46 protein-coding genes (1 of these 46 cut by a window edge) are annotated in these 46,484 nt (G+C 46.9%); 22 read left to right on the forward strand and 24 right to left on the reverse strand.

The window, feature by feature from the left end; all coding sequences use genetic code 11:
• The 7 genes from eutB to GV64_RS00595 all read left to right on the forward strand — a co-directional run.
• Nucleotides 1-1,856: the 3' portion of an ethanolamine ammonia-lyase subunit EutB gene (eutB, locus tag GV64_RS23485; RefSeq protein ID WP_201772450.1), read on the forward strand. It extends 565 nt beyond the left edge of the window; the window shows 1,856 of its 2,421 coding nt (coding positions 566-2,421); its start codon lies off the left edge, out of view; the stop codon is at nucleotides 1,854-1,856.
• Nucleotides 1,857-1,937: 81 nt separating this feature from the next.
• Nucleotides 1,938-3,578, forward strand: coding sequence for a hypothetical protein (locus GV64_RS00570; RefSeq protein ID WP_020582506.1), 1,641 nt, complete (start codon nucleotides 1,938-1,940; stop codon nucleotides 3,576-3,578).
• Between the two features lie 377 nt (nucleotides 3,579-3,955).
• Complete coding sequence (locus tag GV64_RS23490) at nucleotides 3,956-4,549, forward strand: GNAT family N-acetyltransferase (protein WP_020582507.1); 594 nt, start codon at nucleotides 3,956-3,958, stop codon at nucleotides 4,547-4,549.
• A 257-nt stretch (nucleotides 4,550-4,806) separates the two neighbouring features.
• Nucleotides 4,807-5,916, forward strand: a complete 1,110-nt coding sequence (gene eutH / locus GV64_RS00580; protein WP_020582508.1) for an ethanolamine utilization protein EutH — start codon at nucleotides 4,807-4,809, stop codon at nucleotides 5,914-5,916.
• Between the two features lie 123 nt (nucleotides 5,917-6,039).
• A complete protein-coding gene (eutA, locus tag GV64_RS00585) occupies nucleotides 6,040-7,482 on the forward strand; it encodes an ethanolamine ammonia-lyase reactivating factor EutA (protein ID WP_020582509.1) in 1,443 nt (480 codons plus the stop codon).
• A 10-nt stretch (nucleotides 7,483-7,492) separates the two neighbouring features.
• Nucleotides 7,493-8,077, forward strand: a complete 585-nt coding sequence (locus GV64_RS00590) for a cob(I)yrinic acid a,c-diamide adenosyltransferase (RefSeq protein WP_026258248.1) — start codon at nucleotides 7,493-7,495, stop codon at nucleotides 8,075-8,077.
• A 22-nt stretch (nucleotides 8,078-8,099) separates the two neighbouring features.
• Nucleotides 8,100-9,467: an iron-containing alcohol dehydrogenase gene (locus tag GV64_RS00595; RefSeq protein ID WP_020582511.1), complete on the forward strand. Its 1,368-nt coding sequence runs from the start codon at nucleotides 8,100-8,102 to the stop codon at nucleotides 9,465-9,467.
• Between the two features lie 107 nt (nucleotides 9,468-9,574).
• On the opposite strand, the gene GV64_RS00600 is transcribed toward GV64_RS00595, so the two are convergent.
• Complete coding sequence (locus GV64_RS00600; protein ID WP_152553880.1) at nucleotides 9,575-10,513, reverse strand: hypothetical protein; 939 nt, start codon at nucleotides 10,511-10,513, stop codon at nucleotides 9,575-9,577.
• A 339-nt stretch (nucleotides 10,514-10,852) separates the two neighbouring features.
• Here GV64_RS00600 and GV64_RS00605 point away from each other — a divergent pair, with 339 nt between their 5' ends.
• Nucleotides 10,853-12,430 (forward strand): putative adhesin, encoded by a 1,578-nt coding sequence (locus GV64_RS00605; protein ID WP_152553881.1) that lies wholly within the window; start codon nucleotides 10,853-10,855, stop codon nucleotides 12,428-12,430.
• Nucleotides 12,431-12,438: 8 nt separating this feature from the next.
• Here the strand turns inward: GV64_RS00605 and GV64_RS00610 are convergent, their stop codons facing one another.
• The 13 genes from GV64_RS00610 to GV64_RS00670 all read right to left on the reverse strand — a co-directional run bounded on the left by GV64_RS00610 (nucleotide 12,439) and on the right by GV64_RS00670 (nucleotide 24,237).
• Complete coding sequence (locus tag GV64_RS00610; protein ID WP_020582514.1) at nucleotides 12,439-13,227, reverse strand: ABC transporter substrate-binding protein; 789 nt, start codon at nucleotides 13,225-13,227, stop codon at nucleotides 12,439-12,441.
• A 93-nt stretch (nucleotides 13,228-13,320) separates the two neighbouring features.
• Complete coding sequence (locus tag GV64_RS00615) at nucleotides 13,321-13,869, reverse strand: BMC domain-containing protein (protein ID WP_020582515.1); 549 nt, start codon at nucleotides 13,867-13,869, stop codon at nucleotides 13,321-13,323.
• Nucleotides 13,870-13,873: 4 nt separating this feature from the next.
• Nucleotides 13,874-15,202 (reverse strand): 4Fe-4S dicluster domain-containing protein, encoded by a 1,329-nt coding sequence (locus tag GV64_RS00620; RefSeq protein WP_020582516.1) that lies wholly within the window; start codon nucleotides 15,200-15,202, stop codon nucleotides 13,874-13,876.
• A gap of 242 nt (nucleotides 15,203-15,444) precedes the next feature.
• Complete coding sequence (locus tag GV64_RS00625; RefSeq protein WP_020582517.1) at nucleotides 15,445-16,191, reverse strand: class I SAM-dependent methyltransferase; 747 nt, start codon at nucleotides 16,189-16,191, stop codon at nucleotides 15,445-15,447.
• A gap of 276 nt (nucleotides 16,192-16,467) precedes the next feature.
• Nucleotides 16,468-17,229, reverse strand: coding sequence for a hypothetical protein (locus tag GV64_RS00630; RefSeq protein ID WP_020582518.1), 762 nt, complete (start codon nucleotides 17,227-17,229; stop codon nucleotides 16,468-16,470).
• Nucleotides 17,230-17,240: 11 nt separating this feature from the next.
• Nucleotides 17,241-18,092 (reverse strand): ethanolamine utilization protein EutJ, encoded by an 852-nt coding sequence (gene eutJ / locus GV64_RS00635; RefSeq protein WP_020582519.1) that lies wholly within the window; start codon nucleotides 18,090-18,092, stop codon nucleotides 17,241-17,243.
• Between the two features lie 15 nt (nucleotides 18,093-18,107).
• Nucleotides 18,108-18,779 (reverse strand): phosphate propanoyltransferase, encoded by a 672-nt coding sequence (gene pduL / locus GV64_RS00640; RefSeq protein WP_020582520.1) that lies wholly within the window; start codon nucleotides 18,777-18,779, stop codon nucleotides 18,108-18,110.
• 121 nt (nucleotides 18,780-18,900) lie between these two features.
• Nucleotides 18,901-19,188, reverse strand: coding sequence for an ethanolamine utilization microcompartment protein EutM (gene eutM / locus GV64_RS00645; RefSeq protein WP_020582521.1), 288 nt, complete (start codon nucleotides 19,186-19,188; stop codon nucleotides 18,901-18,903).
• Nucleotides 19,189-19,262: 74 nt separating this feature from the next.
• Nucleotides 19,263-20,717 (reverse strand): acetaldehyde dehydrogenase (acetylating), encoded by a 1,455-nt coding sequence (locus tag GV64_RS00650; RefSeq protein WP_020582522.1) that lies wholly within the window; start codon nucleotides 20,715-20,717, stop codon nucleotides 19,263-19,265.
• 1 nt (nucleotide 20,718) lies between these two features.
• Nucleotides 20,719-21,249, reverse strand: a complete 531-nt coding sequence (locus tag GV64_RS26325; protein ID WP_033403028.1) for a BMC domain-containing protein — start codon at nucleotides 21,247-21,249, stop codon at nucleotides 20,719-20,721.
• 35 nt (nucleotides 21,250-21,284) lie between these two features.
• Nucleotides 21,285-21,938 carry an ethanolamine utilization microcompartment protein EutL gene (eutL, locus tag GV64_RS00660; protein WP_020582524.1) on the reverse strand — a complete coding sequence of 218 codons (654 nt, stop codon included), beginning with the start codon at nucleotides 21,936-21,938 and terminating at the stop codon, nucleotides 21,285-21,287.
• A gap of 25 nt (nucleotides 21,939-21,963) precedes the next feature.
• On the reverse strand, nucleotides 21,964-22,860 hold the full coding sequence (eutC, locus tag GV64_RS00665) for an ethanolamine ammonia-lyase subunit EutC (protein WP_020582525.1): 897 nt from the start codon (nucleotides 22,858-22,860) through the stop codon (nucleotides 21,964-21,966).
• 12 nt (nucleotides 22,861-22,872) lie between these two features.
• The gene (locus GV64_RS00670) at nucleotides 22,873-24,237 is read right to left on the reverse strand and encodes an ethanolamine ammonia-lyase subunit EutB (protein WP_020582526.1); all 1,365 of its coding nucleotides are present in this window, start codon (nucleotides 24,235-24,237) and stop codon (nucleotides 22,873-22,875) included.
• Nucleotides 24,238-24,867: 630 nt separating this feature from the next.
• On the opposite strand from GV64_RS00670, the gene GV64_RS00675 reads away from it, so the two are divergent.
• Complete coding sequence (locus GV64_RS00675; RefSeq protein WP_020582527.1) at nucleotides 24,868-25,650, forward strand: substrate-binding periplasmic protein; 783 nt, start codon at nucleotides 24,868-24,870, stop codon at nucleotides 25,648-25,650.
• Nucleotides 25,651-25,738: 88 nt separating this feature from the next.
• On the opposite strand, the gene GV64_RS00680 is transcribed toward GV64_RS00675, so the two are convergent.
• The 3 genes from GV64_RS00680 to GV64_RS00690 form a co-directional block, all read right to left on the reverse strand.
• Entirely contained in the window at nucleotides 25,739-26,299 is a 561-nt protein-coding gene (locus tag GV64_RS00680) for a DUF4136 domain-containing protein (RefSeq protein ID WP_152553882.1), read from the reverse strand.
• A gap of 61 nt (nucleotides 26,300-26,360) precedes the next feature.
• Nucleotides 26,361-26,576: a hypothetical protein gene (locus tag GV64_RS00685; protein WP_152553883.1), complete on the reverse strand. Its 216-nt coding sequence runs from the start codon at nucleotides 26,574-26,576 to the stop codon at nucleotides 26,361-26,363.
• Nucleotides 26,577-26,608: 32 nt separating this feature from the next.
• Nucleotides 26,609-27,043 (reverse strand): host attachment protein, encoded by a 435-nt coding sequence (locus GV64_RS00690; RefSeq protein ID WP_020582530.1) that lies wholly within the window; start codon nucleotides 27,041-27,043, stop codon nucleotides 26,609-26,611.
• 466 nt (nucleotides 27,044-27,509) lie between these two features.
• Between GV64_RS00690 and GV64_RS00695 the strand changes: the two genes are divergently transcribed.
• The 6 genes from GV64_RS00695 (at nucleotide 27,510) to GV64_RS00720 (ending at nucleotide 34,854) form a co-directional block, all read left to right on the forward strand.
• Nucleotides 27,510-29,126 carry a peptide ABC transporter substrate-binding protein gene (locus GV64_RS00695; RefSeq protein WP_020582532.1) on the forward strand — a complete coding sequence of 539 codons (1,617 nt, stop codon included), beginning with the start codon at nucleotides 27,510-27,512 and terminating at the stop codon, nucleotides 29,124-29,126.
• A gap of 262 nt (nucleotides 29,127-29,388) precedes the next feature.
• Nucleotides 29,389-30,315, forward strand: a complete 927-nt coding sequence (gene oppB / locus GV64_RS00700) for an oligopeptide ABC transporter permease OppB (RefSeq protein ID WP_020582533.1) — start codon at nucleotides 29,389-29,391, stop codon at nucleotides 30,313-30,315.
• On the forward strand, nucleotides 30,312-31,238 hold the full coding sequence (locus tag GV64_RS00705) for an ABC transporter permease subunit (RefSeq protein WP_020582534.1): 927 nt from the start codon (nucleotides 30,312-30,314) through the stop codon (nucleotides 31,236-31,238). Before oppB ends, GV64_RS00705 begins: the two co-directional genes overlap by 4 nt.
• A gap of 4 nt (nucleotides 31,239-31,242) precedes the next feature.
• Nucleotides 31,243-32,241, forward strand: a complete 999-nt coding sequence (locus GV64_RS00710) for an ABC transporter ATP-binding protein (RefSeq protein WP_020582535.1) — start codon at nucleotides 31,243-31,245, stop codon at nucleotides 32,239-32,241.
• Nucleotides 32,238-33,251 (forward strand): ABC transporter ATP-binding protein, encoded by a 1,014-nt coding sequence (locus tag GV64_RS00715; RefSeq protein ID WP_020582536.1) that lies wholly within the window; start codon nucleotides 32,238-32,240, stop codon nucleotides 33,249-33,251. Before GV64_RS00710 ends, GV64_RS00715 begins: the two co-directional genes overlap by 4 nt.
• A gap of 103 nt (nucleotides 33,252-33,354) precedes the next feature.
• The gene (locus GV64_RS00720; protein ID WP_269078652.1) at nucleotides 33,355-34,854 is read left to right on the forward strand and encodes a leucyl aminopeptidase; all 1,500 of its coding nucleotides are present in this window, start codon (nucleotides 33,355-33,357) and stop codon (nucleotides 34,852-34,854) included.
• Between the two features lie 78 nt (nucleotides 34,855-34,932).
• Here the strand turns inward: GV64_RS00720 and GV64_RS00725 are convergent, their stop codons facing one another.
• Both GV64_RS00725 and GV64_RS00730 read right to left on the reverse strand, forming a co-directional pair.
• The gene (locus GV64_RS00725) at nucleotides 34,933-36,813 is read right to left on the reverse strand and encodes a hypothetical protein (protein WP_020582538.1); all 1,881 of its coding nucleotides are present in this window, start codon (nucleotides 36,811-36,813) and stop codon (nucleotides 34,933-34,935) included.
• 239 nt (nucleotides 36,814-37,052) lie between these two features.
• The gene (locus GV64_RS00730; protein WP_152553884.1) at nucleotides 37,053-37,937 is read right to left on the reverse strand and encodes a hypothetical protein; all 885 of its coding nucleotides are present in this window, start codon (nucleotides 37,935-37,937) and stop codon (nucleotides 37,053-37,055) included.
• A 397-nt stretch (nucleotides 37,938-38,334) separates the two neighbouring features.
• Here GV64_RS00730 and GV64_RS00735 point away from each other — a divergent pair, with 397 nt between their 5' ends.
• Nucleotides 38,335-38,739 carry an acyl-CoA thioesterase gene (locus GV64_RS00735; RefSeq protein WP_020582540.1) on the forward strand — a complete coding sequence of 135 codons (405 nt, stop codon included), beginning with the start codon at nucleotides 38,335-38,337 and terminating at the stop codon, nucleotides 38,737-38,739.
• Nucleotides 38,740-38,781: 42 nt separating this feature from the next.
• Here the strand turns inward: GV64_RS00735 and GV64_RS00740 are convergent, their stop codons facing one another.
• Nucleotides 38,782-39,180, reverse strand: coding sequence for a response regulator (locus GV64_RS00740; RefSeq protein ID WP_020582541.1), 399 nt, complete (start codon nucleotides 39,178-39,180; stop codon nucleotides 38,782-38,784).
• A gap of 114 nt (nucleotides 39,181-39,294) precedes the next feature.
• The gene (locus tag GV64_RS00745) at nucleotides 39,295-39,957 is read right to left on the reverse strand and encodes a fumarylacetoacetate hydrolase family protein (RefSeq protein WP_020582542.1); all 663 of its coding nucleotides are present in this window, start codon (nucleotides 39,955-39,957) and stop codon (nucleotides 39,295-39,297) included.
• 291 nt (nucleotides 39,958-40,248) lie between these two features.
• Here GV64_RS00745 and GV64_RS00750 point away from each other — a divergent pair, with 291 nt between their 5' ends.
• The 4 genes from GV64_RS00750 (at nucleotide 40,249) to GV64_RS00765 (ending at nucleotide 43,044) form a co-directional block, all read left to right on the forward strand.
• Nucleotides 40,249-40,509: a DUF4404 family protein gene (locus GV64_RS00750; RefSeq protein ID WP_020582543.1), complete on the forward strand. Its 261-nt coding sequence runs from the start codon at nucleotides 40,249-40,251 to the stop codon at nucleotides 40,507-40,509.
• Between the two features lie 330 nt (nucleotides 40,510-40,839).
• A complete protein-coding gene (gene serA / locus GV64_RS00755) occupies nucleotides 40,840-42,069 on the forward strand; it encodes a phosphoglycerate dehydrogenase (RefSeq protein WP_020582544.1) in 1,230 nt (409 codons plus the stop codon).
• A 55-nt stretch (nucleotides 42,070-42,124) separates the two neighbouring features.
• A complete protein-coding gene (locus tag GV64_RS00760) occupies nucleotides 42,125-42,604 on the forward strand; it encodes a CreA family protein (RefSeq protein WP_020582545.1) in 480 nt (159 codons plus the stop codon).
• Nucleotides 42,605-42,687: 83 nt separating this feature from the next.
• Entirely contained in the window at nucleotides 42,688-43,044 is a 357-nt protein-coding gene (locus tag GV64_RS00765; RefSeq protein ID WP_020582546.1) for a YfeK family protein, read from the forward strand.
• 24 nt (nucleotides 43,045-43,068) lie between these two features.
• Here the strand turns inward: GV64_RS00765 and GV64_RS00770 are convergent, their stop codons facing one another.
• On the reverse strand, nucleotides 43,069-43,818 hold the full coding sequence (locus tag GV64_RS00770) for an SDR family NAD(P)-dependent oxidoreductase (protein WP_020582547.1): 750 nt from the start codon (nucleotides 43,816-43,818) through the stop codon (nucleotides 43,069-43,071).
• 173 nt (nucleotides 43,819-43,991) lie between these two features.
• Between GV64_RS00770 and GV64_RS00775 the strand changes: the two genes are divergently transcribed.
• Together GV64_RS00775 and GV64_RS00780 are read left to right on the forward strand one after the other, a co-directional pair.
• Entirely contained in the window at nucleotides 43,992-44,426 is a 435-nt protein-coding gene (locus GV64_RS00775) for a lysozyme inhibitor LprI family protein (RefSeq protein ID WP_020582548.1), read from the forward strand.
• 189 nt (nucleotides 44,427-44,615) lie between these two features.
• Nucleotides 44,616-44,975, forward strand: coding sequence for a RidA family protein (locus GV64_RS00780; RefSeq protein WP_020582550.1), 360 nt, complete (start codon nucleotides 44,616-44,618; stop codon nucleotides 44,973-44,975).
• On the opposite strand, the gene GV64_RS25145 is transcribed toward GV64_RS00780, so the two are convergent.
• Together GV64_RS25145 and GV64_RS25150 are read right to left on the reverse strand one after the other, a co-directional pair.
• Nucleotides 44,968-45,108 (reverse strand): hypothetical protein, encoded by a 141-nt coding sequence (locus GV64_RS25145; RefSeq protein WP_157236998.1) that lies wholly within the window; start codon nucleotides 45,106-45,108, stop codon nucleotides 44,968-44,970. The two genes, GV64_RS00780 and GV64_RS25145, sit on opposite strands and share 8 nt — an antisense overlap.
• A 20-nt stretch (nucleotides 45,109-45,128) precedes the next feature.
• The coding region (locus GV64_RS25150) for a PIN domain-containing protein (RefSeq protein WP_201772451.1) at nucleotides 45,129-46,484 on the reverse strand (1,356 nt) is incomplete at its 5' end.

Here is a 46,484-nt window from a genome sequence, read left to right on the forward strand (position 1 = left end):
TGAATGCCATCACTGCTCTCACCTGGATGGGACTGTCCATGGGTAACGGTGATTTGTTGATTGGCCTCAACCCTGCTGATGACACAATTGATAATATCGGCGCCTGCCTGATCCATCTGGATAAAATACGACGACAGACCGGTGCTCCTACCCAGGTCTGTGTGCTTTCCCATATCCGTACCCAGCTGGCCTGCCTGGAAGAAGGTGCGCCTCTGGAAATACTTTTCCAGTCCCTTGCCGGAACCGACGCTACTCTGCGCGAAGCCTTTGATGTCAGCGTCCCTTATCTCGATAAGGCCTGGCAGACAATGAAAGAGAAAGGCGTACTGAATCAGCACCAGTTTATGTACTTTGAAACCGGTCAGGGCAGTGAAGTCAGTTATGGCAAACACTGTGGTATTGATATGTCTACCACAGAAGCCCTGACTTACGGCCTGTGTCGTCGATATGACCCCTGTATGGTCAATAGCGTTACCGGTTTTATTGGCCCGGAAACCCACAAAGACAGCCTGCAGATTATCTGTGCCAATCTACAGGATCTGTTCATGGGTAAAATGATGGGACTCCCCATGGGTGTTTCCCCCTGCTTTACCCTGCACGCCGATGCCTCAAGTGAGGGTCAGGAGATTGCAGTAGAGCTGCTCACCGTAGCGGGTGCCAACTACTTTATGGATATCTACATGGGTGTGGATCGTATGCTGGCCTATGCCGATACCAGCGGCCACGATGATCAGACCATTCGTGAGATCCACAACCTTAAACCATCCCCCGAGTTCTATCACTGGGCCCTGGAAAAAGGGATTTTCAAAGAGTCTCGGGATGGGCAGATCACCCGCGGTCCCAACTGGGGAAACCCAGCCATCTTCGCTGACTCCAAACAGGCATGGAATGACCTGATTAGCCGGGTACCCATGTGCTATGGCACCAGTAATGCTGGCCCAAGAATGGCTAATCATGTTAATCGCAAACTAAAGCAAAACATTGCTGTTGCCAGGGTTGCAGCAAAAAGTAAGCTTCGTTTTGACGAGTTGGAAGAGATCGATTTTCGCCTGATTCGCTCTCAGGCCAATAATATTGAACGACACCATGCGGATCCTGATGCCGGAGCACATCTCTGCGAAAAAACCCGCAGCCATCTGCAGCCTGAAAATCGAGATATTCAGATCCTGATTACTGATGGTCTGAGTGCTGAAGCCGTGCACCAGAACATCAATGAGCTGCTTCCTGTTCTGGAAGATGGCTTACAAAGCCATGGTTACTCACTGGGCCAAACCATGGTTGCACCACATGGTCGTGTAAAGCTGGCGGAGGATATTGCCAGAATAGTGAATGCCAAGCTTGTTATTGTCCTGCTGGGAGAGCGCCCCGGGGCGGATGGAAAGTCATCCCGGAGTCTTTCCGGTTATTTGATCTATCGTCTGGAGGATGAGCAAACACAGAAACTGGCTGCTGACTTCAGTAACATCGCTGAAATAGAGTTTGAGAATACCGTGGTGCCCAATATTTACTACGGCGGTATTCCCCCCATGGAAGCAGGCTCCCTGCTGGCAGAACGTGCCATGCAGATTCTGGATAACAAAGCGGCTGGTAACCGTCTGAATGCCATTCTTGGTAGTCGAATGGGGCTCTCAGACATTATTCGTGAGAGTAAAGTTGAGCCACAGAAAACGGCCAGTACTATCCGGGTTCATGACTTCCTGGGTCAGAAGTCAATCTCTGAAGCCGATGTGATGATGTTGATTCACTGGGGAGTTAAAGAGATTCTGCTCAGCCAGAGAACCATTATTACTCCATTGGCGGGTGATCTGCTGAAGCAGGAAGGTATTAAACTGCGTTATAATGACGCCCTATCGTGAAGTACTCAACATATTTAAGAGTTTTGCTGAAGCCAATTGCTATAATTTTTAGATATTCGAAAATCACGGATGATAATCGAAATGGACAGCAGTGGAATTGGCTCCCTCAGCACTTCGCAAATCAATCAAATCAACAAGTTAGCTTCTAAGAAAGGTGCTGACAATCAAGTATTAATAGCAAAGCATAAGGGCCGGGAAGTCAGATTTGAGGCAGTAACTCCAAAGGTGAGCTCCAAGGCCAAACAAAAAGAACTCGATTCTGGATCCAGATTAGCAGTTGAAACGCTTGGCTTAAAAGACCGAAAGGTCTCTCCTTCAATGGCTCAGACAATCCTAAACATCAGGGAAAAAGTTAACAGTTCAACGCACGCCAGCTTTAAGGATTTGGACTTTCTTAATGAGCACCTTGTCAGCAGCTATAACTCACTAGAGTCTGATCTCAATATTTCCTTAGAAAGTCTGGATAGTGGGATCGAAAGCGATTTTTCGGGTAGTACCGAGTCTTTAGATTCTATAGTCAGTGATATAGATAGTAACTTCTCTGGAAGTATTGAGTCTCTGGACTCACTAGATGCAGAGGGACAACCAATTTTTAGGACGTTCCCATTTAAGCGTCCCTCAGAGCAAACAGATATAGAACAAAAGGAGAGCCAGCCTCGCTCAGAACTGAAAAGAAGAGGTGCCATTAGAAGAGAATCCATTGTCCCACCTGATTTGCCCCCAAAACGCCAGAAACAAACTGCACCTCCAAGACCTGATAAACCTGAGCACCTCAGCCGTCCTGAGCTGCCGCCAAAACGTAAAAATCTACCCGGACCTCCAGTTCCACCCAGACAGCCTCTAACATCAAAAATGAAGGCATATGTCCCTACCGAGCGCCCACTTCCAGACTTACCGTCAAGCTCAACAAAGTCACCATCAACAAAAGTGGAACCAGCACCACGAAAAGAGTCGCTTTTAGAAGTATTCTCCAAAGCACCTGAACTGAACAAAACTGGTTTTGCTTCTTTAGACTCCAAGGCTCAAATAGCAGAACTCAAGACTGCCAAAAATGCCGAACAAACTGGAAAATTTCTGGACCAATGCACAGCCAAACAGAGAATGGCACTCTCGAAAAATAAGAACTTCCCCAAGCACTGCTGGCCTGCCATGAACCAGCGTTTACTTGCAGATGCGCTTGAAGCACATTCATCCAAAAACACAGGAGGCATGTATCGAGTTGGAGGTAGCCAAACAGCACTCACAAAAGCTGTTGAAAACTTCAACAAAAAACGTGTTCCCGATTCAGTTCTTAATGATCGGATAGATGCCGCCCAGCTCTTTAAAAGAACCCATGACTCACAAAAGCTGTTCAGCGCTGATACTTTCAGAAAGTTTTCAGCGGTTGTCCAAACAGATCCCATTGACTATCAACGTTTTAACCAGGAACTAGATGATGCTCTAGCAGGTATGCCGCCAGATAGTAGAGATCAGGCGATGATAAGCTTAAAAGTAATGAGAAATGCGTATCTTGCGGCTCCTCAGGAAAGAGCCTCCAATACTGCCCCTGATGCACCTGTTGCAAAAAATGATCTTGCGTCACTATTTGCTGAGAGTACGCTTACATTCCAGAAAACGCCTGCAGCAGCAACACAGGAGGAAGCTTTACAAGCGATGGCCATTGCTGCAAAAGAACAGGCCGCTGGCCTTAAGGTGATGACAACACTACTAAGCCAACGTTGAAACGAAATGCCTGAATATATCTTTTAGAGTTGGCAGCTTCTCACTAAAAAGACACCGTTTGCTAAACCCTTTTATTTATTGACCAATGTCATCAAAATGAAAACCTGTTGACTTGCGTCAAGTCATAGCCCTCATGCATCCCTGCTGATAGCCTTGCCCCAATTGATACACCACCCGGAAACAGCCTCCAGAAAGAGGCCAACACTCCAAACTTCCGACTGCCAACTCAGATTCAAAAGCAAGAGAACCATTATTTCACCTTTGGCGGGTGACTGACTTAAACAGGAAGGAGTTAAACTAAGATATGATAGTTTGGCAAAATAAATGATAGATAATTTTTAATTTGCCGTTTTTTTCTTTTCAGAAAAGATATATCAATGGAAGCAATGAAATTGGGTTGTTTGCCCTTACCAGGGTCACTCATCGATAAAGCCGCCGTTACATTGAGCAGGGCTTTTGCACAATATCCTCTGAGTATCTTGTACCGAGGCTCTCCTCCCAGTGTAGAAGATATGCAGGAGTTCCTCCGGCAATCCATATCCACCGGTCAGGTTTATATCAGCTCACCTGAAGTGGAAAGTGTCGCTATTTGGTACGGGCCAGAACAACAGCCAAAATTACCTGACCAGCATTCAACACTGAACTCGCATAGCCGTGCGGAAACCAGAATGAAGGCATTTGCTCTATTTGCTGAATCCCAGAGGCAGTTCCACTTGCCGGTTCCCCATTGGTATTTGATGATGGTAGGCGTTGATCCACTTTACCACGGAAAAGGTGTTGCCAAAGCTTTATTGAAGCCGGTTCTGGATACAGCAGATAAGGACCAAAAGCCGTGTTATCTTGATACCCATAATCCTGTGAATGTTGAAATTTATAAACGACTGGGGTTTCACGTTGCAGAACAAACAAAGGTTCCTGGTGGCGAACTGAGTCATTGGAGTATGATTCGCACACCTGAATTTATCAGCTAGAAAGTGCTCAATAAACAGTCTCTTCAGGTCACTTAGACGACCTCTTCCTGTTGATGTAAGTCATGACTTTTCAGCCATTAAGTTTTATTGATTAAAGTCAATTAATTGAGTGGTGACTGACTTGCGTCAGGTCATCATCATACCTTCCCTGCACTGATAGCCTTCTCACAACTGATACGCCGCCTGGAAATGACCTACGTTCTCCAACTTCCGGCTGCTATTTCAGAATCAAAAGCAATCGCAGTTGCGAGGAAGTCATGAGTATCAACGATATTATTCTCTATATCATGGTAGGGTTCATGGTGCTGGGCGCCGTGGATAAAATGCTGGGTAATCGCTGGGGCTATGGCGAAAAGTTCGAGGAAGGCTTTATGGCCATGGGTGCCCTGGCACTGGCCATGATCGGTGTTATCTGTCTGGCTCCCGTACTGAACACCGTTCTGACACCAGTTCTGGCGCCCATCTATAACGCCCTGGGTGCTGACCCAGCCATGTTTGCCGGTACGCTTCTGGCGAATGACATGGGTGGCTACCCACTGGCCAAAGAGATGACCACAAACCCGGACATCGCCAACTTCTCCGGCCTTATCCTTGGTGCCATGATGGGGCCAACCATTGTATTCACCATTCCCGTTGCACTGGGCATTATCGCTAAAGAAGATACTCAGTATCTGGCTCGTGGTGTACTGATCGGCTTGACTACCGTACCTGTCGGTGCGCTGGTCGGCGGCCTGATTGCCGGTCTCGGTATCGGTACCATTGTTGTTAACCTGATTCCGGTCATTATCGTTGCCGCTGCTATCGCTCTGGGCTTGAAGCTGGCTCCACAAAAAATGATCGGTGGCTTTGAAGTCTTCGGTAAGGGTGTGGTTATTCTGATCACTGCCGCCCTGGCTGCCGCTGTGATTGAAGCTCTGACCGGTTTCGTCGTTATTCCTGGCATGGCTCCATTCTCTGATGGTGTTGCTACCGTTGGCCATATTGCCATGGTTCTGGCGGGTGCCTTCCCACTGGTACACTTCATTACCACCAAGTTCAACAAGCCTCTGATGGCCGTTGGCCGTTCCATGGGCATGGGTGAAACCGCTGCTGCAGGTCTGGTAGCCACACTGGCTAACAGTATCGCCATGTTCAACATCATGAAGGACATGGACAACCGCGGCAAAATCATCAACGTTGCCTTCGCCGTCAGTGCTTCTTTTGCCCTGGGCGATCACCTGGGTTATACCGCCGCCGTCAACAGCGAAATGATCTCTGCCATGATCGTTGGCAAGCTGGTAGGTGGTGTTACTGCAGTAATCATCGCCATTCTGGTCACCAGAGATATGGCTGAAAAGCAGGGCTCACTGAAAGCCAAGCACGCTTAATCCCCATTGAGTGCTGTCGGCTCGCTGACAGCGCTCTTTTTCATTTCGTCTGTTTCAGTTTTTCTATTGCCTCATTTCAAGTCGTAGAAAAACTCAAGCAGATGCCTCTAACCCGGAGCAGCCATGCGCGAAGAAATTCTCAGTGCCGGCATTGATATTGGTACCTCAACCACTCAGCTGGTCTTTACCCGGATGTTCCTGGAGAACGTCTCCCCGGGCGCCATGATTCCCAAAGTGGAAATCGTCGATCGTCAGGTTATTTACCGTAGCCAGGTTCACTTCACCCCACTGCTTTCGCCAACCATGATTGATGCCGAAAAAGTTCGGCAGCTGATGGAGCAGGAGTTCATTAATGCTGGCGTCAATGCCGCTGATATTGATACCGGCGCAGTCATCATCACCGGTGAAACAGCACGCAAGGAAAATGCACGACAGGTTGCTGATGCATTGAGCCTTCTTGCCGGTGATTTCGTGGTTGCCACTGCTGGCCCGGATCTTGAAAGCATTATCTCCGGTAAAGGTGCCGGTGCCGCAAAACAGTCCTTTGACAGAAACAGTATCGTAGCCAATCTCGATATTGGCGGAGGCACCACCAATATCGCTACCTATGATGTCGGTGAAGTCATTGATACCACCTGTCTGGACATTGGTGGCCGCCTGATAAAATTTGAGAAAGGTGGCACTGAAGTTACTTACATTTCCGAAAAATGGCAGGAAATGACCCGCCGTATGGGCATGCCGGTGAAGGTCGGCGATCAGCTGAATCGAAACCAGATTGACCGGATCGTTCAGCGAATGGTGGAGGTTCTCGAAGAGGTCATGGGTCTCAAGCCTGCAACGGATGACCTCGCATTTCTTATCGGTCGTGGCACCAGTGACCTGCATCGTAACTACCGTCTGGATCAGATCTGCTTCTCCGGTGGCGTTGCCGTTCATATCTATGATCAGGAGCCTTCTGCTTCCGACTATCAATACGGTGATTTAGGCGTACTGCTGGGCAAAGCCATACATCAATCGTCGTTGTTCAAACAGATTTCTGTTTTTGATGCGGTGGAAACCATTCGTGCGACGGTAATTGGCGCAGGTTCTCATGCCACGGATATCAGTGGCAGCACCATCAATTTTTCCCGTGACGTCTTTCCCATCAAAAACGTTCCGGCATTGAGACTTTCCCTCAAAGATGAGGCACTGCCAGCCGGTGAACTGGCAAAAACCATCCACGAAAAACTGGCCTGGTTTGACCTTGAAACCGGTGCGCAACACGTTGCCCTGGCACTGAAAGGGCCCAGAAATCCGGATTTCCAGTACGTTCAGGAGCTGGCTGATATCATCATCAAGGGCATGGACGTGATGATTAAATTACCCCAGCCACTGATTGTGATTGTCGAAGAAGACTTTGGCAAAGTGCTGGGACAGAGTATTGAGGCGAAGCTGAAATACAGCAAAGACGTCATTTGTATCGACAGTATCAGTGTCAAAGACGGTGACTATATCGATATTGGCAAGCCTCTGGCAGACGGCAAAGTCCTGCCCGTTATCGTGAAAACACTGGTATTTGGTTATTGAGGTTCATCTGATGTCTGAGCAAGAACACAATCGGCTGTCCAAAATTTACACGCGTACCGGCGATAAAGGCACAACCGGATTGGGAGACCAAAGACGTGTATCAAAAACCCATGAGCGTATTGAAGCGATTGGAGCCGTTGACGAACTGAACACCTGGATGGGGCTGCTGATCAGTGAGTTGAAAGAAGTTCAGCTCATGCGTCACCGACTTCAAAAGCCATTAGAGAATATTCAGCACCGCTTGTTTGACCTGGGTGGTGAACTGGCCATGCCAGGCTACCAGTTAATCCAGGCTTCCTTTGTTACGGATCTTGAAAAAACACTGGATGAATTTAACGACAACCTGCCACCTCTGAAGAATTTTATCTTACCCGGTGGATCCCGGTTAGCCTGCTACTGCCATATGGTCAGAACCATTTCCCGCAGGGCTGAGCGCAGAGTGATCGCCGCTAAAGAAGCGGGTGAAGCCATCAATCCTCCCCTGATGCAGTATCTGAACCGGCTTTCAGATCTGATGTTTGTACTGGCCAGAGTGGTTGCCAGGCAGTCCGGTGGCGAGGTGCTCTGGCAGCAGTCAGAGAAGCAAAAGATTTAGTCATACATTTGAAGGCCACACTGTGAAAAAGCAGTTAATCAGAGAGTCAAACCTGCAGTCATTCTGTCAGGGGGATCAGCTCTACCTACAGCCCGGTTTCATTCTGTCACCAGGGGCGTTGGATAAAGCACGGGACCTGGGCATCAAAATCGTTCGTGATAACGCTGATTGCAACAGTGATGGAATAGTCAGCCAGAGCCAGCAAAAAGCCATCTCAGAAGCGCCTTCGTCAGCATCACCTGCTGGCCACGAATTTATTATGCCCCGCCAGAGCCTGCTGGGCTTTGGGTGTCTGAACCAGGGCATTGAACGACTAAAGGCGCTTAATTGTAAAAAAGTGCTGGTTGTCACCGATGCAGTGCTGAATAAAACAGGTCTGGTGAGCTCGGTAACGGACCGCTTTGTTGCCCAAGGCATTGATGCTGTGATCTATGACGGTACTCTGCCTAACCCAACCACCGCCAATGTCAGCGAAGGGCTGGCCATGCTCAACCGTCATCAATGCGATACTGTGGTGTCCCTGGGCGGTGGTTCACCTCATGACTGCGCCAAAGCCATTGCCCTGCTGGCGACCAATGGTGGGGAAATCAAAGATTACGAAGGTGTGGATAAGTCCACAAATCCCTGCCTGCCCCTGGTCGCTATTAACACCACAGCAGGTACTGCTTCCGAGATGACTCGATTCTGCATCATCACCAATGAGCAGACCCATATCAAAATGGCCATCGTTGACCAGAATGTAACGCCAGCCATTGCCATTAATGACCCGGAACTGATGCTTGGCATGCCCGCTGGTCTTACTGCCGCAACAGGGATGGATGCCCTGACCCACGCCATTGAAGCCTTCCTGTCCGCCAATGCAAGCCCTGTCACGGATGCGGTAGCCAGTAAGGCCATAAAGCTGGTTGCCCAATATCTGCCTCGTGCGGTTAAAGATGGCACTGACCGAAAAGCCAGAGAGCAAATGGCTTATGCACAATATATGGCAGGTATGGCCTTTAACAGCAGCGGCCTTGGCTATGTTCATGCCATGGCGCATCAGCTGGGGGGAAAATATGGTCTGCCTCATGGGATTTGTAATGCCATTCTGCTTCCCCATGTCATGACCTACAACCTGCCGGTATCCGCCGAGAAGCTCTCGGATGTTGCCCGCTATCTGGGTTGTGATGTCTATGGGCTTGGCGCTCAGGAAGCAGCTGTGCTCGGTATAAAAGAAGTTTGCCGTCTATTGTTGGAAGTTGGTGTGCCAGCCAGCCTTACTGAGCAGGGCGTCAAAGTAGAAGATATTCCAGAGATGGCTATCAATGCGTTGAAAGATGCCTGTGCAGCAACAAACCCAAGACAGGGAACCCAGGCAGAGATTGAACAGATCTTTAAAAATGCCCTGTGATTAACTCTCTTATTTGATAAGTCCCTAATAAGCCTCCAGCATTTACTGTGAGGCTTTTTTATCTGTGCAAAAAAACAATATAAAAAAGATATAGGAAGTCTTATCACTTAATCATCGCTCACATCAGGCATCGCCATGAAGTCTTTTGCCCATTTTTCTGCTTTCGAAACGCTCTGATCACCAGACAAACTGTGATTTGTTGCAGTACTCGCCCTAATAGCCATCGCTGCCGGTAAAGCCGCAAAATTTTTAATGATATGAATCGGCAATGAAATCAAAACAGCTGGAAGCCCGCCATCACTTTCATGATGCTTATTTTTTTCTTTTTGTCTCTTATCACTTTCTTGACCCGATCCAACGGCATCAATAAAGCCTTTAAATGGAGCAGCAGCAATACCAGCTATAAATCCGACAGTTCCAGCTAAACCAGCCAGCGTTGCTGTTCCGGCTTTTTTTGCTCCTGTCGCCAAAGCAGAAGAATCTGACACCTTGCGCTCATTTGAAGCTTTCTTTACAGGCATATTAGGTTGGAGAGCTTGCTTATCCAACTTGACCTTTTGTTTATCCACACTTTTCGTTGATATCTTACCTGCAGTATTCGCTTCAGTTCTGGCAAACCGAACTTCTCTTTTGGTTTGCACCTGAGAATTTGATTGGGGAGCTTCTTGTAATTTCGACATTTTTGGAGGCTGACTCGAATTCTCTGCTCGGCTTAATGTTGCTGCCTGAGTCCCCACCCCTTTCAGGGATTTAATCTGATCAGGATTATTGTCTGTGCTACTTTCTCCTACAGTCACATCCTGGATGGACATCGAGAAGGAACTACTTATATTCTCCCTGACAGTATTTATTCTCTTCGATGCAGTGGAGTTAGAATCTATCCCTTTAAGGCTATTCTGATATTCTGGAGTTTTATCAGGATTCAGCTTGCTGGAAATATTCGAACGGACTTCTGAAGACCTCTCAGAGAGACTTGGGGCATTTTTCACGCCGCTTTCAGCAGTCTCATTTGGTGGTAATTGTGGCGATACTTCTGGAAGGTCCATAACTTGACGTGAATTGTGCTTTCCTATGCTCGGAGAACCCCCCCTATTCGGAGCATTACTAAGCTGACCTGAATTTACACTTCCCGCACCTGATGATATCTCCGTCCCCATAATTAAGCTTCCATGCTTTCTTACTAGCTTGAAATAACCTTAGCACAGTCAATCAACCTGGCTTTTAGCCAAAGAAACGGACTAATTACAAAAAAATCATATAGTTATACAAAGTCAGTTAACTATAAATTGCCCAAGCTTATAAACGAGGTCAAATAATTAAAAGCCATGATTAAAAAGTCAAAACCAGTACAAGGCTATAATTAAGAAATAACTTAAAGGTCAAGGATGACAGTCATTATGGGTAGCAATGGCGGAATCAACTCACTCAGTGCATCTCAAATTAGTCAAATCAATAAATTAGCATCTAAGAAAGGCGCAGAGAACAAAGTACTGGTAGCAAAATTTAAGGGTAAGGAAGTTAAATTTTCTGCAGAAAAACCTAAAATCAGCTCAAAAAACAAGCAGGAAAAGCCAGTTAAAGGTGCTGACTTAGCGGTTAAAACCCTGGGATTAAAGGACAGGAAAGTTTCACCGGCAATGGCTCAAAAGCTCATCATCGCCTGGAAAGCATCAGAAGGAACCCACGCCAGTTTGCCTGATATTCAACTCCTTAACGAACATCTCGCCAGTAGCGATAATCCCCCCCCAGACTGGGGCTCAACAACCAGTCTCGATAGTGCTAAAGGCAGCAGTATTTCCGGAAGTCATACATCATTAAATACATTACATTCTGGTTGGAGCTCAACTTCCAGTCTCGACAGTGCTATAGGCAGCAGTATTTCTGGCAGTACGCAATCACTGGATTCTCTGGATGCAGAAGGTGAGCCTATTTTTGGAACCTTTCAGCCAAAACCACACTATGACAAAGAAAGCAGTCTCTCCGGCAGCACTGGCTCAATCAATACATGGTCATCTGACTGGGGGTCAACTTCTAGCCTTAATGGTAGTATTTCTGGCAGTACTCAGTCACTGGATTCTTTAGATGCTGCTGATATAGGTCTGCAAGTCAATACTGGCAAGCCAGAAATTACTTTTGAACCAGCTGGTGATTTAGACCTGCCTCCTGACTATCCCGCACCACCGCCACCGCGCCCCCCCAAAGGAAAGGCTGGTAAACAGCCTCCACTCCCCCCTCGACCACCAAAAAGTAGTTCCAGAACCCAGTTAACACCTCATACTGAGTTGAGCCGTCTGCATAAAAAATTTGGGATCAATATAAGACCGATTGAAATAAACGGTTCGCCAGTGGGCTATATATTCAGTAACCCAAGAACCCAGGGAGAGCCAAGACCAACGACACTTCTCGTTGAAGCACATGGAGGAGGATACTATGCCGGCGGGGAGAAAATCCCTCCATTCACTACACCAGTCAATACACGATTTTTGATGTCTGCCAGAAGAAATCAAACATTTGAAGTCGCCCCATGGATGCAGGCTGATGCGATCTCCAGGGGCCAAATCGATTTCAGTCATGATGACCAAATATACGGAAGTATGGATCATGGGAGTGGCATAAGTATGACAAACTATCACTTGTCACCAATCACCAAAGAACAGGGTGACAAGTATGATTTAAGCTTGGAAAAAACCGCACAATTGATGCAATTCTTTAAACTATCGGCAAAAGCAGATGGTCGTATCAACAATTTCAATATGTTTATGCTTGACCCCAATATGTCCGGACACGTATCTACTCAAGATTTAATGAAAGCGTTTTCCCAACAGGGTGTTGAGTATAAAAATATCATTATGAATGTATGCCGCCCTCAACAAAAAGGTGAAGTTAGTATGACAAAAGCCCTTGATAATATTGAGAGAGCAAAGCAGAACCGCCTTTCACAAATGGGGCCACGAGTGAGGTAGAAGCATTTCTACTGAGCAAACTCCTCTCTCAAGGCGATAAAATAATCAGCAGCCAATCGTAGATGACTGCCCGTCCAGCAAAACATTTCACCATCCACCAGTTGAGTTCTGGCAGAAACACCCAGTTCGGTAAACTCCTGACAATGCTTCTCTTTAAATGGATAAGGTTCAGAAGATAAAAGCAGCATATCCGGCTCCACTGCTTTTAACTGCTCAATGGTCACTTCAGGGTAGCGGTTCAAATCCGCAAATACATTCTCCATACCACAAAGCTTCAGCATCTCATTGATGAAAGTATTACCTGCTGCAACGCGATAGGGTTTTCGCCAGATAAAATAAGCAACACGAAGCGTCTTTTCAGAGCTCAACAGAGCCATTCTGGATTTGATGTCGCTGACGATGGCGTTGGCTTTGTCTTCTGTGTTTGTTAACTGGCCCACTGAAGCAATCATGGCCAGAGCATCATCCAGATTGTGAATATCACAAAGCCATGTTGGGTATTTCTGCTGGAGTTGCTCAATGCCTTCTTTGTAGTTCTCTTCCTTGTTACCGAGGATCAAATCTGGCTGCAAGGCATCTATAACTTCAAAATCAAACGTCTTAGGCCCACCAATGATCGTTTTTTCTTTGCGTGCCCGCTCTGGGTGAACACAGTAACGTGTTACACCAACAATCTGGTCTTCCAGACCGAGATCAAACAACAGTTCGGTCATCGATGGAACCAAGGAGATAATCCTCATCGGCTTATCACTAACGTTTACTGAATACTGCATCTGATCAATGAACTGGCGGGACATTCTCATGACCTCAATGTTGATTTGCCGGACTGGATATTAAAAAGCCCACTTGCCAAAGGCAAATGGGCTTTGCTGTATCAATTAAAGCGTTGTTTAAAGCAGCTTCTGGAAAAACTCTTTAGTGGGTGATGGTATTACGGTCTTACCAATCAACATACCGGCATCCCTTGCCGCCATCACACCAGCATCAACTGCCGCATTAACAGCAGAGAGCTCACCGGTCATCACGATAAATGACTTACCACCAATGGCCATGGCCAGACGTACTTCAATCATTTTAACGTCGGCAGCCTTGGCAGCAGCATCAGCCGCAATCACTGCAGAGGCAACACTGAAGAACTCAATAACGCCAACAGAATTCACATTACCAATGTCGTTAGATCCATTCAGCCCTGCCAACAGCTCTTCATGAATACTGGCAATCAGCAGACGATCAACGATTGTTTGTCTGCCAACCGCTTCTCCCGCTTCGACAGCAGCGCTTACTGCAGCCACATCGCCAGAAACAATGATCAGGTATTTGCCCGGACAAATAGTTTTTGCTTCTTCCAGACGAATGTCTGCAGCCTTGGTCATGGCGTCCGCAGCTTCCATCCCTTTTGCAATGCTGGTGAACTCCAGCATACCCAATGCTTTACTCATACGGTTATCCTCGGGCAATCACTACCTGGCGCTCATTGACTTCAACCACCTGACCATTAATGCTGGCATGGATCATCGAACCCAACTGCCCTTCCGGTGTTGCCCCGATTAACTGCCCTTTAACAACGGTATCCCCTGCACTGACGACAGCCTCACTGCTGGCACCGATATGCTGTCGCAGGGAGATACTGACTTTATCCATAATGACTTCGCGGAATTCATGAAGTGGCTGATGGTCATAGTCATTCAGATCCAGGCGTGAAACCAGTCTTGTGGGCGGAACCTTTCGAAATTCACGACCATCGCGGGCAATGATTTCGCTGCCATCGTGCTGATAACGAATACCCTTTTCACGCAGTTTACCGGCAATGTAGAGATTCACCTTGCGAGGCGAAATACCCATTGGGCAGGAGTACATCTCACAAACACCACAACCACAGCACAGCAGTGCTTCTTTATGAGACTCATTAATCTCTTCTGCATATTTCACCGCTTTCATCATCTTGTGCGGATGCAGAGGGTGACCGATCAGATAACGAGGACATTGCTCTGTGCAAAAACCACACTGAATACAGGTTTTAGCCCGGTTCAATACCTGCGCTTCTGTTTCCGTGGCGCGGGTCACCAGGTAATGATCGGCAGGGATAACAATCAGGGCACCATCCGTTTTGGTGATGGTCATGCCTGGAAGCTGGTCTTTACTCACCATGCCACCCATCATTGGACCACCACGAATAATGCAGTAATCACTGATGGTGGTTCCACCAGCGGCAGCCAGACAGTCTTCAAACGGTGTTCCCAAAGGCACACGTATCAGGCGAGGCTCTTTCACTTCACCTAGAATGGAGACATATTTGTCCGTCACTGGCTGGTTCTGGCTGGCTTCAAAAACATTGATCATGGTCATGACATTGGAGACCACACAACCAACATTCAGAGGAATCCCACCTGGTGGCACTGAACGACCAGTAACTTCAAATACCGTCATCTGTTCATCACCGGCAGGGTAAAAGTTCTGCAGGTCATGAATTTCAACATCGGCTTCCAACCGGGCAATGGTTTCCTTCAGGCAGGCAACTTCACGGGCGTATTTCCCCTTAACGGCGATAACTGCTTTACGTGCCTTAACCTGTGCTTTGGTCAGAAGGATACCGCCGATCAGTTCAGCGGTTCTTTCCCGCATCAGAAACTGATCGGTCTGCAGCAAAGGCTCACACTCTGCGGCATTGATAATCAGATATTCAGCTTCAGCGTTTAATTTGACGTGGGTAGGAAAACCGGCACCACCGGCACCGACCACTCCGGCCTGTCGGACAAGTTCAACTAGATCCATGGTATTTCCGGAATAGTGATAAAAAAAGAAGGTGAGGCCGCAGAGCACGAACCTCACAAAACAGGGTTAACAAAAAGTGAACAGATAATATCGTTTGTGAGCCCGGGAGCCCCTGTGTCAGGTCAATATCAGGGCATTATCAATTATTGATCTGTATCAATAGCCATAAAGGCTCGGAAATTAGAGTTGAATCAGGCGCGAAGCAGGAAAAGAAATAGAATAGACTTCATGCACATTACTAATTATGCAGCAATGATTAATTTATAAGGTGCCATACCTTCAAAGAAACAATCCCAATATGAGTTACCTTTCTGCCCAGGATGTAGCTCAACTTCTCGCCATTGCATACTCATGCCAGCTTCCCTGAATGCCCACTCATACACTTCTGGAAATAGATGATAATTTCTTATCGGGCTGGACATCCCGTCAATATGAACATCAACCCAACAGCCAGAGTAGTCACCTTCGAGGTCGGCACCATATTCTTTCCAAAAACCATATTGCTTATACTGGCGACCACCAGCCCTTTCAAAAGGGTTATTCATATAGCCGATAAATACTCCTGAAGGCGATAAATGGCTTGCAATGGCCTGACAATATAAAACGGCTTCCTCTGCAGTTTTGGGATAGTTCATTAAATACGTCCCCAGCACCAATTGGCAGTTTGCCCTGCCACTGGTATTTTCTACAGGTGCATTTTCATATTTGATAAGAGGGTTATAGAGGAGACTCTCTTTCCTTGCTGTGCCGATCATACCGGGGTCGGTATCAATAGCGATAACTCTGGCAGCTCCCATATCAATCAACATACGAGTGTAATAACCAGTCCCAGAGCCAAAGTCGCCAACCATAGAGCCATTCAGCTGAACATTAGAACTGATAACCGCTTGGTAGATATTCCAGCGTTCAACCCAAAGCCGAAGCGGCAACAGCTCAGTTTTCGAAAATTCCTGGGCATCATACCCAATCGTTGATCGATGCTTTTCCAAGTAAACCTCCTGAAAAACGCGAGACCATTTACATCAGCACTGTTGAGAAATAATCAGTCATTGATCAAATATTCATCAGCTCAACCACATAGAAATAAGCACCATAAAGACGGAAGAAGGACAACTGAATGCTTACACAGCATAGACCAGACAGAAGAGTCCGCCTGTAACATGGACAATAGGAATAGTTGTTTTTTATTGGGAGTAAACAAGTAAGCCTACCAACGATAAGCTAGACGCAATCATTGGCAAGCCTGTTGGGGGGTTTGCGAAGGATTAAACTAATTCTAAACCATCTTTCATTCGCAGAAAGTCTTTTGCCAGCGGGGTAATCAGGGCTCTTTCCTGAAGCCTGATTTTCCGATACCCCTGTTCATAACAGGCTCGAAGATCCTTTTCCCCAACAACTCGCTGCTCAAGGTTAAAAACACCCTTATCTGCAAGCTTTGGCTCAATATAGGATCTTTCTTTCGGAGCACTGACCTGGTAGACCACTTCATTAATAGAAGCATTTTCTGGCTTCTCTGGTGTATCAACACCAGTCAGAGCATCAGATAGACTGTCCAGTGTCACTACTGCCATACCAAAAGAGCAAAGCGTTGCTTCCTTATTCTGGAAAACCTGGTAAAAAGCAGGATTAGCCGTATCACGAAAACGACGATAGACAATACCCTCTTCCAGAATATGAACTGTTTTACCCAGCAGCAGGCTCTCAACAATCACACAGCCTTCACTGCCCCGTTCCAGCCCAATCGCCAGAGCTGACAACAGACTGTTGGACAGGCTGGCCAGAATAATATGGTCATACTTTGCCAGTTCCAGACGTGCCGGTTGCGGACATCCATCATTCTGTCGATCAGCAGTAAACGACAATGAATAGTTATTGCCCAGAGTCTGTTCCAGCTGCTGCCGGTTATCGCAGTCTCCTACAACCAGAACGGATTGAAGAGGCTTATTGATTACCGATTGCCCCTGCAGAGCCAACAGCTGCTCCATTACCCGTTTGGCAATCAATTCAACCAGTACATCGGTATTCATTATGGCTTTCCTTATGATTCCAAAAGGTTCTCGGCTTCTAATGCGCTGATTGCAATGCCCAGTGGCGTCACCAGGAATGGATTTTCCGGCTTCCAGGTGGTAACACCGGTCTGCTTTTCGACAATTTGCTCAAACTCCGGCAGGCAGGTTGTGCCACCTACTAGATAGATATCTTTTACGTCGAAGCCCTGAATGTGCTGATGAACAATGGAGCCCATCTTCTCAATCACCGGACGGACAATGGCCACCACATCACGATGGTTCGCAGAATCTTTTTTCTGCTCTTCTGCTTCTTCAAAGCTGGTTTTATAGTGACCCGCCAGTACAAGTGACAGATGCGTGCCACCGGTCGCTTCGTCTGCGGTATAGATCACTTCGCCGTCTTTAAAAATAGAAAGTCCGGTTGTCCCACCACCAATATCCACCACAGCGCCATTTCGAATACCAAGTACCCGGTTGGCAGCGGTGGGCTCATCCAACATATTCACCACTTCCATACCTGCGCCCTCCACTACATATCGATGAGTTTTGCAGACTGACTCTGGCGTATTGGAAGGCATGGCAATGGCTGCTTTTTCCAGGGAGACCTGCAGACGTGTCTCCAGCTTTTCCTTGAGCTGACGGACAATATTCAGCGCACCGATGTAATCAACGACCAGACCATCCTTCAACACCTGGGCAAACTGCATTTCCGTGGCAACTGGCTCACCATGATGATCCAGCACCACCAGAACGATGTAGGCAGTACCAAGATCTACACCCACCACCAGCTTGTCAGCATCGGTAACCTGTGCAGTGTGTGTCAGACTATTCTCCACTTTCTGGATCAGCTTGCTGACGCGCTCAGGATTAAATTCAGACATAGTCGTTTATTACCGTTAAGCTATTAACTCACCTTTTGCATTGGCCGGTAGACCAACCGCATTGGCTTCATCAAAATCAATATGCATTGCCAGAGAAAAGCTGTCTTTTACCCTGACCAGAACTCGATGGAAGGTAACCGGACGATCCGTTTCAATCCGAACATCCACTTCCTGCTTGTCCTGAACTCCAAGACGCTGGGCATCGGCAGTGGTCATGTGGATATGGTTACGGGCAACAATGACGCCCTTATCCAGCTGTACCATACCTTTGCCGGAATAAAGGAATACTCCGGGGGTACCGGAAATATCTCCGGACTCTTTCAATACTGCATTAACACCCAGCTGACGGGCATCAGTGCGGGAAATTTCCACCTGACTTTCTGGGCGAGCTGGCCCAAGTACCGCTACCTTCTCAAAGGTACCCTTTGGGCCAATCACAGTGACACGTTCTTCACACAGATACTGACCTGGCTGGGAGAGTTCACGAGCGGGGGTCAACTGGTGACCAGCACCAAATAACGCTTCTACGTCTTTCTGGCACAGGTGAACATGGCGGGCAGAAGTTTCAACAGGGATTTCTTTCTTACTGCTTTCAGCCTCTAAAGACGACAGAGTCTGCGCAGTGCATTCAACAATCACCTGATCAATAATTTCTTTCAGGAGTTGTTCGTTAACGAGGGTATTCACAGCGATGTCTCACAATCGGCATTGGCCATATGGCCAATGTTAAGCTGAAGAGCAGAAGCACAAAGACTGGGAAAACCGCTTTTCTACGTGTCTTTATGCTCCTGCAGTGAGTAATAGAAAATTACTCGCCTTTAGCCTGAGGCAGGATCACTTCAACTTCGCCGTGTGGACGCGGGATAACGTGTACGGAAACCAGTTCACCAACACGCTCAGCAGCCGCAGCGCCAGCATCAGTAGCCGCTTTAACAGCACCAACGTCACCACGAACCATGATGGTTACCAGACCACTACCGATGTTCTCTTTACCAACCAGAGTCACGTTCGCAGCTTTAACCATAGCGTCAGCAGCTTCGACAGCAGCAACCAGACCTTTAGTTTCAACCATGCCCAGAGCGTTAGAGATAGCCATTATTTGTTTCTCCTGATGGTCTCCCGGGGGAGACGTTTTAATACGTTAAAAAGTTATGTTTCATCTGAAAGCACTTAAAGTGCTTTCAGCTTTTCAATCACCATGCGGGTGATTGCTTCAATATCCAGTTCTGTTACTGCAGCAGGCACCTGAGCAACTGGAGTTTCTGGCTCACAGATGCCATAGGCGACATAGCGCTTGTTAAACAGATGCAGAGGTGTCACGTTGTCTGAAGTGGCTGAACCACCCACACTGCCACAACCCAGGGTAAAGGCGGGTGGAAGACCGGTGGTTGCTCCAACAGCACCATGAGTCGATGGTGTATTCACCACTAATCGGGAAACCGGCTTCTTCAGTGCAAATTCACGAACCAGATCATTGTTCTGAGTGTGAATCGCCAATGAGTGACCAGCACCTTCGTAATTCAGTAACTCAAGGCAAAGTTCACAGGCTTCATGAGCATCATTTGTTCGGTAGAAACCGAGCAGTGGCGACAGTTTTTCCCAAGAGAATGGATGTTGCTTACCAACGCACTCACGCCCCTGTTCAGCCACCAGCACACGGGTAGCAGCTGGAATTTCCAGACCAGCCATGCGAGCGATTTCTACCGCTGGCTTACCGACGATACGAGCGTTCAGTGTGCCTCTTGGACCAACAATCACTTTCTCAACCCGAACGGTTTCTGTCTCGTTCAGGAAGTAGCAGCCCTGGGCAATCATTTCTGCCTTAACCTGATCAGCGATCACATGTTCAGTAACCACATGCTGCTCAGATGCACAGACGGTTCCGTTATCGAATGTCTTGCTCATCAGGATGTACGACACTGCTTTCTTGATATCTGCAGTTCGTTCAATAAAGGCCGGTACGTTACCCGGACCAACACCCAGAGCAGGGTTACCGGAGCTGTAAGCAGCCTTAACCATGGCAGAACCGCCAGTGGCGAGAATGATGCCTGTGCCTTCATTCTTCATCAGTTCACTGGTGCCTTCCAGCGTTGGCTGAGTCATTACAGAGATCAAGTCAGCTGGTGCGCCCAGACTCTGAAGCGTTTCTCTCAGCAGGCGCACGGTTTCACCGATGCACTTCAGCGCCGATGGGTGTGGGCTGATGATGACCGCATTACCTGCCTTGATGGAGATAATGGATTTATAAATAGCAGTCGACGTTGGGTTGGTCGATGGCACAAGACCAGCAACCACACCAAAAGGCACAGCAACTTCCTGCATTTTCTTTGCAGGGTCTTCAGCAATGATGCCGATGGTTCTCATGGAGCGAACAGATTCAGCAAGATGCTTACTGGCAATCATGTTCTTGGTGATCTTATCCTGAACTTTACCAAAGCCAGTTTCTTCAACCGCCATTTCAGCCAGACGGCTGGCATTGGCTTCACCGGTACGAGCCATTGCTTCGACCAGAGCGTCCACCTGAGCCTGGCTGTAATCTGCCAGTACTCTCTGGGCTTCTTTGGCCCGGCGGATCAGGTTTCTTACTTCCTGAATGGAAGCAAGGTCTTTATCGAGCAGTTCCAATTTACTTCACCCTCTGGTGATATTCGACCATCGCCTGAATCAGCGCATCCTTCTTGGCAAACTTGATTTCCTGTTTGCTCATTGGGAAGTCAGATAACTGTCTGGCCATGTTTCTCAATTCAACGGTTCTGAAAGCCTGTAATTCATCCATCGTTGGTGCAGATGAACCATTAGTCTCCATCGTCCCTTCAGTAACCACAGTTTCTGGCTGTGATTCTGCTTCTGGTTGCGAAACGACAGGAGCCGTTTTTTCGGTCGTTCCAGCCAGAAGAGCATTCAGCTCAGTGACTGGTCGGGCAATCACGTGGGTAGATACCACCTTGCCAACACGATCCGCTGCCATCGTTCCGGCTTCAATAGCCGCTTTAACGGCACCGACATCCCCCCGGATGATGATCGTAACCAGACCACCACCGGAGTTCTGTTTTGAGACCAGGCTGACATTGGCGGTTTTCAGACAGACATCCGCCGCTTCCACCGCCGGGAGGAAGCCAAATGTTTCAATAAACCCTGCTGCCTCTTGTGTTCTCATCGCCAGCCCCTCCATCGTGTACTCTTAAAGGCCAATCAGAAGTGCTTTGGGTTATCTGCAACAAACTTCACCGCATCGGCGAAAGCATCACAGGCCGCTTTACAGGCAGACTGGCTGCCAGTGAGCAGAGCGCCACCAAAGTTGGTCTCTGAAGGAGGCTCAAACAACTGGCACAACTGGACATCCGCCGCCTTCATGGCTGCATCCAGTGCGTACATGGCTTCCAGAGGCGGTGCAATCAGGTAAGCAAGAGCTTCACCTTCATTAATTTCAGCCAGACCGGACAGGAAAGAACCGGTACGTGAAATGCACTGGGCGAAATAGGCAATGCTGTCGTCTTCATTCGCGCTGTAGAATGAAAACTCATTTTCAATAAAATCGATGGCGACATTCAGGCCACTGCGAACTTCGGCCGGACTTGGGCCTGCCAGCATACCGATCACTTCACCAGCCAGCTTGCTGTTTGCGTTGGCAGCACCACCATAGAAGCTCTTGCCCATGACAACACTGACTTCAGCGTTCTTGCACGCTTCATCCAGTGCGCAGTAAGTCACGTCATCCGCATCAGCAGTCAGGATACCCAGACTCTTCCAGCCTTTTGGCATACCCAGCTTTTCAGCCATTTTTGCATCGACGTTGGGAATCATTTTTACGGCCAGTACACTGGCACCCAGACGATCACCTTTCATTGTTCTACTCCTCTATACCCAAAGATCAGAAACGGAAACCAACACCGCTGCACTTCTGCTCAAACATCTTCTTAACGATGTTGGCAATGTGCGCACCCGCTTCAGCAGCAGGGGTTCCGCGACGATGGATATTGGAGATTACGGTACGGCCTGCTTCGGCCATGCCCACTGTGCCTTCATAGGTGATGTAGGCACCCATGGATTCACCCGTAGCCAGACCTGGACGCTCACCCACCAGCATGACCGTTACCTTGCTGTTGGTCAGATCAGTCAGATGATCCATGGCACCCACACGGCCAAACTTGATGAATACGGTGTCACCAACACTCAGGCCATAACCTTCCAGACCCTGCTTCATTGCAGGCAGGATATTTTTCAGGTTGGCGGTAATGGCACTGGAGGACAGACCGTCAGCAATCACAATCTGAACATCCGCACCCTTGCGACACTCAGACTGAATTTTGGCCACACCCTCATCACTGATCATACGACCCAGGTCAGGACGGGTGACGTACATGTCTTTGTCTTCACAGCGTGAGGAAACGGCGACCAGGCCGGCTTCAGAAACGAACTCTTCAACGACTTCGTTGAATACAGAGTCGATGGCAACGGCATGGTCAGCACGAAAACGCAACATGGTTTCCGTCTTGTAACGTGGACCGGCCTTACCAATGCCAAGGCGAGCTGGAGTCTTGGCCTTGAGCTTCATGTACTCAGCCTTGTTCTCCGCATTTTCTACGGCGAAGAAGTCAGACATTTCAGTAGCGGTAATGTCATACAGCTCGCTGTCATCAACGTTAGAGACAGCGGTTTCTACCTGACTGGTGACAGAGCGAACAACCTGTTCCTTGCCGGCATCAGAAAGGTCAATTTCCTTCAGGACTTTGCCAATCAGGTCTTTCAGATCATTTTCAGAAATCATGGTGAGCCCTCATTACTTCAGGAAAATAGAAGCGTCGCCTGCTTTCGCAGTCAGACGGCCATTTTCCATAATGCCCATACGCTCACACCAGGCTTCGAATTCTGGAATCGGGCGCTTATTGAATAGCTCACGCATGGTGGCCACATCGTGATAACCGCTGGTCTGGTACATCAGCATGATGTCGTCACCGGCAGGAATACCCATGAAGTAGGTACAGCCAGCAGCAGTCAGCAGTGTCATCAGGGATTCGTTATCGTTCTGGTCGGTCTTCATGTGGTTGGTGTAACAAACGTCGACACCCATTGGCAGACCGTGCAGTTTGCCCATAAAGTGATCTTCCAGACCGGCACGGATAACCTGCTTACCGTCGTACAGGTACTCAGGACCGATAAAACCAACTACGGTATTGACCAGGAATGGCTTGTAGCGACGGGCAAAACCGTAGCACCGGGCTTCCATGGTGACCTGATCTGCGCCGTGGTGAGCATCAGAAGACAGTTCAGAACCCTGACCGGTTTCGAAGTACATAACGTTAGGGCCAGTACAGGTACCCTGCTTGAGCATCATGTCGTTGGCTTCTGCCAGGTGACCGGCATTAAAACCAAAGGCTTCGTTACCTTTCTGGGAACCAGCAATAGACTGGAAGATCATGTCGGCAGGCGCACCGCGCTCAACCGCTTCCATCTGTGACAGTACATGGGCCAGTACGCAGTTCTGGGTCGGGATCTCAAACTTCTGCTTGATCTCTTCGAACTGGTGCAGGCAGCGGTAGATACTGTCGGTAGTGTCGTCTACTGGGTTCAGACCGATAACCGCGTCACCAATACCGTAGGAAAGACCTTCCAGAGTAGAGATACGGATACCGTCTACGTTATCAGTGGTGTGGTTAGGCTGGAGACGGGCGGCCAGAGTGCCACGACGACCAATGGTGGTATTACAGGTGGCAAGCACATCCATCTTGCTCGCTGCGTAGATTAGGTCGCCATTGGTCATTAGCTTGGCAACGGCAGCGATCATTTCCGAGGTCAGACCACGGCTGATGCGACGGATATCAGTGCTCTGGGCTTCATAAGAAAGCAGCCATTCGCGCAGTTCACCGACAGACCAGTTTTTAATTTCGTTGTAGATGGTTTCGTTGACATCATCCTGAATAATCCGTGTAACTTCGTCGTCTTCATAAGGAACGACCGGATTATTGCGGAGATCAGACAGCAACATTCGGGACAGGACGTCCTTAGCCGCTACCATTTCAGTAATTGATTCGGCGGCTATGCCCGCCAGTACGTCGCCAGAACGCTTTTCGTTGGCCTTGGCGAGTACTTCTTTAATGCTGGAAAAGCTGTACACCTTCCCAAACAGTTTGGTTTTAAGAAGCATGAGGAGCCTGTGCCTCGAGTTTGAATGAGTTAGCGCAGCAAGGCTACCCAAATGAGCACGAGACCGGCTTGATATGCGTCAGCGAGCACCCCTCAATAAAAAGTGACGCAGATCAATAAAATTGGAGCATGAATATCAATTTTTCCCAGCAAGGAAACAGAAATGATCAGGATCAAGCTCTGACAGACAAAACGACACCGATAAACGCTTAAAAACATGATCTACGTCAAATCGAGCACATCAAAAGATCTTGTTCAACGCTATCAAGCCAGTAGAGAGCGGCGTTATTTCATCAATTCAAGGCTTCAAATAACCTTAATATAAAATTAAGCAGTCACTTTTGAGCGAGCGGGCGGATGATTATTCTTCGGAGAAAAAGCAGGAAAACCCTTCATTCAATACGTTAAATTACGAAAGCTGGTGTTATATAAAGAAAAATAATGATTCAAAGAAATGATGGAGAAGTAGCATTGTCTGCATCATGTCAATAACTGCCCAAAAAAACAGCCCATTCATCAATGATTATCAGACAATTCATTGCACGATGGTTTTTAATTAAGTATATATCCACGCTCAAGAATTTTGCTCAACACTCGCGATAACAATAAAGCCCCATGGAGCTTCGGAAGTATGTTTAAGCGACTATCGTCATTTGCTCGCCCCTTGTTTTTATCTGCCCTGGTATTGATGGCAGGCTTTTCAGCCACTAACACCATGGCCACCACCTCGCTCGACAACTTCAAACTGACGGTTCTCACCGAGAACTATCCTCCCTTCAATATGAGCATTGCAGATAAGAACTTTGCCAGAGATTCCGAGATTGATGGTATTGCTACTGATATTGTCCGCGAAATGCTGAGCCGTGCCGATGTTGATTACACCATGACCCTGAGGTTCCCATGGAGTAAAGTCTATGGCCTGGCAGTGAACGGCAAAGATTTTGCTGTTTTCTCTACTGCACGACTGCCAGAGCGTGAAGACAAGTTCAAATGGGTTGGTCCTCTGATCGAGAATAAATACAAGGTATTTACCCTTGCCAGCAATAAAATCACCATCAAGAGCCTGAAAGATCTCAACAAATACAAAGTAGCCAGCGTTAAAGGTCACGCTGTTACCAGCCTGCTAAAGAAAGAAAATGTTCAGTTCGAAGAGAGCCTGAAAGAAGATGCCAATGCCCGCAAGCTGGCAAGAGGTCAAATTGATCTCTGGGTTACCGGTGAATTCAGTGGTTACTATTATGCCCAGAAGGAAAGTATTCCAACCATCAAGCCAATCTTTGAAGTGGGATCAACGAATGATTATCTGGCACTGAATCCCTCAGTACCCGATGAAGTTGTGAAGCGCCTGCAGTCTGCCCTGGATACCATGAACAGCGATGGAACTGTGGAAGAGATTTTCAGCGCTTACCGCTAAGATATACGACTAATAAGAACAGAATGCTTTGCACAAACTGCTCTGGTCAGGTTCTGTTGACATAAGCTTGCCAACAGAACCTGAATTACTATTGGGGAATATAATTGACAGGGGGCGGTAATTTTTCCAGAAGCCTATTCACCGACTCAGTGATGTACTCTCTCTGCTCTTCCGGCGACATATCCGACGTCAGTCGCTGACTGGCAATCCCCTGCCAGATGACATGATTGTTTGCCGGATCAATCACACTTAACGTCAGGCGCCCCACTTCATAGCTGTTTACGACAACTTCAGACGGCCAGTTGCTCATGACCCAGGGATAAGGCGCATAGTAAAAACCATTGTTGTAAGAGGTACCCTCCAGTCTGGACTTTTCGGTGAATCCCCAACTCAACCACATGCTCGCCTCTTGAGCAGCTGTTTCCTGTAGCCCTTTTGCAGCAAGATCCTGAGATACCTGCAAATGAACCCGCTGGGCCATCAGGCTCATAATCCGGTTATCCTTCTCCCTTCCTGGCTGGAACCATGCCCATGTTTTCATGGATGACCAGTTGACCTGGTGGTTATAGTCCCAGCTGACTTCAGGTTTGACTGCGCAACCAGCAAGCAAAACGAACAACAAAATTAAAGGCGTAAGGTACTGCTTCATTACGTTCTCCTGAAAAGCGCCCTGATGAACAGAATTCTGGCTGGAGGCTGCTTGAAGGAAGTCAGTCAATCGTTAGATGTCCCTTATCGTAGTACGCTGGATCATGCCAGTGCTTGGTAATATGGGCTTTTCGTTTCTCAAGGCAATGATGCAACTTACTTAGATATTCCTGTTTATGCTGCTCTGAGAGACTTTCATCATCTTTCGCTTCCAGCCAGGCACTTTCTGCCTCCTGAAACTCGATATCCAGCTCTTCCAACTCTCTATACCGGTTCATAACAACCCCGCCCAGTTCATCTAAAGACAGTCTCAATGAAGCTCTGTGAGACGCTCAAGCAGTTCCTCTGAGCTCTCATGGATCAGATCTTTATTGATGTGTTCTCCCTGTGGTACGTGCTTTTCAACAAGAGGTAATATTTCACCCAGTAATTTTGGTGGAGCACAGACACGCAGGGTTTCAAACTGGTGCAGGTCATGAGCATGATTAATAGACTTAGCCAGCATATGGGCAAAGTTAACCGACTCATTTACTTTCGGAGAGTTATCAGTACCCACCATGCGAACATTGCCACCGATAGAAGAAGCAACTGAATGGCCCGGCCCTGCCGTCACAAACTCATGCCGCTTCCATCTGCCCTCTTCATGGTCAATCTGGTCAACCAGATCCAGCACTCTCTTGTGCCGATCCAAACGATAGACCTTGGCTTGGCTGTTATCAGCAACCAGTACCCAGGATGATGCCATTGGCGTGCACCTCTATATACGGCTTGCGAAGTACGATATCTGTCCAAAGATAGTTCAACGACTAAGGAATTGCCTATTTTTAACGATTAATCAGCGCTATCAACCATTCGTTTTATTGATCTGTGCCAATACGCTTTTTCAGAAAAGGTGATTTTATGAATTGCACGCTTTTTGCCTGAAGTTTTTTCCAGAAAAGAATGCGTACTGCCTTGTGCGCTGCCAACAACCATGTGCGAAGTAGTAAAAAGCCGTGGTGGCCAATGTCTTTCCTACCCGGAATATGCTGCCTGATCAGTACCTGTGATCAAGGGCTGTTTTCGCCTGCTTACCTGCAGCCATGAAGACAGAAAATAATAAGTGCTCGCAAAAGAATGCTTTTGCACAATAAATAATCACTGCCAATAAAACGTCTATCGCTCAATATTTATATCAATAGAGCCTGAGACAATATAAACAAGGGGAAGTCATGTCTGTAAAAATGACACCGTTCAAGCACCTGAAAGCAGGTATGCTGGCGATTTCTATTGCTGTATCCGGTGCTTTCTTCACGGCACCAGGGAATGAGGCGCAGGCCGCAGATACGCTGACATTTGGCAATATGGGCGAACCCGCATCGCTTGACCCTCACTTTATCTCCGGTGTCTGGGAAAGCCGTATCGTTGGCAATATGTTCCTTGGCCTGACCACAGAAGCAGCTGATGGCTCAATTATTCCGGGTGCCGCTGAGAGCTGGACCGTTTCCGACGATGGACTGGTATACACATTTACGCTGCGCGACCACACCTGGTCTGATGGCAAGCCTGTTACAGCCAATGACTTCTATTACGCTTTCCAGCGCATCCTGGCACCAGAGACAGCGTCCGGCTACTCATACCTGCTTTACACCATCAAAAATGCCCAGAAGGTTAATACTGGTAAAGCCAGCCCCGAAGCACTCGGCGTAAAAGTTATTGATGACAAAACTCTGGAAGTCTCTCTGGAAGGCCCTGCCCCTTATTTTGTTGCTCAGCTGGTTCACTACACCGCCTACCCGATTCCTTCCCACAAAGTAAAAGAGCTGGGTAAAGAGTGGGCAAAAAACAAAGGTGCCGTGAGCAATGGCGCCTACACTCTTGAAGAGTGGATGCCGAATGCGCAGATCAGACTGATTAAAAACCCGAAATTCTATGACGCTGAAAATGTATCGATCAATGAGCTGATATTTTATCCTCAGGAAGACCGTTCTGCAGTGCTTAAACGTGTTCGTGCCGGTGAAGTGGATATTCAGACTGACTTTGCATCTTCCGACCTGAAGTGGCTCGAAAAGAATATGCCTGAGTATATTCGCATCGCTCCTTATCTCGGTGTTTATTACTACCCTCTCAACACCAGCGACGAAGTTCTCAAGGATCCACGAGTCCGCAAAGCGCTGGCCATGTCCATTGACCGTGAGATCCTGACCGATAAAGTGTTGAGAACCGGTGAAGTACCCGCCTACGGCTTTGTACCTCCAGGTACTGGCACCTATGGCCAGCCCTCAGAAGTAAACTGGAAGACTCTGTCTAAAGACGAGCGTATCGCCCAAGCCCAAAAGCTGATGGAAGAAGCCGGTTACAGCAAATCCAACCCTCCGACGCTGCGACTGAGCTATAACACCTCTGAAAACCATAAGAAAGTGGCGATTGCTATTGCCGCCATGTGGAAGAAGGCCCTGGGTGTTAAAACCGAACTGTACAACTCTGAAGTCAAGGTTCATTACGCCAGTCTGAAAACCCGTGACTTCCAGGTAGCACGTGCTGGCTGGATTGCGGATTACAACGACCCTCAAAACTTCCTGAACCTGATGGAAGCCCGTAACCTCTCCAAAAACTACAGTAGCTTCAACAACGAACAGTACAACACGCTTATGAAAAAGGCGGAAATGGAAGTAGATATGGATAAGCGTGATGAGTATATGCGCGAAGCCGAAGCTATTGCCATGGCTGAGCTACCCAATATCCCGCTCTATTACTACGTTTCCAAGAATCTGGTAAACCCAAGAGTGAAAGGCTGGATTGATAACCCTGCCGATGTACACCACGCTCGCTATCTGACAGTGGACTAAATTGGGATAGCTATAGAACCACATTACCCGAGGACACAGGCTCTTAGTTTTTTGTGACTTCGTGTGACCACCATGGATGGTGGAAGTGCCGATCATGCAGGAGCATTTATCGACTCTTTGTGGTTCTCATCTTGTCTGTCTTTTACGACAACCGTTTCTCAAGCCCGAACCTGCTGAATACATCATGCGCCAGGGTTGGCCATGAACCATAACAGGAAGGGAGTCCTTTAAGGAAAGAATTAAGGAAAGAGCGCCGTTTTCCATGTTCACTTATATAACCAAACGTCTGCTCGCAGCCATTCCAACGCTGTTGATCATTATTACCATCGCATTCTTTATGATGCGCATTGCACCGGGTGGCCCGTTTGATGCTGAACGACAATTGCCTCCTGAAATTGAAGCCAATATTCTAAAAGCCTACGATCTTGATAAACCGCTTTATCAACAATACTTCATATACGTAGGTAACCTCCTTCGTTTTGATTTTGGTCCTTCCTACAAGTTTCGTGATTTCAGTGTCACCGAACTGATTCTTACCGGCTTACCTGCAAGCCTGCAGATTGGGGGGATGGCAATTTTAATTGCTGCGCTCATTGGTGTCAGTCTGGGAACCCTCGCAGCCCTCTATCAGAACCAGAAAACAGACTACGCCATTATGGGCGTTGCCATGACTGGTATCGCAATCCCAAATTTCGTAGTTGCCCCCATACTCTCACTGGTTTTTGGTGTTTATCTTTCCTGGCTACCAGTCGCCGGGTGGGGAGATGGCTCTGCCAGAAACCTGGTACTCCCGGTAATCTCTTTAGCCCTGCCACAAATCGCCTATATTTCTCGTCTGACCCGCGGTTCCATGGTGGAAGTCCTGCACTCCAACTATATCCGTACTGCCCGAGCCAAAGGGCTTCGTGAGCGTCTTGTGGTTGTTCGCCACGCTATTAAAGGTGCACTTCTTCCCGTTGTCTCCTATCTGGGGCCAGCTGCTGCGGCAGTAACCACGGGTTCGGTGGTTATTGAGTCCATTTATGACATTCCGGGTGTTGGCCGTTACTTCGTTAATGCCGCATTGAACCGTGACTATCCACTGGTGATGGGCGTGGTGATCTTTTACGCAACCCTGATCATTATTATGAACCTGATTGTGGATGTTATTTACAGCTTCCTTGATCCAAAACTGAGGGTTAATGGATGAGCCTCTTAGCCAAACCCAATGACAGAATGGCGGCTGTACTGGATCAGCAGGCAGAAGCATGTATTGATGAAATCGCGGGGCGTTCACTATGGCAGGATGCCCGGATTCGACTCATGCGTAACAAGGCAGCTGTCGTTTCTATGATAATTCTTACTATTATCACTCTACTGGCTATTTTTGCCCCCTGGCTCTCCTCTCATCCATTTGACGAGGTGTACTGGGACTTTATTCAGGTCGCACCCAACTTTTCTGAAGGTTTCTGGTTTGGCACTGATGAAAATGGTCGGGATCTTTTTGTCCGTACACTATACGGTGCAAGGGTCTCACTGATGGTTGGTCTGGTCGCCACGACGGTATCTCTGATTATTGGCGTGACCTATGGTGCAGTCGCCGGCTATATGGGTGGTCGGGTCGATAACCTGATGATGCGGTTTGTGGATATTCTCTACTCGCTGCCCTTTATGTTCTTCGTGATCATTTTAATGGTCATTTTCGGTCGACACATTTTTCTGATCTTTGTGGCATTAGGTGCGGTTGAGTGGCTTACGATGGCCCGCATCGTTCGTGGCCAAACCATGGCCATCAAGAAAAAGGAGTTTATTGAGGCAGCTCATGCCAGCGGTGTCTCAACGACCAAGATCATCTTCCGACACATTGTCCCCAATATTCTTGGGCCCGTTATTGTCTATATGACCCTGACCATTCCTCAGGTCATTCTCACTGAAAGCTTTCTTTCCTTCCTTGGACTTGGTGTTCAGGAGCCGCTGACCAGTTGGGGGGTACTGATTTCCGAAGGTGCCAAAGTGATGGAAAGCGCCCCATGGATGCTGGCATTCCCGGCTACCTTCCTGGCTGTCACTCTGTTCTGTTTCAATTTTATTGGCGACGGTCTGCGTGATGCACTGGACCCCAAGGATCGATAACACCATGAGCATCATTCTTGAAGTAAACAACCTGAATACCCGTTTTGATACACCGGAAGGTGAAGTCTCTGCAGCCAATAACATCAACTTCACTCTTCAAAAGGGCCAGAGCCTTGGGGTTGTTGGTGAGTCCGGCTCCGGTAAAACCCAGATCTTCATGGCCATTATGGGACTGCTGGCAAAGAATGGCAGAACCTCGGGTGAAGCCATCTTTAAAGGGCAGAATTTACTGGGTTTGCCGGTTGTGGAGCTGAATAAGGTCCGCGGGGTATCTCTATCCATGATCTTTCAGGACCCCATGACCTCGCTGAACCCTTACCTGAAAGTTTCACGACAAATGACTGAAGTCTTGATTGAGCATCAGGGTCTGGACAAAGAGTCAGCGCTGGAACGATCTATCAGAATGCTGGAGTTGGTCGGTATTCCAGAAGCCAGAAAGCGAGTTCATATGTACCCTCACGAGTTCTCTGGTGGTATGCGACAGCGGGTCATGATTGCCATTGCCCTGTTGTGTGAACCTGACCTGCTGATTGCTGATGAACCAACCACTGCGCTGGACGTAACCATTCAGGCACAGATTCTGGAGCTGTTGCACAGCCTGAAAGAAGAAATGGGTATGTCTATTGTGATGATCACCCACGATCTCGGCGTTATTGCCGGCATGTGTGACCATGTGATGGTGATGTACGGTGGACGAGTTGTCGAAACCGGCACAGTCCATGAAATCTTCAACGATGCCCGACACCCATATACCCAGGGGCTACTCCAGTCCATGCCAAGGATTGATGGCAACCATAACGAAGACCTTTATGCCATACCCGGTCAGCCTCCCAATCTGCAGGCACTGCCCAGTGGCTGTGCTTTCCAGCCACGTTGTCAGTATGCAGATGCCCAATGTCGAAGCACACAACCCGAACCCGCTGCCCTTAGTCAGCACCGGATGATTGCCTGCCATCACATCACAGTGGCTAAAGATCTGATTCCAGCAATGGAGAGCGCATGATGAGTGATCCCATTCTTAAGGTTGAAAACCTGAAGGTGCACTTCCCAGTAGATGTGGGCACTTTTTTCTCAAATAAGGCACAGCTGAAAGCGGTCGATGGTGTCAGCTTCGAACTGAATGAAGGGGAAACACTGGCTATTGTCGGTGAATCCGGCTGCGGAAAATCCACTCTGGGTCGAGCGGTACTGCAACTACTGCACAACACGGAAGGCCAAGTCATCTGGATGGGGGAAAACATCACTGGTTATTCTGTTAAAGCAATGCGACCTCTTCGCAATGAAATGCAGATCATCTTCCAGGACCCACTGGCCAGTCTCAACCCTCGCATGACCATTGGTGAAATTATTGCTGAACCATTGGCAACCCATAACCCGGATATGCCAAAAGAGCAGGTCAAATCGCGGGTTAGGGAGATGATGGATATTGTTGGTTTACTTCCGAGAATGATCAACCGATATCCCCATGAGTTTTCCGGAGGTCAATGCCAGCGAATAGGTATTGCCAGGGCAATGATTCTTCAGCCAAAAGTCATTGTCTGTGATGAGCCTGTATCCGCTCTGGATGTTTCCATTCAGGCCCAGATCATCAATCTGCTGGGCGAACTGCAGAAAAGATTTGGGCTGTCATTGCTGTTTATTAGCCATGACCTTTCCATCATCCGGCACATCAGCCATCGGGTTATGGTTCTGTATCTTGGAAATGTGATGGAGATAGCCGAGAAAGACGAACTTTATAATTCACCCCGTCACCCGTATACCCAGGCGCTTATTTCCGCTGTCCCAGTACCCGACCCCGATAAAGAAGCTCACAAAAAGAGGATCGTACTGAAAGGTGATCTGCCATCACCTATTAATCCACCGTCAGGCTGTGTTTTCAGAACTCGCTGCCTTTATGCAGACCAGCAATGTGAGCGGGAAAAGCCTGACTTGAATACATTAACTGAAGCAAGTGTAAAGAGTACCCATCAGGTGGCCTGCCATAAGCAGGCTGAGATTCATCGGACAAACTGATTATTTTTATCCCCAGAGATTACAAAGGCACTCTTCATCTCGTACCGACTGGTTTCCTGGGGACATAACAAGCTGGAAAGATCCGGCAATATTACATTTACAGGTGTCATTCATGCATATTTCATTTACTGACCCGACCCTGCCAGTCAGTGGTACCGTTGCAGCAGGTGTGTACTCTGGGGGAGAGTTATCATCAGCAGCAATAGAACTGGATAAACTGACCGGCGGAACCCTGAGCCGGGCCATTAAGGCCGATCGCTTTAATGGTGATGCAGAACAATTACTGAATATTGTTGCTCCTGCCAACACTGACCTTGAACGCATTGTCCTGTTTGGTCTGGGTGATAGAAATAACGCATCCACCATTGCCGTTGAAAATGCAGGTGGCCTTTTTGCCGTTAAAGCTGCAAACCTTTCCATAAGTGCAACCACCACGCTACTGGATACCCCTGAACAGGCAGCCCACTTTGCTTATGGAGTAATGCTGGGAGGTTACCGCTTTGATAAGTATCGCACTAAAGAAGCGCTATTACCCGCGACTCTCACCGAACTGAAAGTCGCGGTAGCCAGACCTGAAGTAGCTGAAAAACTGTTTGGCCCTCTGCTGGCCGTTGCAGAAGGGGTTTACATCACCAGAGATCTGATCTGGGAACCAGCCAATGTGATTAACCCGGAATCCTACGCTCATTTCTGCAGATCACTGACCTCTGAGGGGCTTGAGGTAGAGATTCTCGGTGAAGAAGCAATGCATGAACTGGGTATGGGGGCATTGCTGGGAGTTGGTCAGGGTTCAGACAGGGAAAGCCAGCTGGTAATCCTCAAGCACAACGGTGGCGGCCCTGTTAATGGCGCTGAAGGCTCTGAAGTACCGATCGCCTTTATCGGTAAAGGCGTCACCTTTGATACTGGCGGCTTATCCCTGAAACCCTCTGTAACCATGGACACCATGAAACAGGATATGGGAGGTGCGGCAACCGTAACGGGTCTGATGGTTGCCTTGGCTAAGCGTAGAGCAAAAGTGAATGCAGTGGGTGTACTGGGTCTGGTGGAAAATATGCCGGACAGCAAGGCTCAACGTCCAAGTGATGTAGTAAAAACCATGTCAGGCCAGACCGTAGAGGTTATGAATACTGATGCGGAAGGCCGTCTGGTTCTGTGTGATGCTCTTACTTATACACAACGATATCTTAAGCCCAAGGCTATGATCGACCTCGCTACATTAACCAGCGCTATTGCTATTGCCCTGGGTGAAGAAATAGCGGGTGTCTTTTCCAATAATGATGAATTGGTTACCAAGGTAATCGCTGCAGGTGATGCCGTTGCAGAATCGGTTTGGCGCATGCCCATGGGCAGCTACTTCAGTAAACGGCTGACCAGTGATATTGCCGATATGCGCAACAATGGTAATAAGCCACGACTGGGGGGCTCAGGCGTTGCAGCACAGTTTCTCCATAACTTTATTGAAAATGATACGCCATGGGTTCATATGGATATTGCCGGTACCGCATGGACAGATGAAGCATTTCCAACCAAACCAAAAGGCGCCACTGCATTTGGTGTGAGATTGCTGGACCGGATGATTCAGGATTATTTTGAAAAATAGACTGATTTAATCAAAACACAGATACGTACCATTGTTGGATACGTATCTGTAATCATAAATACATAGCTTACTTAAGACTCATTTAACAATAATCTTCCTTCCAGTAGCCTGCTGATAAGCTATGTCTAAGCCTATGGATCCAGTACATATATTAAACTCAGCCCTGGCTCTACTTTTTAGCTTCTGATTCTCTTTTTCTATCTTATGTTTTATAGACTTGAACCGAAATGACTGCCTTGCATTATCAGTACTAGCTTCTCGAGGAAGGTCAGGCTCTATCATATTCCACGCATATTCAAAAGTTGTATCATTTATCAATGCAAGGCCATCAATTGGAATCTTTCCCAGTGCAGGCTCAAGACCACTGAGCGTCATTGCATCGAGGAACACAAGCTGTTCTTCACGAACCTTAGCCAACTCACTATTATTAATACGGCGAGCTATTGCTTGTTTGAGTTCGTTATAAAAAGCTCTAAAGTTATCACGACTACACTTTTCCTTTAGTTTTTCATAGGTCGTTTGCCTTTCTACTCCATCAATACCAACCTCACGCTTTTTATTTTTCACCTCCAGAATAGCGCTTTTTAATAATTTCTTATAATCTCTTAGAGGGTCATTTTGAAGCTGCTCTTTATCAAGCTCCCTCTTTTTTTTCCGTAGCTCTGGCTGTTTCTCAATTACTTCTGAGAATTTTTTCTCAATCTTGTCTACTTGTCGACTTACGAAAGGTAGCTCCTGATCATCTTTTAGATGTTCATCGATAGCTCTCAGAGCTTTAGCAGGTTGAAGATTCCATCGACCGTATAGCCTGCCAGCCAAATCCTGCAGTTTTTTTGCATGATCAAGACATTTTTTAGCATCATCGAACTCCTCAACAGAAATAACTCCTTTAATACCATAGTTAAGCAATTTTCTTTCTAAAGTAGCCAGCTCACCACTAAAACCTGCAAGAGAGACCATGGCCTCTAAGGCAAATACTTTCTCATGCTTTCCAAACTCTGTGAGTAAGTCTGGGGATTTGGCTTTTAACAAAATCCCTCGAGTTAGCTTCCAGAAACCATCAATGATAAAAGGGTAAACAGCATCCCGTCGTGCTTCACCTCTCAGTGAATGAAAATCATCATCACCAAGCATTGCTCTCATGAGATCGCTTTGATCATCCAGTAGTGGAAAAACATCTCGGATCAGCTTCCCCATATTACAGAATCTGCCAAAGCTCTCCTCATCTGTCATTAGCTTTATTACAAATTCGCTTCTGATTTGACCACCTTCCAATTCAAAAGGTCTGACATCGTTAAATCTTTGTACATTTTCCGCTTTAAAACTAAGGCCTGCATAAAAACACATCATTTTTGTAAGTGTTTCCTGCAAGAGACTCTTATCCTGGCTGCTCATTTTCTCAGTAAGCCTCTGAGATTGATTCAAATGAGCCATTATTTCAACCCCTGCACTTTGTTGATGACTGGTACCTTCCAGATCATCAAAACCTTCATCCAATTTTGCAATAGGTGCACGGGGTAGTGGTTCGTCAATATCTACATCAATATCTACATCAATATCTACATCAATATCTACATCTACATCTACATCTATAAAATCAAAATCCATTTCAACTTGTGAATGACTCTCAGCAGGAGCATCAGATAAATCGAATTCAAGACTCTCATCAAAACTGGAAATACCAGACTCATCTGAATTTAATCGTAATAACCCAAAGGAGGGGGGGTCCTGTTCCTGGTAATTTTTGCTGGTAACAGATCTCTGGGGACTATTCGCACCTATAAATCCATCATGAGTAGCACTTACATTTTCATGAGATTCAAGGTATTTATCTGTTTCACTAACCTTGGTACATTTCCTGAAAGAAAATACTCTTTCCAAACATTCTTTTTTTAATCCCCTTGCTCTTTCCCCAAACTCCTTAAAATGAGTTATTAAACTTCTTCCTTGCATTTTCATAACAGCCTCCAAACTGTTATTAATTACAAATCCATTATCTTATTTCATTAAATAAGTTACTATTAGACTTTCAGCATAAAATAACAAACCGGTAATCAAAACTAACAAAATAACCCCTTAGAAAACCGAAAACACTAAATTAACAATTTATTCACACGAGAGGAAAAACAAGAGAGCATGACCAAAAACCCAGTAAGATAGTGAAACAAACCCTCCAACATAATCATGAAAAATTTTCATCAAATTGTAAATCGTCGATCAAAACCGGGTTTTTCACTACATATCGCTTCCAACCCATTAATCAAATCAACGCCGTTAAAACCAAGAAATACATCAAAAGCCTGATCTTCGGTAAAACGAATACTCTTGTGACTCAGCATCATCCATAAAGCATCAAAAACAGTTGCAGTCAGATTAACTTTCCTTCCAAATTGAATTTGGTTATCAGGGTCATACCTGAGCCTTTCTTCTAAGGCTTGCTCAAAGCATTTATATACTTTCCTTAAATCTTCCTCTGAACCATTCTTTTTTAACCTTTCATATTCCTTGCCAATAGTAACATCAAGAGCAGAAGTAATAACCAGCTTACTAACAGCACCAGTAACTATGATTTCAAAAGGATCCAACGCTGACGTTTCCTCATCAACTTCAGGAGAGCTATCAACATCTTCAAACTTATCAATCAAACCTGATACCGAAACTGCGAACTTCTTTACGGATTGAGTGCATTTATTGCGAGCTGAATTATTTTCATTTTTAGACCAATTCTCGAATAGCTTAATTCGATCTTTGACAGAAATACCTGTTTTAATCATTTTTTGGCTTATTTTGACACTTCCGTGATCACTTAAATCATCTTTTTTTATATTATTTCCAGATTCTACAGATTCTGATTGATAACCAGAGTCATTTGACTCAGTAGAAACCCTGCGATCATGACGATCCTTGAAAAACAGCCTTTTCTGATCTTTGTCTGACTCTAATGAAACCTGTTTATCTACCTGATCATTCTCAGAAACAGACATTCCAGAAAAAGTCTTCTCCTTTAATTTACTTCCATCACTAAATTCTTGCACACTTTCATTCAATGATGAAATATTATGATCGTTTCCTTGTATTTTCATAGCAGCCTCCAAGCCACTATCCAAAGACACCCTGATTATTGATTTTTTTCTGTATTTCTCAATTAGACTTAATGCTTAATCAAGCAACTTCATGGCCATTCATGCCTGACAAAGATAGTAATAGACTCACGCCATAAACCAATAAAGCCAAAAAAAACAATAAGTTACTACATGCTATTTAAATCTACCCACATCAGAAAACAGTAAATTAATGACCAAAACTCAATCAAAAGAAACTTTACAGGCAATAACCAAACCGACCAAAAAACAAACAGCTATCTAATTAAGAATAGCTGATAAATTAATTAACAATATGAAATAGATAGTAAAAAAGATAAAATATCCAAAAATTCAATATCCCAGGGTAAAACAATAAAAAGAGTTTGGAGTCTCCCCAATGAGTACCAGAAATGAAAATCTTGACAGCGTTCCTACCCCACAGGGAGATATGACACTAAAGGTCTTGGCAGATCATCGCTCCGTCAATAGCAGCGGTGATGTCTTCGCAGGCTGGGTAGCCATGCATCTGGATCAGGCTGGAGAGGTATGTGCTCGAAAAGCCTCCAATGGAGCCAGAGTCGTAACGGTCAGTATTGGCAGCATGAGTTTCCTGAGACCCGTTCAGACCGCTGACCTGATCGGTTTTTTTACCCGTGTTACTGAAATCGGAAAAACATCTATTAAGGTTGTGGTTGAAGCATGGATAGAAAACCACTATGGCTGGGAAAAGCTAACCGAAACCACCATGGTGTTTGTTGCCATTGATCGAGGAGGACGAACCCAGCGGGTAAGAAGCCTTTAGTGGGAAAGAGGTTTTTAAATGAAATGTTTCCCCAAAAGAAGATCAGGAGCCTCTGATCTTCTCTGCCCATTCAGAGAGTAAATTCTTCATTCGTTCAAGGTTTACCGGCTTATCAATATAGTCATTCATTCCCGCATCCAGGCACGCCTGTTCATCGGCAGCCATAGCCTTGGCGGTCAATGCAATGATGGGAATATCTGCACAATGCCCACCAGAAGCCCTGATTTTCCGGGTTGTCTCAAACCCGTCCATTTCTGGCATCAGACAATCCATAAGAATCAGGTCGTATTGGTCATTTTTCAGGCTATCAAGGCACTCAAGACCATTGCTAACCACAACATAATGGCAACCCAGCTTCTCCAGAAGCTTGCCTGTCACCATCTGATTAACCGGATTATCCTCTGCTAACAATATATAAAGATTGAGTTCAGTACCGGACATAGTCACCAGGAATCAGTTCCAGAGTTATCTGTATCTTTATTCATATCTGGAATAATCTTCAGGACTTTAACAAAACCTGCAAGCTAACTTGCGTAAGCCATGGCAAGCTTGCCCTTAGATACACCGTGTCCTTGTAGAAAATGTCCCATTCATAGAAAGCTCTAACTCATCACCAGATTGAAGAGGCCCAACACCCGCGGGAGTGCCCGTTAGCACGATATCCCCTGGGAGTAATGTAAAATGTCTGCTGATATAGCTTAAAAGCCCGGGAATGGAGGTCAACATATGGTCTGTTGTCCCCTTCTGTCTTAACTCCCCATTAACCGACAGGGAAAACTCAAGCTTTTCGGAATTTTTAATATGTTCAACTGCAACAAAACCTGATAATGGACAACTATTATCAAAGGCTTTAGCTACCTCCCAGGGCAGGCCTTTAGTCTTTTGCTGACTCTGAAGCTCCCGAAGCGTCAAATCCAGCCCAAGGCCAATAGCCATAATAGCCTGAGTCGCTTCGTGTTCACTGGCGTTAGTCAGCGGTTCCTTGATTAAAAGACTGACTTCGGTCTCATGATGAACCTCTCCTCGGTTGCGCGGTAATTGTACAGGCTGATCAAGGTTTACCATTGCTGTGCTTGGTTTAATGAATAGAACCGGATCATCAGGGAGGGGGTTATTTAACTCCTGAATATGCGCAGCATAGTTTCGCCCTACACAAACCACCTTGCCCACAGGAAGGTCAATACGGTCGCCACTGATCCAGCGGTGCCTGTACTTCATAGTGCATCCTTTGTTAAGTCCTGAGATGAGAAATGGGGCGCGTGCACTAAAGCTGTCTGAGCGCCAACATCATCTGGACATTTATTATTTATTTTACTGGGCCTTAGGCGACGTTGACAATTAGCCATGAGCCTGAGCTTTGCCGGGATAGCAGAAAGTGTTTACAGTTAAACATATTGTCCCCGAGACGGCGCCTATTGTCCCATGGCTCAAGCTACAGTTAAAGCATCTCACTTTTAATACACTGTAGTACTATCATAAAGACTGGCTGCACAGTGGAAGGAGCATAGTATGTCAGAAGAGCTGCATCTCAATATTCAGAGCCTTCACGATATTCTTGAAGACTCACCCGTGGATGAGTGTACAGCGGGTTCTTTAAAGCAGATAACGGATGAAATTAAAATCGCAGTAGCCCAGGCTGAAGGGGATATCCCCATTCAGGGATACAATGAGCAGCTGGAACAGGAGGCCATCCGCTTCAGTGAAGATCACCCTGCCTTAACTGAGGCGATTAGACAACTGATGATAACGCTCTCCAGCATGGGTATTTAACAAGAGTTAATAGTATGCTGAATGGTCATACTGGTGAGCCCCCCTCCCCAAGACATAACCGGTTGCTTTGCTGAAGAAACCGGTTCCTCTCCTTACACAGCTCAAAAAACAATTCATAGTCTATACAGGAAGTAGCATCACACACAGCCTATGCTATGATGTCCCGCCTGACGCAGCCGAGATCAACCGGTGATGCGGCATGAAAACTATTGGCGGAAGTCAACAGCCCCGAATGGGGAGCACTACTTGTCCGTACCCGCCTAATATAAAAAACGAAAATAGCAGTGTTCCCACAGTAAAGCAGCCTTGAGCGAAGAAAAAGAGATTGATATGCCCGAAATATCGCTGGATAAGAGCAAGATCCGTTTTCTCCTGTTAGAAGGTGTCCACCCGTCTGCTGTCGATATTCTGAAAGCTTCGGGTTATACCAATATCGACTATGTCACCACCTCTTTGCCTCCAGAAGAACTTAAAGAGCGAATTGCTGATGCGCGCTTTGTTGGCATCCGATCCCGGACACAGTTAACCGAAGAAATCTTTGACGCTGCAAAAAAACTCTGTGCCGTTGGCTGCTTCTGCATCGGAACCAACCAGGTCGAACTCCCTGCAGCAACACGACGTGGTATCCCTGTTTTCAATGCCCCATACTCCAATACCCGCTCTGTGGCTGAGCTGGTTCTGGCTGAAGCTATACTGTTACTGCGCGGAATTCCTGAAAAGAATGCAGTCGCACACGAAGGTGGCTGGCAGAAAACAGCAGCGCACTCCCACGAAATCAGAGGAAAGAAACTGGGTATCATTGGCTACGGAAATATCGGCAGTCAACTGAGCATTATGGCTGAAGCCTTGGGTATGGAAGTGCACTTCTACGATGTAGTCACCAAGCTATCCATGGGTAATGCAACTCAGGTCAATGATCTTAATACACTGCTGGGCATGTGCGATATCGTCAGCCTGCACGTTCCGGAAACCCGCGATACTCAATGGATGTTTGATGAAGCACAGTTTGCTGCGATGAAAGACAACAGCATCTTGATCAACGCTTCTCGTGGCTCAGTTGTTGTTATTGAAGCACTGGCCGAGTATCTGAAGAATGGAAAACTACTGGGTGCAGCAATTGACGTATTCCCGGAAGAGCCAAGAGGCAATGATGATGAGTTCATTAGCCCATTACGCGGCATGAAGAATGTTATTCTGACGCCCCACATTGGTGGCAGCACCCAGGAAGCTCAGGAAAATATCGGCCGGGAGGTTGCTGAGAAGTTCATTATGTACAGCGATATTGGTACTACATTATCGTCTGTAAACTTTCCGGAAGTCGCCCTGCCTGCTCATCCAGGCAAACATCGCCTTCTTCATATCCACCAGAATATTCCAGGTATTCTTGGCCAGATTAACCAGATTCTTTCCGACAACAGTATAAATATCAGTGGCCAGTACCTTCAGACCAATGAGTCTGTCGGTTACGTAGTCATTGACGTTGATGCTGAACACAGTGAAATGGCCATGCAGAAAATCAGGCAGATCGAGGGTACTATTCGCTGCCGCGTTCTTTACTAGTCAGCCCTGTTCAGCCTGCCCTGCAGGCTGAACAATTAATCAATGGTTAAAACACATGCGTACTTTAGCCACTCCCCTTCTAATCACATCTATCCTTTTAACTGGCTGCTCAGACAATGAGGTCGGTGATGTCAGCCTCGGTCTGTTCACTACTAAAGACATCAAGATAGAAACGTTTACTGACCCTGTTGTCTCTGGAGTGACGTGCCATATCTCCCACGTAAAAGGTAATCTTGATTTATCCGACCCATCAGATATGGGTATTTCCTGTCGACAGACGGGTCCCATCACACTGGAAATGATTGATAACATCAATATGTCCAAGAGCGGTGAGGTGGTCTTTAAGACATCAAAAAGTATCCTGTGGAAGCACCTGAAAATACGACGCATCTGGGATGAGAAAAATAAAACCCTGATTTATCTCAGCTACTCAACCAAGGAAACCGCCGGCAGTGCAAAACATTCCATGACCACTGTGCCACTTTGGGGTAACCCTGTCTGGAAACAGCTGGAAAAACCTCAGTCACCGCAATAAGCCAGATCAACTCATTTTCAGCCTGAACTGGCAATATCTGTGTTTAGCCATGGCCTACCATATGCTTTAGTTGTAACCCATCAATGAAAATATTCAGCCTTACATTTTTACTGCTTATCAATATTTCAGTACTGAATAATGCTTATGCAGAAACACCATCCAGTGAAATAGATCACCTTATCGCTTATGTTGCCCGCTCAAACTGTGACTTTATCCGGAATGGCAGTTCCCACCCCTCTTCTGAAGCTGTGGAACATATGCAAAATAAATATAAATACTTCAGGAAGAAGATTAAAACTGCAGAGCAGTTTATCGAAATGAGCGCTAGCAAAAGCACACTGTCAGGTAAGCCCTATTGGATTAAATGCCCGGACCGTAAAGAGGTACCATCTCAAGCATGGCTGCTTGAAGAGCTAAGCCGCTATCGACAGAACAAATGATAGCTGTTGACGACGTTGATAAAATCAAACGTGCTCACCACCATTGATATGGATCTCTGCGCCTGTCAGATAAGCAGCCTTTTCAGAGCAGAGAAAATAGATCAAAGCAGCCACCTCTTCCGGCGTGCCCAGCCTTTGAAGTGGGATCTTTTCCACCAGCTTTTCTGTTCCTGGTGAAAGAATCGCAGTATCGATTTCACCAGGAGCAATAGCATTTACCCGAATCCCAATTGGTCCAAGGTCTGCGGCCATTTCCCGTGTCAGTGCAGCCAGTGCTGCTTTTGACGTCGCATAAGCAGGCCCTGCAAACTCATGAACTCTGGTTCCAGCAATGGATGTCACATTGATAACAGCGCCCTGGGCATTAGCCAGATTATCAAGCAATCCTTTTGCAAGAAGCAGGGGGGCAAAGAAATTAACCTGAAAGACCTGATGCCAGAGAGAAATACCCGTTTCCACAAACCCCAGCCGTTTGCCTTTTGCACTTTTGGGTGAAAGTGCTGCATTATTAACCAGAGCATTGAGAGGACCATTACCAAGTCGTTGCTTCATCTTTGCTACCCCCTCTTCAACACCTTGTTCTGAGGCAAGATCTAACTTGATATGATTTTCAGGTCCCGATGCCCAGGGACACTCTTCAGGAAAATCATGCCGTGAACAGGTGATTACACGCCAGCCTGCTGCTGAAAAGGTTTTAACTGTCGCATGACCAATACCTCTACTGGCTCCGGTAAGAACCAATGTTTTTTGTACTTTATCCAGTAAGGCTGACATCTAAACTACATCCTCCACAAACAGGCAATATTAGTTTAGACAGAATGAACTGAACGAGGTGACAGCAAATACTTCCCAGACTTTGAAAAACAGTTTGATAAAACTGTCTTCAACCCTCCTGAAGAGTCGCTATATTTATTTGGTGCGAGCCAGATTAAAGGTACCTTCAGGCTATGATCAGACATCAGCTTAGAAAAGTATTCGTTCAAACATATTTATTACTTTTACTCTCACCCGCTGTTTTTGCAGATGATCCAGCCGGTGGTTACTTTGAAGGCTATCAGGCTGACTGTGCAGAGATACAGGCACACGCAGAATCCAATATCGTTAACTGCAATATGATTACCTTAAAAAAAGCCACCAATGCACTGGATAATGTCTATAACGACCTGATTAAACATGCAGATAAAGAACAGAAGAAGTATCTGCAGGATATGCAGCTTGCCTGGGAAAGGATGAAAGAGGCTCAGTGTAACCTGGTAAAAACCTACTATGTCGGGGTTTCTTATGAAAAGTGGACATCCCATTGCCAGGCTGTCATGACCATCAGGCGAGTTAAAGAGCTTGAACAACTGGGTACAGGTATTATGTGGGGTGTATATGACTAATACTGTGTACTCATTCTGCTTGCGGAAACAGCCAGCCAAAGCAGAATCTTAAACCAGCTCGGTCCCCCATTCTTAAAAAAAACTGGCATCCACTCTATAATCCTTTAGTCAATGCAAACCCGGACGACTTTACACGCATATTTTCAAATCAGTACGAAACCGAGTTCATTTTCTGAAAAAGGATAAGTAGTGCAAATTCATCGTATTAACCCTTGCAAGCGCTGGTCAGATATTACCGTATTCAATGGCATCGCTCACTTTGTTGAAGTTGCCGATTCAGATACTACCGAGGATATTAAAGGACAGGTAAATCAGATCTTTAGTCAAGCAGATCAGGCTCTTGAGAAGATCAACAGTGACCGGTCACGTATATTGTCCGTAACAATCTATATCACTGACTTTGCTAATTTACCTGTATTGAATGAGGTCTGGGATGCATGGTTCCCTGAAGGCTGTGCCCCCAGCAGAGCCTGCGTTAAAGCAGAGCTGACAGACCCAGAATACCTTGTAGAAATGGCTTTTGTTGCAGCCGCAGGCCTTGCTAATTAAAGGTCGCAGGACTGAATGCCAAACTTGTCCAGAGCCCTGTCATTTTGATTTGTCGGGCCTCACCATTCCCAGTCAGGCTATTGCCACTATTACTGGATGCTTCATCCACTCTCAATAGCGTGACTGGCTTCATAACAGAAACCCAATCTCACCTTATTCAGATTCACTGGTACCGGTAGGTACAACAAGATCAATATTACGGCCATTATCATAAATGGCTTTTAACTTAATATCTTCTTGTACACTGTTTGCATCGTATTTGATGACAAAAGAGCAGGATGAATTGCCATTAAGGGCTGTTGAACAATTACTGGACATAATATCAACACCTTCTGGTAACTCGTAATCATACTGAACATCATTTGCAGATTGACTACCCTGGTTTGTAAATGAAACAACCACCACCTTGTCTCTCTCTACAGCATCATTGCCTGCACTCGCCGCAATAGCGCCTAAACCGCTACTGGAGAATCGTGCATTCTGCTCCTGTTGCCTCAAATAACGGTAATTGCCGTTCAGCATAGTACCGGAAGCACCCGCTCCATTGGCAGCAACCGCACCAGTCCCATCCGTAGAACCATCTTCGGCATCTGCACCGCCTGTACCACCTGAGCCGCCAGTTCCACCTGAACCACCAGACCCGCCTGGACCTCCTGAGCCCCATGCTCCACCTGAACCACCAGATCCGCCTGGACTTCCTGAGCCCCATGCTCCACCTGAACCACCAGATCCGCCTGGACTTCCTGAGCCCCATGCTCCACCTGAACCACCAGATCCGCCTGGACCGCCTGAACCTCCTGTACCACCTGGAATCCATGTACCCCCAGGCCCCCAGGTTCCACCTGTTCCACCTGTTCCACCCGTACTACCTGGCCACCAATTACCATCCTTGTCTGGCCACCATGAATCACCTGGCCACCAGGTACCGTCTGGCCCCCATGAACCACCAGATCCTTCAGGACCACCAGTTCCGCCTGAACCACCAGACCCTCCTGGACCACCAGCTCCACCTGAACCATCAGACCCCCCTGGACCACCAGTTCCGCCTGGACCGTTTGGCGCGTCTCCATCCATCACTAAGAACGATGTATCGACGTGTTCAACATCACTATCTTGAAGGTCAACAAACTCTCTAAATAAGAAGGGATATTTTTTCTTCTTTCTTTCTTGTGTAGTTGTTTTTCCAACGCCATCATCGTTAGTACGCTTCTTTTTACCTTTGTCTGCTACATACTTACCCGGTGTTCCAGGGGTAATTTCCAGAGTTCTCTTTGTCTTCTCAGGAACGGCATCTGCAACCTTCACTCTTTCTTCAGGTTTATAGTCAGGGTTTTTCTCCTTAACCGTCACTGTTTTCTCCGGTTCATAGTCAGGATTTTTCTCCTTAACTTTTTTGGTGTATGCAGGTTCATAGTCAGGATTTTTCTCCTTAACCGTTACTGTTTTCTCCGGTTCATAGTCAGGATTTTTCTCTTTAACTTTTTTGGTATAAGCAGGCTCATAGTCAGG

The organism is Endozoicomonas elysicola, from assembly GCF_000710775.1.
Taxonomy (GTDB): domain Bacteria; phylum Pseudomonadota; class Gammaproteobacteria; order Pseudomonadales; family Endozoicomonadaceae; genus Endozoicomonas; species Endozoicomonas elysicola.

Excerpts from the sequence above, each read along its gene's own strand:
- GV64_RS00570 (WP_020582506.1), top strand. The coding sequence starts at position 1,938 with ATGGACAGCAGTGGAATTGGCTCCCTCAGCACTTCGCAAATCAATCAA.
- GV64_RS23490 (WP_020582507.1), top strand. The coding sequence starts at position 3,956 with ATGGAAGCAATGAAATTGGGTTGTTTGCCCTTACCAGGGTCACTCATC.
- eutH (WP_020582508.1), top strand. The coding sequence starts at position 4,807 with ATGAGTATCAACGATATTATTCTCTATATCATGGTAGGGTTCATGGTG.
- eutA (WP_020582509.1), top strand. The coding sequence starts at position 6,040 with ATGCGCGAAGAAATTCTCAGTGCCGGCATTGATATTGGTACCTCAACC.
- GV64_RS00590 (WP_026258248.1), top strand. The coding sequence starts at position 7,493 with ATGTCTGAGCAAGAACACAATCGGCTGTCCAAAATTTACACGCGTACC.
- GV64_RS00600 (WP_152553880.1), bottom strand. The coding sequence starts at position 10,513 with ATGGACCTTCCAGAAGTATCGCCACAATTACCACCAAATGAGACTGCT.
- GV64_RS00605 (WP_152553881.1), top strand. The coding sequence starts at position 10,853 with ATGACAGTCATTATGGGTAGCAATGGCGGAATCAACTCACTCAGTGCA.
- GV64_RS00610 (WP_020582514.1), bottom strand. The coding sequence starts at position 13,227 with ATGTCCCGCCAGTTCATTGATCAGATGCAGTATTCAGTAAACGTTAGT.
- GV64_RS00615 (WP_020582515.1), bottom strand. The coding sequence starts at position 13,869 with ATGAGTAAAGCATTGGGTATGCTGGAGTTCACCAGCATTGCAAAAGGG.
- GV64_RS00620 (WP_020582516.1), bottom strand. The coding sequence starts at position 15,202 with ATGGATCTAGTTGAACTTGTCCGACAGGCCGGAGTGGTCGGTGCCGGT.
- GV64_RS00630 (WP_020582518.1), bottom strand. The coding sequence starts at position 17,229 with ATGAATACCGATGTACTGGTTGAATTGATTGCCAAACGGGTAATGGAG.
- eutJ (WP_020582519.1), bottom strand. The coding sequence starts at position 18,092 with ATGTCTGAATTTAATCCTGAGCGCGTCAGCAAGCTGATCCAGAAAGTG.
- eutM (WP_020582521.1), bottom strand. The coding sequence starts at position 19,188 with ATGGCTATCTCTAACGCTCTGGGCATGGTTGAAACTAAAGGTCTGGTT.
- GV64_RS26325 (WP_033403028.1), bottom strand. The coding sequence starts at position 21,249 with ATGAGAACACAAGAGGCAGCAGGGTTTATTGAAACATTTGGCTTCCTC.
- eutL (WP_020582524.1), bottom strand. The coding sequence starts at position 21,938 with ATGAAAGGTGATCGTCTGGGTGCCAGTGTACTGGCCGTAAAAATGATT.
- eutC (WP_020582525.1), bottom strand. The coding sequence starts at position 22,860 with ATGATTTCTGAAAATGATCTGAAAGACCTGATTGGCAAAGTCCTGAAG.
- GV64_RS00670 (WP_020582526.1), bottom strand. The coding sequence starts at position 24,237 with ATGCTTCTTAAAACCAAACTGTTTGGGAAGGTGTACAGCTTTTCCAGC.
- GV64_RS00675 (WP_020582527.1), top strand. The coding sequence starts at position 24,868 with ATGTTTAAGCGACTATCGTCATTTGCTCGCCCCTTGTTTTTATCTGCC.
- GV64_RS00680 (WP_152553882.1), bottom strand. The coding sequence starts at position 26,299 with ATGAAGCAGTACCTTACGCCTTTAATTTTGTTGTTCGTTTTGCTTGCT.
- GV64_RS00685 (WP_152553883.1), bottom strand. The coding sequence starts at position 26,576 with ATGAACCGGTATAGAGAGTTGGAAGAGCTGGATATCGAGTTTCAGGAG.
- GV64_RS00690 (WP_020582530.1), bottom strand. The coding sequence starts at position 27,043 with ATGGCATCATCCTGGGTACTGGTTGCTGATAACAGCCAAGCCAAGGTC.
- GV64_RS00695 (WP_020582532.1), top strand. The coding sequence starts at position 27,510 with ATGTCTGTAAAAATGACACCGTTCAAGCACCTGAAAGCAGGTATGCTG.
- oppB (WP_020582533.1), top strand. The coding sequence starts at position 29,389 with ATGTTCACTTATATAACCAAACGTCTGCTCGCAGCCATTCCAACGCTG.
- GV64_RS00705 (WP_020582534.1), top strand. The coding sequence starts at position 30,312 with ATGAGCCTCTTAGCCAAACCCAATGACAGAATGGCGGCTGTACTGGAT.
- GV64_RS00710 (WP_020582535.1), top strand. The coding sequence starts at position 31,243 with ATGAGCATCATTCTTGAAGTAAACAACCTGAATACCCGTTTTGATACA.
- GV64_RS00715 (WP_020582536.1), top strand. The coding sequence starts at position 32,238 with ATGATGAGTGATCCCATTCTTAAGGTTGAAAACCTGAAGGTGCACTTC.
- GV64_RS00725 (WP_020582538.1), bottom strand. The coding sequence starts at position 36,813 with ATGAAAATGCAAGGAAGAAGTTTAATAACTCATTTTAAGGAGTTTGGG.
- GV64_RS00730 (WP_152553884.1), bottom strand. The coding sequence starts at position 37,937 with ATGAAAATACAAGGAAACGATCATAATATTTCATCATTGAATGAAAGT.
- GV64_RS00735 (WP_020582540.1), top strand. The coding sequence starts at position 38,335 with ATGAGTACCAGAAATGAAAATCTTGACAGCGTTCCTACCCCACAGGGA.
- GV64_RS00740 (WP_020582541.1), bottom strand. The coding sequence starts at position 39,180 with ATGTCCGGTACTGAACTCAATCTTTATATATTGTTAGCAGAGGATAAT.
- GV64_RS00745 (WP_020582542.1), bottom strand. The coding sequence starts at position 39,957 with ATGAAGTACAGGCACCGCTGGATCAGTGGCGACCGTATTGACCTTCCT.
- GV64_RS00750 (WP_020582543.1), top strand. The coding sequence starts at position 40,249 with ATGTCAGAAGAGCTGCATCTCAATATTCAGAGCCTTCACGATATTCTT.
- serA (WP_020582544.1), top strand. The coding sequence starts at position 40,840 with ATGCCCGAAATATCGCTGGATAAGAGCAAGATCCGTTTTCTCCTGTTA.
- GV64_RS00760 (WP_020582545.1), top strand. The coding sequence starts at position 42,125 with ATGCGTACTTTAGCCACTCCCCTTCTAATCACATCTATCCTTTTAACT.
- GV64_RS00765 (WP_020582546.1), top strand. The coding sequence starts at position 42,688 with ATGAAAATATTCAGCCTTACATTTTTACTGCTTATCAATATTTCAGTA.
- GV64_RS00770 (WP_020582547.1), bottom strand. The coding sequence starts at position 43,818 with ATGTCAGCCTTACTGGATAAAGTACAAAAAACATTGGTTCTTACCGGA.
- GV64_RS00775 (WP_020582548.1), top strand. The coding sequence starts at position 43,992 with ATGATCAGACATCAGCTTAGAAAAGTATTCGTTCAAACATATTTATTA.
- GV64_RS25145 (WP_157236998.1), bottom strand. The coding sequence starts at position 45,108 with ATGAAGCCAGTCACGCTATTGAGAGTGGATGAAGCATCCAGTAATAGT.